This window comes from Streptomyces sp. NPDC104761 (genome assembly GCF_055583445.1).
The window spans coordinates 273,286-329,182 of the sequence record NZ_JBVJNZ010000001.1 but is presented as its reverse complement, the minus strand read 5'-3'; the positions used below and the strand labels follow the sequence as shown (position 1 = coordinate 329,182).

At 70.1% G+C, this 55,897-nt stretch carries 54 protein-coding genes and 4 pseudogenes (1 of these 58 cut by a window edge); 20 read left to right on the top strand and 38 right to left on the bottom strand.

Features of this window, described 5'->3' with window-relative positions:
• Window positions 1-510, bottom strand: partial view of a glycogen synthase gene (gene glgA / locus ACZ63F_RS01545; protein WP_351955773.1) — the 5' portion only. 642 nt of this gene lie to the left of the window's left edge; 510 of the gene's 1,152 nt are visible here — the first part of the coding sequence; it begins with the start codon at window positions 508-510; the stop codon falls past the left edge of the window.
• 38 nt (window positions 511-548) lie between these two features.
• Window positions 549-1,358: a (2Fe-2S)-binding protein gene (locus ACZ63F_RS01540; protein ID WP_469709281.1), complete on the bottom strand. Its 810-nt coding sequence runs from the start codon at window positions 1,356-1,358 to the stop codon at window positions 549-551.
• 211 nt (window positions 1,359-1,569) lie between these two features.
• On the opposite strand from ACZ63F_RS01540, the gene ACZ63F_RS01535 reads away from it, so the two are divergent.
• Window positions 1,570-2,700, top strand: coding sequence for a DMT family transporter (locus ACZ63F_RS01535; protein WP_469707648.1), 1,131 nt, complete (start codon window positions 1,570-1,572; stop codon window positions 2,698-2,700).
• Here ACZ63F_RS01535 and ACZ63F_RS01530 read toward each other — a convergent pair.
• Complete coding sequence (locus tag ACZ63F_RS01530) at window positions 2,690-3,898, bottom strand: transglycosylase family protein (RefSeq protein ID WP_469707646.1); 1,209 nt, start codon at window positions 3,896-3,898, stop codon at window positions 2,690-2,692. The two genes, ACZ63F_RS01535 and ACZ63F_RS01530, sit on opposite strands and share 11 nt — an antisense overlap.
• 353 nt (window positions 3,899-4,251) lie before the next feature.
• Between ACZ63F_RS01530 and gndA the strand changes: the two genes are divergently transcribed.
• Entirely contained in the window at window positions 4,252-5,691 is a 1,440-nt protein-coding gene (gndA, locus tag ACZ63F_RS01525) for an NADP-dependent phosphogluconate dehydrogenase (RefSeq protein ID WP_469707644.1), read from the top strand.
• Between the two features lie 722 nt (window positions 5,692-6,413).
• Here the strand turns inward: gndA and ACZ63F_RS01520 are convergent.
• The 6 genes from ACZ63F_RS01520 to ACZ63F_RS01495 form a co-directional block, all read right to left on the bottom strand.
• Window positions 6,414-7,061 carry an aspartate/glutamate racemase family protein gene (locus ACZ63F_RS01520; RefSeq protein WP_469707643.1) on the bottom strand — a complete coding sequence of 216 codons (648 nt, stop codon included), beginning with the start codon at window positions 7,059-7,061 and terminating at the stop codon, window positions 6,414-6,416.
• A gap of 10 nt (window positions 7,062-7,071) precedes the next feature.
• On the bottom strand, window positions 7,072-7,416 hold the full coding sequence (locus tag ACZ63F_RS01515; RefSeq protein ID WP_469707642.1) for a GNAT family N-acetyltransferase: 345 nt from the start codon (window positions 7,414-7,416) through the stop codon (window positions 7,072-7,074).
• A 21-nt stretch (window positions 7,417-7,437) separates the two neighbouring features.
• Entirely contained in the window at window positions 7,438-7,857 is a 420-nt protein-coding gene (panD, locus tag ACZ63F_RS01510; RefSeq protein WP_362602480.1) for an aspartate 1-decarboxylase, read from the bottom strand.
• 413 nt (window positions 7,858-8,270) lie between these two features.
• Entirely contained in the window at window positions 8,271-8,834 is a 564-nt protein-coding gene (locus ACZ63F_RS01505; RefSeq protein ID WP_469707640.1) for a TetR/AcrR family transcriptional regulator, read from the bottom strand.
• Window positions 8,835-9,086: 252 nt separating this feature from the next.
• The gene (locus tag ACZ63F_RS01500; protein WP_469707638.1) at window positions 9,087-10,478 is read right to left on the bottom strand and encodes an amidase; all 1,392 of its coding nucleotides are present in this window, start codon (window positions 10,476-10,478) and stop codon (window positions 9,087-9,089) included.
• Window positions 10,465-10,674: a hypothetical protein gene (locus tag ACZ63F_RS01495; RefSeq protein WP_469707637.1), complete on the bottom strand. Its 210-nt coding sequence runs from the start codon at window positions 10,672-10,674 to the stop codon at window positions 10,465-10,467. The genes ACZ63F_RS01500 and ACZ63F_RS01495 overlap by 14 nt, the downstream gene beginning before the upstream one ends.
• Before the next feature lie 243 nt (window positions 10,675-10,917).
• Here ACZ63F_RS01495 and ACZ63F_RS01490 point away from each other — a divergent pair, with 243 nt between their 5' ends.
• From ACZ63F_RS01490 to ACZ63F_RS01480, 3 genes and pseudogenes are all read left to right on the top strand, one after another.
• A complete protein-coding gene (locus ACZ63F_RS01490) occupies window positions 10,918-11,085 on the top strand; it encodes a hypothetical protein (RefSeq protein ID WP_469707636.1) in 168 nt (55 codons plus the stop codon).
• Between the two features lie 24 nt (window positions 11,086-11,109).
• Entirely contained in the window at window positions 11,110-12,036 is a 927-nt protein-coding gene (locus ACZ63F_RS01485) for an MBL fold metallo-hydrolase (protein WP_469707634.1), read from the top strand.
• A gap of 50 nt (window positions 12,037-12,086) precedes the next feature.
• A pseudogene (locus ACZ63F_RS01480) lies at window positions 12,087-12,236 on the top strand (hypothetical protein); the annotation flags it as partial.
• On the opposite strand, the pseudogene ACZ63F_RS01475 reads toward ACZ63F_RS01480, so the two are convergent.
• Together ACZ63F_RS01475 and ACZ63F_RS01470 are read right to left on the bottom strand one after the other, a co-directional pair.
• Window positions 12,204-12,372 (bottom strand): annotated as a pseudogene (locus ACZ63F_RS01475) (IS5/IS1182 family transposase); the annotation flags it as partial. The pseudogenes ACZ63F_RS01480 and ACZ63F_RS01475 overlap by 33 nt on opposite strands.
• 150 nt (window positions 12,373-12,522) lie before the next feature.
• Window positions 12,523-13,863 (bottom strand): FG-GAP repeat domain-containing protein, encoded by a 1,341-nt coding sequence (locus tag ACZ63F_RS01470; RefSeq protein WP_469707632.1) that lies wholly within the window; start codon window positions 13,861-13,863, stop codon window positions 12,523-12,525.
• Between the two features lie 342 nt (window positions 13,864-14,205).
• Here ACZ63F_RS01470 and ACZ63F_RS01465 point away from each other — a divergent pair.
• Window positions 14,206-14,559: pseudogene (locus ACZ63F_RS01465) on the top strand (transposase); the annotation flags it as partial.
• Window positions 14,560-14,688: 129 nt separating this feature from the next.
• Here the strand turns inward: ACZ63F_RS01465 and ACZ63F_RS01460 are convergent.
• Window positions 14,689-15,519 (bottom strand): COG4705 family protein, encoded by an 831-nt coding sequence (locus ACZ63F_RS01460; protein ID WP_469707631.1) that lies wholly within the window; start codon window positions 15,517-15,519, stop codon window positions 14,689-14,691.
• Window positions 15,520-16,514: 995 nt separating this feature from the next.
• On the opposite strand from ACZ63F_RS01460, the gene ACZ63F_RS01455 reads away from it, so the two are divergent.
• Window positions 16,515-17,438: a VOC family protein gene (locus ACZ63F_RS01455; RefSeq protein ID WP_469707630.1), complete on the top strand. Its 924-nt coding sequence runs from the start codon at window positions 16,515-16,517 to the stop codon at window positions 17,436-17,438.
• Here ACZ63F_RS01455 and ACZ63F_RS01450 read toward each other — a convergent pair.
• From ACZ63F_RS01450 to ACZ63F_RS01425, 6 genes are all read right to left on the bottom strand, one after another.
• Complete coding sequence (locus ACZ63F_RS01450; RefSeq protein ID WP_469709279.1) at window positions 17,353-17,583, bottom strand: transposase; 231 nt, start codon at window positions 17,581-17,583, stop codon at window positions 17,353-17,355. The genes ACZ63F_RS01455 and ACZ63F_RS01450 overlap by 86 nt on opposite strands.
• 215 nt (window positions 17,584-17,798) lie before the next feature.
• Entirely contained in the window at window positions 17,799-19,244 is a 1,446-nt protein-coding gene (locus ACZ63F_RS01445) for a sensor histidine kinase (protein ID WP_469707628.1), read from the bottom strand.
• A complete protein-coding gene (locus ACZ63F_RS01440; protein WP_469707627.1) occupies window positions 19,241-19,972 on the bottom strand; it encodes a response regulator transcription factor in 732 nt (243 codons plus the stop codon). Before ACZ63F_RS01440 ends, ACZ63F_RS01445 begins: the two co-directional genes overlap by 4 nt.
• Window positions 19,973-20,028: 56 nt before the next feature.
• Window positions 20,029-22,224, bottom strand: coding sequence for an MMPL family transporter (locus tag ACZ63F_RS01435; RefSeq protein ID WP_469707626.1), 2,196 nt, complete (start codon window positions 22,222-22,224; stop codon window positions 20,029-20,031).
• A gap of 308 nt (window positions 22,225-22,532) precedes the next feature.
• The gene (locus ACZ63F_RS01430; RefSeq protein ID WP_469707624.1) at window positions 22,533-23,285 is read right to left on the bottom strand and encodes an SDR family NAD(P)-dependent oxidoreductase; all 753 of its coding nucleotides are present in this window, start codon (window positions 23,283-23,285) and stop codon (window positions 22,533-22,535) included.
• Window positions 23,286-23,515: 230 nt separating this feature from the next.
• Window positions 23,516-24,130, bottom strand: coding sequence for an NAD(P)-dependent oxidoreductase (locus ACZ63F_RS01425; RefSeq protein WP_469707622.1), 615 nt, complete (start codon window positions 24,128-24,130; stop codon window positions 23,516-23,518).
• Between the two features lie 135 nt (window positions 24,131-24,265).
• Between ACZ63F_RS01425 and ACZ63F_RS01420 the strand changes: the two genes are divergently transcribed.
• A complete protein-coding gene (locus ACZ63F_RS01420) occupies window positions 24,266-24,958 on the top strand; it encodes a TetR/AcrR family transcriptional regulator (RefSeq protein WP_469707620.1) in 693 nt (230 codons plus the stop codon).
• Between the two features lie 176 nt (window positions 24,959-25,134).
• Here the strand turns inward: ACZ63F_RS01420 and ACZ63F_RS01415 are convergent, their stop codons facing one another.
• The 7 genes from ACZ63F_RS01415 to ACZ63F_RS01385 form a co-directional block, all read right to left on the bottom strand.
• The gene (locus tag ACZ63F_RS01415; RefSeq protein WP_469707618.1) at window positions 25,135-26,097 is read right to left on the bottom strand and encodes an amidohydrolase family protein; all 963 of its coding nucleotides are present in this window, start codon (window positions 26,095-26,097) and stop codon (window positions 25,135-25,137) included.
• Entirely contained in the window at window positions 26,094-28,175 is a 2,082-nt protein-coding gene (locus tag ACZ63F_RS01410) for an acetoacetate--CoA ligase (RefSeq protein WP_469707616.1), read from the bottom strand. The genes ACZ63F_RS01415 and ACZ63F_RS01410 overlap by 4 nt, the downstream gene beginning before the upstream one ends.
• On the bottom strand, window positions 28,172-28,993 hold the full coding sequence (locus tag ACZ63F_RS01405; RefSeq protein WP_469707614.1) for an SMP-30/gluconolactonase/LRE family protein: 822 nt from the start codon (window positions 28,991-28,993) through the stop codon (window positions 28,172-28,174). Before ACZ63F_RS01405 ends, ACZ63F_RS01410 begins: the two co-directional genes overlap by 4 nt.
• Before the next feature lie 17 nt (window positions 28,994-29,010).
• On the bottom strand, window positions 29,011-30,498 hold the full coding sequence (locus tag ACZ63F_RS01400; RefSeq protein ID WP_469707613.1) for a bifunctional 3-(3-hydroxy-phenyl)propionate/3-hydroxycinnamic acid hydroxylase: 1,488 nt from the start codon (window positions 30,496-30,498) through the stop codon (window positions 29,011-29,013).
• A gap of 11 nt (window positions 30,499-30,509) precedes the next feature.
• Entirely contained in the window at window positions 30,510-31,733 is a 1,224-nt protein-coding gene (locus ACZ63F_RS01395; protein WP_469707611.1) for an MFS transporter, read from the bottom strand.
• A gap of 265 nt (window positions 31,734-31,998) precedes the next feature.
• The gene (locus ACZ63F_RS01390; protein WP_469707609.1) at window positions 31,999-32,925 is read right to left on the bottom strand and encodes a VOC family protein; all 927 of its coding nucleotides are present in this window, start codon (window positions 32,923-32,925) and stop codon (window positions 31,999-32,001) included.
• Between the two features lie 15 nt (window positions 32,926-32,940).
• Window positions 32,941-33,777, bottom strand: coding sequence for a fumarylacetoacetate hydrolase family protein (locus ACZ63F_RS01385; RefSeq protein WP_469709277.1), 837 nt, complete (start codon window positions 33,775-33,777; stop codon window positions 32,941-32,943).
• A 118-nt stretch (window positions 33,778-33,895) separates the two neighbouring features.
• Between ACZ63F_RS01385 and ACZ63F_RS01380 the strand changes: the two genes are divergently transcribed.
• From ACZ63F_RS01380 to ACZ63F_RS01365, 4 genes and pseudogenes are all read left to right on the top strand, one after another.
• Window positions 33,896-34,606, top strand: coding sequence for a GntR family transcriptional regulator (locus tag ACZ63F_RS01380; RefSeq protein ID WP_469707607.1), 711 nt, complete (start codon window positions 33,896-33,898; stop codon window positions 34,604-34,606).
• A 265-nt stretch (window positions 34,607-34,871) separates the two neighbouring features.
• A pseudogene (locus ACZ63F_RS01375) lies at window positions 34,872-35,036 on the top strand (NF041680 family putative transposase); the annotation flags it as partial.
• A 120-nt stretch (window positions 35,037-35,156) separates the two neighbouring features.
• A complete protein-coding gene (locus ACZ63F_RS01370; protein ID WP_469707605.1) occupies window positions 35,157-36,005 on the top strand; it encodes an oxidoreductase in 849 nt (282 codons plus the stop codon).
• Window positions 36,005-36,619, top strand: coding sequence for a TetR/AcrR family transcriptional regulator (locus ACZ63F_RS01365; RefSeq protein ID WP_469707604.1), 615 nt, complete (start codon window positions 36,005-36,007; stop codon window positions 36,617-36,619). The genes ACZ63F_RS01370 and ACZ63F_RS01365 overlap by 1 nt, the downstream gene beginning before the upstream one ends.
• A gap of 85 nt (window positions 36,620-36,704) precedes the next feature.
• Here ACZ63F_RS01365 and ACZ63F_RS01360 read toward each other — a convergent pair whose 3' ends face one another.
• The 6 genes from ACZ63F_RS01360 to ACZ63F_RS01335 form a co-directional block, all read right to left on the bottom strand.
• Window positions 36,705-36,923 carry a hypothetical protein gene (locus tag ACZ63F_RS01360; RefSeq protein WP_469707602.1) on the bottom strand — a complete coding sequence of 73 codons (219 nt, stop codon included), beginning with the start codon at window positions 36,921-36,923 and terminating at the stop codon, window positions 36,705-36,707.
• A gap of 11 nt (window positions 36,924-36,934) precedes the next feature.
• Window positions 36,935-37,915 (bottom strand): SMP-30/gluconolactonase/LRE family protein, encoded by a 981-nt coding sequence (locus ACZ63F_RS01355; RefSeq protein ID WP_469707600.1) that lies wholly within the window; start codon window positions 37,913-37,915, stop codon window positions 36,935-36,937.
• Window positions 37,916-37,951: 36 nt separating this feature from the next.
• Window positions 37,952-38,227 carry a carboxymuconolactone decarboxylase family protein gene (locus tag ACZ63F_RS01350; protein ID WP_469707598.1) on the bottom strand — a complete coding sequence of 92 codons (276 nt, stop codon included), beginning with the start codon at window positions 38,225-38,227 and terminating at the stop codon, window positions 37,952-37,954.
• Between the two features lie 26 nt (window positions 38,228-38,253).
• Window positions 38,254-39,723 carry a class II fumarate hydratase gene (fumC, locus tag ACZ63F_RS01345; RefSeq protein WP_469707596.1) on the bottom strand — a complete coding sequence of 490 codons (1,470 nt, stop codon included), beginning with the start codon at window positions 39,721-39,723 and terminating at the stop codon, window positions 38,254-38,256.
• A complete protein-coding gene (locus ACZ63F_RS01340) occupies window positions 39,720-41,390 on the bottom strand; it encodes an NAD-dependent malic enzyme (RefSeq protein WP_469707595.1) in 1,671 nt (556 codons plus the stop codon). The genes fumC and ACZ63F_RS01340 overlap by 4 nt, the downstream gene beginning before the upstream one ends.
• A 398-nt stretch (window positions 41,391-41,788) precedes the next feature.
• Window positions 41,789-42,187, bottom strand: a complete 399-nt coding sequence (locus ACZ63F_RS01335) for a nuclear transport factor 2 family protein (RefSeq protein ID WP_469707593.1) — start codon at window positions 42,185-42,187, stop codon at window positions 41,789-41,791.
• Between the two features lie 664 nt (window positions 42,188-42,851).
• Between ACZ63F_RS01335 and ACZ63F_RS01330 the strand changes: the two genes are divergently transcribed.
• The 3 genes from ACZ63F_RS01330 (at window position 42,852) to ACZ63F_RS01320 (ending at window position 46,473) form a co-directional block, all read left to right on the top strand.
• A complete protein-coding gene (locus ACZ63F_RS01330; RefSeq protein WP_469707591.1) occupies window positions 42,852-43,925 on the top strand; it encodes a PP2C family protein-serine/threonine phosphatase in 1,074 nt (357 codons plus the stop codon).
• Window positions 43,926-44,001: 76 nt separating this feature from the next.
• A complete protein-coding gene (locus ACZ63F_RS01325; RefSeq protein WP_469707589.1) occupies window positions 44,002-45,573 on the top strand; it encodes a SpoIIE family protein phosphatase in 1,572 nt (523 codons plus the stop codon).
• A gap of 36 nt (window positions 45,574-45,609) precedes the next feature.
• Complete coding sequence (locus ACZ63F_RS01320) at window positions 45,610-46,473, top strand: AraC family transcriptional regulator (RefSeq protein ID WP_469707588.1); 864 nt, start codon at window positions 45,610-45,612, stop codon at window positions 46,471-46,473.
• A 61-nt stretch (window positions 46,474-46,534) separates the two neighbouring features.
• Here ACZ63F_RS01320 and ACZ63F_RS01315 read toward each other — a convergent pair whose 3' ends face one another.
• Window positions 46,535-46,936 carry an STAS domain-containing protein gene (locus ACZ63F_RS01315; RefSeq protein ID WP_469707586.1) on the bottom strand — a complete coding sequence of 134 codons (402 nt, stop codon included), beginning with the start codon at window positions 46,934-46,936 and terminating at the stop codon, window positions 46,535-46,537.
• Between the two features lie 543 nt (window positions 46,937-47,479).
• Between ACZ63F_RS01315 and ACZ63F_RS01310 the strand changes: the two genes are divergently transcribed.
• Window positions 47,480-47,875, top strand: a complete 396-nt coding sequence (locus ACZ63F_RS01310; protein ID WP_469707584.1) for a response regulator — start codon at window positions 47,480-47,482, stop codon at window positions 47,873-47,875.
• On the opposite strand, the gene ACZ63F_RS01305 is transcribed toward ACZ63F_RS01310, so the two are convergent.
• On the bottom strand, window positions 47,853-48,506 hold the full coding sequence (locus ACZ63F_RS01305; protein WP_469707583.1) for a response regulator: 654 nt from the start codon (window positions 48,504-48,506) through the stop codon (window positions 47,853-47,855). The two genes, ACZ63F_RS01310 and ACZ63F_RS01305, sit on opposite strands and share 23 nt — an antisense overlap.
• Before the next feature lie 205 nt (window positions 48,507-48,711).
• Here ACZ63F_RS01305 and ACZ63F_RS01300 point away from each other — a divergent pair, with 205 nt between their 5' ends.
• Window positions 48,712-50,130, top strand: a complete 1,419-nt coding sequence (locus ACZ63F_RS01300) for a sensor histidine kinase (protein ID WP_469707582.1) — start codon at window positions 48,712-48,714, stop codon at window positions 50,128-50,130.
• 13 nt (window positions 50,131-50,143) lie between these two features.
• Here ACZ63F_RS01300 and ACZ63F_RS01295 read toward each other — a convergent pair whose 3' ends face one another.
• A complete protein-coding gene (locus ACZ63F_RS01295) occupies window positions 50,144-50,503 on the bottom strand; it encodes an STAS domain-containing protein (protein ID WP_469707581.1) in 360 nt (119 codons plus the stop codon).
• Window positions 50,504-51,026: 523 nt separating this feature from the next.
• Window positions 51,027-51,461, bottom strand: coding sequence for a MarR family transcriptional regulator (locus tag ACZ63F_RS01290; protein WP_469709276.1), 435 nt, complete (start codon window positions 51,459-51,461; stop codon window positions 51,027-51,029).
• Between the two features lie 199 nt (window positions 51,462-51,660).
• Between ACZ63F_RS01290 and ACZ63F_RS01285 the strand changes: the two genes are divergently transcribed.
• Window positions 51,661-52,833, top strand: coding sequence for a PP2C family protein-serine/threonine phosphatase (locus ACZ63F_RS01285; RefSeq protein WP_469707579.1), 1,173 nt, complete (start codon window positions 51,661-51,663; stop codon window positions 52,831-52,833).
• Between the two features lie 114 nt (window positions 52,834-52,947).
• Here the strand turns inward: ACZ63F_RS01285 and ACZ63F_RS01280 are convergent, their stop codons facing one another.
• The 3 genes from ACZ63F_RS01280 to ACZ63F_RS01270 all read right to left on the bottom strand — a co-directional run bounded on the left by ACZ63F_RS01280 (window position 52,948) and on the right by ACZ63F_RS01270 (window position 54,315).
• Window positions 52,948-53,436, bottom strand: coding sequence for a MarR family winged helix-turn-helix transcriptional regulator (locus ACZ63F_RS01280; RefSeq protein ID WP_469707578.1), 489 nt, complete (start codon window positions 53,434-53,436; stop codon window positions 52,948-52,950).
• Window positions 53,437-53,595: 159 nt separating this feature from the next.
• Window positions 53,596-53,823 carry a DUF5133 domain-containing protein gene (locus ACZ63F_RS01275; RefSeq protein ID WP_352364906.1) on the bottom strand — a complete coding sequence of 76 codons (228 nt, stop codon included), beginning with the start codon at window positions 53,821-53,823 and terminating at the stop codon, window positions 53,596-53,598.
• Window positions 53,824-53,892: 69 nt separating this feature from the next.
• The gene (locus tag ACZ63F_RS01270; protein ID WP_469707575.1) at window positions 53,893-54,315 is read right to left on the bottom strand and encodes an ATP-binding protein; all 423 of its coding nucleotides are present in this window, start codon (window positions 54,313-54,315) and stop codon (window positions 53,893-53,895) included.
• 208 nt (window positions 54,316-54,523) lie between these two features.
• Between ACZ63F_RS01270 and ACZ63F_RS01265 the strand changes: the two genes are divergently transcribed.
• Window positions 54,524-54,889, top strand: coding sequence for an STAS domain-containing protein (locus ACZ63F_RS01265; protein WP_469707573.1), 366 nt, complete (start codon window positions 54,524-54,526; stop codon window positions 54,887-54,889).
• Between the two features lie 321 nt (window positions 54,890-55,210).
• Window positions 55,211-55,897: HAMP domain-containing protein (locus ACZ63F_RS01260; protein WP_382733725.1), on the top strand; the 687-nt coding region annotated here is incomplete at its 3' end.

Below are 55,897 nucleotides of genomic sequence, written 5' to 3'. Positions count from 1 at the left end.
CACGACGTGGACCTTCGCCGGGTCCAGGGCCGGGTAGCAGTCCAGGATGTCGGTGCGCATCGCCCCGGACACGGCGATCACACCGTCGGCGGCCTCGATCGCGCTTCGTTCGGCCCAGCTCGACAGGGCGTAGCCGCCGCCGAGTTGCTCGGCCTTCCAGGGCCGCAGCGGCTCCAGGGAGTGGGCGGTCACCACGTGCGGGACGCCGTAGAGCATCTTGGCGACGTGGCCGGCCAGGTTGGCGTACCAGGTGTGCGAGTGCACGAGTTCGCGGCCTTCCAGGCCCGCGGCCATGGCGAGGTCCACGGAGAAAGTGCGCAGCGCGTCGTTGGCGGTGTCCAGGGCGGTCCAGGGGCGGTGCCGGACGACGCCGACCCCACGGCCCTCGCCCCAGCAGTGCACCTCCAGGTCGACCAGGGGGCGCAACTCCCTGGCGAGGAACTCCACGTGAACACCCGCGCCGCCGTAGACGTCCGGGGGGTACTCCCGGGTCAGCAGTCCGACTCGCACCCGCAACCCCTCGCTCTCCACGGCCGGTTGTTCCATGGTCACCCAGATGCGGCGCGCGGGGAAGAGCGCGGTGGTTGTGTGAAACAACAGTCACCGCAGACCCCGCCGCCCGGTACCCGGTAGTAGAGACAGCAGCTGCGGCGCCGGAAGGCCGGCCCGGTGCGGGTGCCGGTGGCACTCAGCAGGGGGTCCGCGAAGAGGGCGTCGGCGAGGGCGCGGGTCCGGGCCGCCGCATCCGCACAGCCGTTCGCGCGCGCCCAGCGGTCCAGCTCCCGGGCGGTACCGGCCAGCGCGGAGCCGGCGTTGCCCCACAGCAGGCCGGCGGCGAGGCCGTAGCGGTCCCGCAGGGCGGCCCCGAGGGGTTCGAGGTGGCCGTGCAGGACGACGCGTACGACGGTGTCGGCGAGCGCGGCCGGGCCGGTGCCGCCGGGCAGGGCGCGCAGCTCGGCGAGCCGGAGGTCGTCGGGGGCGGCGGCGCCGGGATCCCACAGGAGCAGGCCGGGGTCGAGGTCGGGGAGGCGGCCGTAGCGGACGGCGCAGCCGAGGGCGACGGACCAGAGACGGGCGGCCAGCGCCTGGTGGGCGAGGGAGGCGGCGACCCGGGGTTCGGTGGCGCCCAGACGCCTCGAAACGGTGTCGACACGGAAAGTCAGGGCATTTCCGTAAACATCCGATGTGAATTTTTTATAGGCCTTTGCCAGGGTTGTGGATTGGCCCGTCCGCGCCGCGTCGCGCTCTCCTACCGCAGGCCGGAGCGTGCGCAGGACGAAGAAGCCGCCGAGCGGGCGGAGCGCGGCGAGATCAGGGTCCAGGTCCTCGAACAGGTCCACGAACAGCAGTAGTACCAGGCCTCGCGGGATCCCGTGGACACGCCCTCTCCACCCGGCGGCCCCCACCCTGGGGATGATCGGGATTCCGGCGTACTCCATCGGTAGTAGGACCCATTAGGTGCTCAGGTACGACGACGGGAAGCACGCGGACGGGCAGAGTGTTGCTCATGGAAGCCGACCGATCACCGCGCGGGGCCAACCGGCCGCGCCCGACGCAGAGGAGCCGGGTATGAGCGCCCTCGCGTTGTCCGTGTTGCTTTCCTTCGTCTCCGCCGTCGCCTACGCCGGCGGAGCGATCGTGCAGGAGCAGGTGGCGGTCTCCTCCCCCGACGAGCAGTACGCGCCGCTGCGCCGCCCGAGCTGGTGGGGGGCGATGGCGCTCAACGGCCTCGGCGGCCTGCTGCACGTCGTGGCACTGGCCTACGGCCCGCTGAGCCTGGTCCAGCCGCTGGGCGCGCTCACCATCGTGTTCGCGCTGCCCATGGCGGCCCTCTTCGTCGGCCGCCGGGCCGGGGCGACCGCCTGGCGGGGCGCGATCATGGCGACCGTCGGGCTGGCCGGTCTGCTCTCCCTGGTCGGCTCCTCCGACTCGCACACCCTGGAGTCCGCCGGGCGGATCGGCGTCGCGCTGGTCACCGGCGGGGCGGTCGTCGCGCTGATGATCGCCGGCCGGGCGGCGCACCGGCACCCGGCGGTGCGCAGCGTCCTCCTCGCCACCGCGTCCGGCATAGCGTTCGGCATGTCCTCGGTGTTCACCAAGGTCGTGGCGATCGACTGGGACGGCGGGATCGCCACCGCCGACCTGCTCTGGCTGTCCGTGATCGGCGCCTACGCCGTCGCGGGCGTCCTGATCTCCCAGGCCGCCTACCGCGGCGGCGGTCTCGCCGCGCCGCTGGCCACGCTCACCGTGGTCAACCCGGTGCTGGCGGCGGCGGTGGGCATCACGATGTTCGGCGAGACGTTCCGCTACGGCACGACGGGCACCCTGCTGGCGCTGGGCTGCGGTGTGGTCGCGGCGGGCGGCCTGATCCTGCTGACGACCGAGCGCATCGAGCGCACCCCGCACCCCGCCCAGCCGGTCCCGGTGCCCGAGCCTGCAGTGGCCGAGGTGTCGCCCGAGCCGCTGGTCGAGGCGCTGGTGGAACTGGCCGAGGCGGGCCTGGCGCAGGCCGGTGCGGCGCGGACGGAGCCCATCGAGGTCGGGTCGGCGGAGGCCGCCTCTCTGGTCGGGATGCCGCAGCAGCGGTCGGCGTCCGCCGCGCCGGACGTGGTCCCGGACGTGGCCGATGTGCTGCTGCCCGCGGCCGACTACGTGCACGGTCCGCTCCTGAGCCGGCGCCGTACGCGGATCAGATCCTGACGCCGCCGGCCCGGAGATAGGCGACCGGGTCGATGTCCGTGCCGAAACCGGGCCCCGTCCGCACCTCGAAGTGCAGATGCGGGCCCGTGGCGTTTCCGGTGGAGCCCGAGCGGCCGATCCGCTGGCCCGTGGACACGCTCTGCCCGGCCCGCACGGAGATCGCCGACAGATGGCCGTACTGCGTGTAGCGGCCGTCGGCGTGCCGGATGACCACCTGGTAGCCGTAGGAGCCGCCCCAGCCCGCCGTGACGACCTGCCCGGTCTCGACCGCCTTCACGGAGGAGCCGGTGGGCGCGAGGAAGTCGACGCCGGTGTGGTAGCCCTTCGACCAGTGCGAACCGGACACGTGGTAGCCGGTGCCGACCGGGGCGTCGACGGGGGCGACGAGGGAGCGGCCGGCGTGCGTGGCGGCCTTCGCCTTCTCGGACCTGGTCTTCTCGGACTTGGTCTTGGTCTTGGTCTTGGTCTTGGCCTCGGTCTTCGGGTGGGCCCTGGTCTTGGTCCTGGTCTTGTCCTTGGGGGCGGTCGTACTCGCCGCCCGGCCCGTCAGGCTCAGCCGCTGACCCGGCAGGATCAGGTCGGGGTCGGAACCGACCGTCGTGCGGTTGGCCGCGTACAGCCGGTGCCAGCCTCCGGCCACGTCGTGTTCCTCGGCGATCCCGGAGAGCGTGTCGCCGTGCACGACGGTGTACATCTCGGCCTGGCCGGCCCGGGACTGCGGTGTGGTCTGCGGCCGTACGTCCCGTACGGAACTCTTCGCGGCGTGGTGCGTCGCGGGGTGCGTGGCCGCGCTCTCGGTGTGCACGTCGGGGGTGTCGCCGCCGCGGGTGAGCCCGGCCCGCACTGAGCAGACCGGCCAGGCGCCCGGCCCCTGGCCGTCGAGGACCTTCTCCGCCACCGCTATCTGCTGGTCCTTGGTGGCGAGGTCGGCGCGCGGCGCGTACCTCGTGCCCCCGTAGGCCTCCCACGTGGACTGGGTGAACTGCAGCCCGCCGTAGAACCCGTTGCCCGTGTCGATGCCCCAGTCGCCACTGGACTCGCAGGCGGCGACCCGGTCCCAGGTGGACACGGAGGCCGCGTCGGCGCTCGAGGCGGCGGCAAGCGGGAGCGCGAGGCCGGCGCCGCCCGCCGTCACGGTGAGCGAGGCGCGGTTGATCCTGTTCGGCTGGTACCGGCGGTGCCGGCCGCGTTCGGCCATGTCTGGAGCCCCCCTCGCCACGCGCGTCAGGAAGGCCAAAAGTAAGCGTCCCGAACAGGCCATGACAAGGCGGCATTCAGCCGCCTCTCGCCCCTGTGGGCACGGCCGCCACGCCCGAACGCGTGCCACCGGGACAGACGTTGACGCGCCATCAGCCGTACCGGCCCAGCCGGGCCCCGCGAAGACGTGTCACGAGGCTGCTGAGCCGTCGGGCCCCTGTGGTCCGTATCTGCAAGTGCGGCCGGTCGAACGGCGGGTCAGGATGGCCTTTGGGCAATACTGGCGGGCATGAGCGGCGGCAGCATCCCTTGCACGTTCTACGGGATCGACTTGATTCTTGAGGAGCAGGCGGTATGAGCACTTCGGCGCAGATCGGCGTCACGGGTCTCGCGGTCATGGGCCGCAACCTCGCCCGGAACTTCGCGCGCAACGGCTACACGGTGGCGTTGCACAACCGCACGGTGTCGAAGACACACGAGCTGGTGGAGAACTTCGGGGACGAGGGCGACTTCATCGCGGCCGAGACCGCCAAGGAGTTCGTGGCGGCGCTGGAGCGGCCCCGCCGACTGGTCATCATGGTCAAGGCGGGCGGTCCGACGGATGCGGTGATCGAGGAGTTCGCACCGCTCCTGGAGCCCGGCGACATGATCATCGACGGCGGCAACGCGCACTTCGCGGACACCCGGCGCCGCGAGAAGGCGCTGCGCGAGCAGGGCATCCACTTCGTGGGCATGGGCGTGTCCGGCGGTGAGGAGGGCGCGCTGCACGGGCCGAGCATCATGCCGGGCGGGCCGAAGGAGTCGTACGACTCGCTGGGCCCGATGCTGGAGAAGATCTCGGCGAAGGCGGCGGACGGCGCGCCCTGCGTGACGCACATCGGCCCGGACGGCGCCGGGCACTTCGTGAAGATGGTGCACAACGGCATCGAGTACGCCGACATGCAGCTGATCGGCGAGGCGTACCAGCTGCTGCGGGACGTCGCCGGGTACTCCCCCGCGCAGATCGCGGACATCTTCCGCACCTGGAACACGGGCCGGCTGGACTCGTACCTGATCGAGATCACGGCGGAGGTGCTGGCGCACGTGGACTCCGCGACCGGGAAGCCGTTCGTGGACGTGGTGGTGGACCAGGCGGAGCAGAAGGGTACCGGCCGCTGGACGGTCCAGATCGCGCTGGACCTGGGGGTGCCGGTGTCGGGGATCGCCGAGGCGGTCTTCGCGCGTTCGCTGTCCGGTCACGCCGATCTGCGGGCCGCGTCGCGGGGGCTGGCAGGTCCGAAGCCGAAGGCGCTGTCCGAGGCGGAGGCGGGGGCGTTCGCGGACCGGGTGGAGCAGGCGCTGTACGCGTCGAAGATCGTGTCGTACACGCAGGGCTTCCACGAGATCCAGGCGGGCAGCGACGAGTACGACTGGGGCATCGACCTCGGGGCGGTGTCCTCGATCTGGCGGGGCGGCTGCATCATCCGGGCCGCGTTCCTGGACCGGATCCGGTCGGCGTACGACGCGCGGGCGGACCTGCCGAGCCTGCTGTCGGACGAGACGTTCGCGCGGGAGATCGCTCAGGCGCAGGACGACTGGCGTGAGGTGATCATCGCGGCGACGCGGGAAGGGGTCGCCGTGCCCGGCTTCTCGGCGGCGCTGGCGTACTACGACGCGCTGCGGGCGGAGCGGTTGCCTGCGGCGCTCACGCAGGGGCAGCGGGACTTCTTCGGGGCCCACACGTATCGGAGGGTGGACCGGGAGGGGTCGTTCCACACGCTGTGGGGCGGGGACCGCTCGGAGGTCACGGCGTAGCGTCGGGCCACGTTTGCGGGGTGCGGGTGGGCTGCGGGTTCGCGCAGTTCCCCGCGCCCCTGAGCCGGGCTGGGGCCGACGGTCGAGTGCGGGCGCGTCGTGGGCTTTCGCGCAGATCCCCGCGCCCCTGAGCCGGGGCTGGGGCCGACGGTTGAGTGCGGGCGCGTGGGCTTTCGCGCAGATCCCCGCGCCCCTGGGGCGGGCTGGGGCCGACGGTCGAGTGCGGGCGCGTCGTGGGCTTTCGCGCAGATCCCCGCGCCCCTGAGCCGGGGCTGGGGCCGATGGTCGAGTGCGGGCGCGTCGTGGGTGTTCGCGCAGTTCCCCGCGCCCCTGAGCCGGGGCTGGGGCCGATGGTCGAGTGCGGGCGCGTCGTGGGTGTTCGCGCAGTTCCCCGCGCCCCTTGAGCTGGCTCGGGTGGTCCGTCGTGTGTCCGTATGTGGTGGGATTTCGTGCGGTTTGCTCAGGTCAGGGGTGGGCCCGGTTCTGGGGTGGGGGTGGGTTCTGGGCCCGGGGGGATCGGGGACGGGTCGGGGGGTGGGGGAGCCGGGGTGGGGGGCTCGGGTGGTGGGGTCGGTTCCGGGGCCGGGGGTGGCTGGGGGGTGGGGACCGGGCTGGGGTAGGGGTCCGGAGGGTGGGGGTCTGGGGCGGGGGCTGGGTGTGGATTCGTCATGGTGTCCTCCGGCCAGTGGCTCGATGTCACCTCTGGGGGTCTACTGCGCCACCTACCCGACCGACGCCCGCGCACTCCTCGCGGCCGCCGCCAGACCCGGACGGGGGCTGGACAGCATCGGGAGGGCCGTGGCCGTGAACTTCGCGGCCGAGGTCATGGAGGCCTGGGCCAGGACGATCACGTCGGCGTCGGTGACGGCGTCCGCGGCGGCTGCCACCAGGCGGGCGCAGCCCTCGATGTCACCGGCCTCGAAACGGGTCCAGGCGTCCGGTACGACCTGGGCGCGGGCACGGATCGGGCGGTCCGCGCGCCGGGCCTCGTCGTCGAGCAGGGCCAGGGTCGGCGGCAGGGTGCTCTCGACTGTCGCCAGGACGGCGATACGGGGCCCCGCCGCCACCGCCTCGGCCGCCATCGGACGGTCGCCGCGGACGACCGGTACGCCGACCTTGCCGGCGGCGCGCTCCGCCACCTCGCCGATCGTCGAGCAGGTGCAGAGCACGGCCCGTACCCCGTCGTCCGCCGCCGCCCGGAGGAGAGCCGCGGTGACGTCCCCGGACACCGCCTCGGGGCCGTCCCGGCGGGCCCGGGCCAGGAGCGCCGGGTCCACGTGGTGGCGTAGCTCCAGGCCCGGGTGGTGCTCGTCGCGCAGGGCGTCGAAGACGGGGACGTGGAGGGGCGAGGTGTGGAGGAGGGCGAGCACGCGCGGGCCGTCAGAAGCGGTCGGGGTGGGCGACCAGCCATTCCTTCGCGGCGCGCAGCAACTCGGGGTCCGGTGCCGGCGCCACGTCGGGGTGGCGCTCGGCCCACCTGACGACGTACGGGCAGAGCGGGGCCACCGGGGTCTCCTCGCGCTCGGAGATCGCGTACAGCTCGCGGGCGAGGGAGCCGGCGATGCCCTTCCCCTCGTGCTCGGGCTGCACGATGGTGTGGACGGGCACGAGGGCCCGGGAGGGCGACTCCAGGACGAAGTACTCGATGTGGCCGACGACTTCGTCGCCGGCGACCGCCTCCAGACGGCCGGCCTCCCGGTCGTCGCGGATCTCGATGTCGCTCATGTCGCCCTCCTGGTCCTCCGGTCAGGCCGACACGGCCTGCGGGCTGCGCTCCTGGTCCGAGCCCGGTACCGGCTCGGACGGGTCGGCGCCGAGGGCCACGACCCGGTTGTCGTGGTCGACGTGCACGACCCGCGGCCGAAGCGTACGCGCCTCGGCGTCGGTGACCTGAGCGTAGCTGATGATGATCACCAGGTCTCCGGGGTGCACGAGATGGGCGGCCGCCCCGTTGATCCCGACGACCCCGGAGCCCCGCTCGCCCTCGATGACATACGTCTCCAACCGGGCGCCGTTGGTGATGTCGACGATGTGGACCAGCTCACCCGGCAGCAGGTCGGCGGCGTCGAGGAGGTCGGCGTCGATGGTCACGGATCCCACGTAGTGCAGGTCGGCCTGGGTGACGGTGGCGCGGTGGATCTTGGACTTGAACATGGTACGAAGCACGGAGATACTCCCGGTTTGACTGCTCCCTGCCTGCTTTTTGCAGGTCAAGGGCGATGCTCGGAGGCTACAACGTTTTCGCATGTGTGGTCAGCTGTCGCCGGGTGTTCGAGGACTCACGCTGACCGGTTGCCGACTTTCCTGACGACTGCTCAGAGGTGCTGAGGGGTGCAGAGCGCAGCCCGGACGGCCTGCCGAACCAAGACGCAGACGCGCAACGCTCGACTGGAAACTCGCCCGGCAGCAGCGGGGCCACGACGAGACGGTCGGCGAGGAACACCTCGACGCCGTGCTCTGGGACAACGCCGCCGCTTTCTACCGGCTCTGTGCCAGTCCCGAGGAGACCTACGCCGCAGCGGACAGCTGACGCAATCCGGCTTCCAGACCGGCCACACCACCCGAGGAGAGCGCCGGGGTTATCGGCCGGTCGGGCCGAGGACCGTTGTCACGAGCCGACGCGCGTACGCGGCGTCGAGTCCGTCCGGGCGAAAGAGGATGCGGTACATCAGCGGGGCGACGACGCCGTCGACGACCGTCTCGACGTCCGGCGTCTTCTCCCCGCGTTCTGTCGCACGGGTGAGGATGACGTCGATCTGTTCGGCGGCGTAGGCCGAGCACTGGCCGGCGTTGCTGCCGTCCGGGTCGCCGAGCAGGGCGTCACGGATGTAGGCGCGGCCGGCGGGGGAGGACATCTCGTCGAGGAACTGCTCGGCCCAGGCCGTCAGGTCGGCCGGCAGGGCACCGTGGTCCCCGGGCGCGGTCTCGGGCCGCAGACGCTCGACCGCCACGTCCGACAACAGCTCCTGCAGATCCCCCCAGCGGCGGTAGATCGTCGACGGTGTAACGCCCGCGCGCTGGGCGATCATCGGTACCGTCAGGGCGTCGCGGCCCACCTCCGAGGCGAGTTCGCGCACGGCGGCGTGCACCGATGCCTGGACCCGGGCGCTGCGCCCACCGGGGCGTACCATCTGCCTGCTCATGGGACCCACCTTAAAGCGAAATCATTGCGTCTAGTGACCCGCCGGGGGCGCTGGGCTGGTCGTCCTTCCACGCTGCGGGATGCGCGGTGCGGTCTGTCCGCTCCATCGCCCTCGGCGCCGTCACCGCTCGGGCGCTTTCGGGGAACGCCCGCGCGGGCTGTGTCGTCGAGAGCGGGTGAGTGCCCGACGACTGCGGCACAGCCGTCGGGCACTCACCCTGCCCATGCGATGCTGCCGGGGCCCGTCCTTCGTTCACGCCGCGTGCGCGAGGTCGTGGGCGGGCTGCGTCTGCACGTAGGCGTGGCCGACCCGTAGGAGCGCGCTCTCTTGGAGCGGTCGCCCGAGCAACTGCATGCCGATCGGCAGCCCCGCCGTGTCGTGGCCGACCGGCATGGACAGGGACGGTACTCCGGTGATGTTGGCGGGGGACGACAGGCGCACGTAGGCGTCGGAGACGGCCTCGACGGTGCCGTCGGCCCAGGTGATCGTCTCCTGGCCGGCCCTGACGGCGGTCGCCGGGACGGTGGGGGCGGCGATCACGTCGACCTCCGTGAGCATGCGGGCCCATTCCTGCCGCATGAGGGTGCGGGAGCGCTGGGCGCGCAGGTAGTCTCCGGCGGGCATCAGTTCGCCGGCCTCGAGGAGGACGCGGACGTCGTCCTGGTAGAGCTCGGGGACCGTGCGCAGGGTCGCCTCGTGGTAGGCGGTGGCCTCGGGCACCATCAGGCCCCACTGCGTGGCCTGGATGTAGCGCGTCATGGGGATCTCCACCTCGACGAGGCGTGCGCCGAGCGCCTGAAGCTGGTCGATGGCACGCCGGACGGCGGCTTCGACCTCGGGGTCGATGTGGTCGAAGTAGTAGGTGCGCGGTACGCCGACCCGCAGCCCCGTCAGGTCCGTGCCCGCATCCGGCCGGTAGTCCGTGGCCGGTGTGGTCAGGGAGGCGGGGTCGCGGGGGTCGTGCCCGGCCAGGGCGGCCAGGACCAGGGCCGCGTCCTCGACCGTGCGGGCGATCGGGCCGACGTGGTCCAGTGACCAGGACAGGGACGTGACACCGTGCCGGGGGACGAGCCCGTAGGTCGGCTTGAGGCCGACGACCCCGTTGAGCGCGGCGGGCACCCGGATGGATCCGCCGGTGTCGGTGCCCAGGGCGAAGGTGGCCATGCCCGCGGCGACGGCAACGGCGGACCCGCCGCTGGATCCGCCGGCAACCCGGCCTGTGTCCCAGGCGTTGTGGGTCTGTGGGGTGGTCAGGCCATAGGCGAACTCGTGCGTGTGCGTCTTGCCCAGCAGGACCGCACCGGCCTTCGCCAGGCGCGCGGCGACCGTGCTGTCGGACTGCGCGCTGTGGTCGCCGCGGACCCGGGAGCTGGCCGTTGTCGCCGCGCCCGCGACGTCGATCAGATCTTTGACGCCCATGGGGATGCCGTGCAGCGGACCGAGGTAGCGGCCGGCCGCGATGTCGTGTTCGGCCGCACGCGCGGCAGTGCGGGTGCGCTCGGTGGTGACGGTGACGTAGGCCCGAAGGCGCGGCTCCGCCTGTGCGATGCGCTCGAGGATCGAGTCCGCCAGCTCGACGGGGGACAGCTGCCGTGCCCTGATCGCGTCGGCGGCTGCGGTCAGGGACAGTTCATACGGCTGCATCGGGCTTCTCCTGCTCCGCGCGGTAGGCGGAGGCGGGTGGGGTGTCCCCGAAGTCCAGCTCCCGCAGGACCGAGACGACGGAGTGGATGTGGTGGGCGGTGGCCGCGACCGCGGCGTGGCGGTCGGCAGGCAGCGGGAGCCCGGCGCGGGCGGCCCAGCGGGCCGCTTCCGGCGGGGTGAGCTCTACGGCGGACATGGATCTCTCTCTTCTCGGGCCGAAGCGGCGAAGCGTCCACGTCAGCTACAAAAGCTAAGCATTTGCGTTAGTCCACTGTAGGACCTACGGTTCCTTAAAGCAAACCCATTGCCTTTAGTGCATGAGGAGTCCCATGCCCACCGTCACACCCCGAGCACCCGCGCCACGCCGTCCCTACCAAGCCGCCCGCCCCCGCACGGCCAATCGCGCGGCGCCCTTCGTTACGTCCTCAGCTACCTCTCCATGAGCCTGCCCGCCATCGCCGCGGGCGCCGCCACCCAGCACTACGGGCTGCGCACCGCCGCCCATGCCTATGCCATCGCTGCCGCCCTGCTCGCCGTCGCGGCCCTGGCCGCACTCACCGTGTCAAGGGGCAGGACAGTCCACCACGGGCACAACGACCTTCCGTAACGAGACCCAGAGGACAGAACGATCATGAGCGCCGCGCACCACAACCACCCGGCCACCGACCTGACCGCCGCCCCCTCCTGGACCGTGGGCGACGTCACCGTCCACCGCATCGACGAGGTTCTCCTGCCGCCCGCCACCGGATCGTGGCTGCTGCCCGACGCCACCCCGGACCTCGTCGGCGCGCAGGACTGGCTGCGTCCCCACTTCGCCGACGACGAGGGCACCCTCCGCATCGACAGCCACAGCTTCGCGTTCACCCTTGGCGGCCTGCGCATCCTGGTCGACACCGGTATCGGCAACGGCAAGGAGCGGGCCAATCCCGCCTGGCATGGCCTGGATACCGACTACCTGCAGCGCCTGACCGTCGCCGGATTCCCCCCGGACTCGGTCGACCTGGTGATCCTCACCCACCTGCACGCCGACCACGTCGGTTGGAACACGCAGAAGGTGGACGGTGGCTGGGTGCCCACCTTCCCCCACGCCCGTTACCTGGCCTCCCGCACCGAGCGGGAGTTCTGGGCCTGGTACGACATGGACGAGGCACGCGAGCAGATGTTCCGCGACTCCGTGATCCCGGTCGAGGACGCGGGACTGCTCGACCTCGTCGACGTCCCCGCCGAGGGCCTCGACGTAGCCCCCGGCCTGCGCCTGCTCCCCACCCCCGGCCACACCCCCGGCCACGTCGCCGTCGAGCTGACCAGCCACGGCCGGACGGCTCTGATCACCGGCGACTGCATCCACCACCCCGTCCAGCTCGCCCACCCCGCCGTCGGTGCCTGCGTCGACATCGACCCACAGCAGTCCGAGACCTCGCGCCGGACACTGCTCGCCTCACTCGCCGACACGGACACCCTCGTCCTGGGCACCCACTTCGCACCGCCCACAGCCGGGCGCGTCGTCCCCCATGAGAGCGGCTACCGACTCTCATCCGTCCCCGCCGGCTCGCACTGACCCGGCGACGGTCCGGGCGGTGTCCATACCTCCTCGGCCTGGTCAAACACGTGGCCGGCGTCGAGGCCAGGTACTTGGGCGAGGCCTTCGACCGGCCGTCCCCAGAACCGCTGGCCCGGTGGCAGGACCACGACGGCAGCGATCTGTGGCGGCTGAGGACGAGACGCGGGCACGAAGTGCTTGCCTTCGTCACCGGGGTTGCGCCGGACCACTGGACGGTGACGTCCTTCACCGCCCCGTGGATGACCACCGCGCCCTTGAAGCCCTGGTCGACCAGGGCTTCGCCAGGCGCATCCCGCATCGGTCGGCCGCCTGGTCCAGCAGGGCGATGCCGGCGCGGCGCCTGGTCCACCGTGCACAACCGGTTTCGGCAGTGGCGGGACGCCGGAGTCGTCGAGGCTCTGCTGGAGGGCGTGATCGCCGAGACGGCCGAGCGGGACCCGTTACGGGGCCCGGAACTACGTGCCCGGGGCAGCAAGCACGTGCCTACGAACCTTGATCCTTGCTGGGGGCGACCGGGAAGGATGCCTCGTCGCGGCCCGTGCCGTCGGTGATCCACCACCTGTCCTCGCCGAGAAGGGCCATCTCCGCGCGGCCGTCGCCGTCCCAGTCGTGGACGGCGAAGAGCGTGCCGTCCTCGGGACCGTCGTCACCCGGCACGGACCGCTTGGTGGAGCGCCAGGGCTTCGATCCGAGCCCGTGCTCGGAGCCGCCCCGCAGCACCTCGATCCGCGCGTCCCCCGCCTCCTTCTTCTTGGTGAGCTGTACGGCCAGGTCGTCGCAGCCATCGCCGTCGAAGTCCCCGACGGCGAGCCTGGTGCCGAAGCCCTCCTTGAAGTCGCCGCCGTCCATGGTGACCCACTTCCCCGGCTCCTTGCCGTAGCGGACGCTGACCTGGCCGCGCCGGTGGGGTGTGTCGACCTCGTCGTAGCTGTCGACGAAGCTCCGACCAATGGCGATGTCCTGGCGCCCGTCGCCGTCGAAGTCGCCGAAGACGACGTTCTCGCCCTCTGGCAGCCGCTCGGGTTCCTTGCTCAGGCCGTCGGCCGTACGGGCGCCGCCTGTGAACAGCAGGGGCGGATCCCACGGAGAGTCGTAGAGCGCGAGATCGGTGGCGCGGTCGTCGTTCGCGTCCCCGGCGACCAGCACGGGTGACGCGCCCTCGTGGACCGGGCTGGGGATCTCCACGGTCCTGACCGGGGCGCCGGAGCGCTTGAACGGTCCCTTGAGGACAACCAGTTCCCGAGCCTCGTTCGAGTCCCTGAACACCGCGAGGTCGGTGTGGCTGTCCCCGTCGAAGTCGCCGGCGACCGGCGCCGTGCTGTATCCGCTGCCCGGTAGTGGCACACGCCCGTGCGCTCCGCCGACCCGCGGGCCCTTGGGGCCTCCCCACAGGACCTGGGCGGCGCCGCTCACGACGAGGTCGGCGTGGCCGTCCTCATCCAGGTCTGCGACCGTGGGCTGCAACGGGTCGTCACCCGTCTGGACGTCGTGCGGCACACCGAGGTCGTCGTGGGCGAAGACGGTCGTGTGGTCGGGGTCAGGACCGTGCTCGGAACCGGGCACGACGAACAGGTCGAAGTTCTCCGTCCCGGAGATCTCGTGCACCAGATCGACGAAGCCGTCCCCATCGAGGTCGGGGGTCGCGGGCGTGGCCTCGCGCGCCGAATCGACGGCGTGGCAGGGGCTGTTGGGGACCGCACGCGCGCCGCCGGACGGCCGAAGGACGAGGAACGCCAGCACCGCCACCACTACGAGGGAGGCCGCCACGGCGTGCCACATGCGCAAGTAGCGGAAGAACGGACCGCCTGCTGCCGGAAAGTGCATCAGCCCACTTCACGGGCGTGGACGCGGCCCGCACAAGGAAGCAGATCACTTCGTTACGAGGGTGATGCACGACGGTCCTGCCCCCTTTCCGGTCCACGGTTACGTACGACGCTGAGCCAGGGCTTCTTCCGGCCGGATCTCGGCATCGTCCGGGTATCCCTCCCGGGCTTCGATCTGTAACAGCAGGACCGGAGCGGACCGCGGTGCTCGTCGCCGACGCTGGGGCCGACGCGGTCGCCTACGCCGCGGGCCGGACCCGGAAGGCCGACGATACGGATCTTCATCTGGACGGCCCTGCGCTTGGGACGAAGCCGTCGGTGGTGAGTTGGGTATGACCTGTTCATGGGGCAGGGGACATGGGGTTGGACAGTTCCGGACGGACTGTGGGAGCTCGCCAGGCCGTTGATTCCGGAGGACCGGGTACGGCCGCAAGGTGGCGGCACGCAGAACACGCCTGATGAGACGCTGTTCGCAGCGTTCATCTATGTGCTGGTCAGCGGCTGTTCCTGGCGAGCGTTCCCGCCGTGCTTCGGGGTGTCGAGGTCGACGGTGCACCGGCGGTTCATGATCTGGTGGAGAGTCGGCGTCTGGGGCCGTCTCCTCGAAGCAGTCCTGCACCGGCTGGACGACGCCGGTCTCATCGATGTCTCCCGTGTCGTCCTGAACTCCGCGCACGTGCGGGCAGAAAAAGGGGGCGCCACCGAGGCGTCGGCCCGTGCCCGCCGCCCGGCCTGATCGCCTCCTGCGGCGCCGCCATCTCCATGCCGAGTTCCTTCCGGCGCGCGACCGACCGCGACGGCACCTCGTCACCACCACGATGGACACCTACAGCGAGGCGTCCGCCTCGCCGGGGCGGACGGCGTCGGAGCGCAGGCCGGCGGCCGGGCGGTCGCCGCGCGTCGTCAGCAGTCCGAGCAGCGCGACGATGACGATCGTCGCGCCGAGGCTGACCCAGCCGGCCCCCAGGCCCAGGCCGTCCTGACGGGACGAGGACAGCCAGTCGGTGACCGACGCGCCGAGCGGGCGGGTGATGACGTAGGCCGACCAGAACGCGGTGACGGTGCCCAGCCCCGCCCAGCGGTGCGCGGCGGCCGGGACCGCGATGGCGATGGCGAACACCACGATCGAACCCAGGTACCCCAGGTGCAGCATGTCCGCTGTCAGATCGCCGGCGACGGTGCCGAGGACGAAGGTGGTCGTGACCATCGACCAGTAGAAGCGTTCCCGGCGCGGCGTGGTGATGCTGTGCACGTCCAGGGTCTTCTCCCGGGCGTACCACCGGACGAAGATCACGGCCAGCACGATCGAGAACCCCACCGTCGTCACCGGGTACGGAAGCCCGACCAGGAAGGTGAGGGCGTCGGCCACCATGGTGCCGAAGACGGCCACCATGGTCACGGCCGACCAGTAGATCCAGAGGCGGTAGCGGCCGCTGCGGAACTGGACGATCAACGCGATCGCCAACGCGGTCGCGCCCGAGCCCAGGGCGAGTCCCGGATTCAGGTGGCTGACAAGGAAATCCGAGAAGGTCTCGCCCATCCCGGTGGTGAGGATCTTGACGACCCAGAACAGGGCCGTGATTTCCGGGACCTTGACGGCGAGCCGTCCCGCGGACGCGGCGGCAGATGTCCGAGCGCCGGGCGTTGCAATACGCATGATGATCCGTTCTCTCTGCACAGTCGCTGGCAAGAAGGGCACACAGCGAGCGGTGACGCCCACAGGGGGACGATGGTGTGGCCTGGCCGATACCGAAGACGCGCTCGGCCGTGCGGTGGCGGATCACGTCCGTCGGCCGTCGGGCAACGGACGTGATCCGCTGGAAGGCGACCCGCGGCCGCGGGATCCTTCGGTGTTCGGCTGGGTGATCGCCCGTCAGCAGACTTTCGTTCACGCGGATCGAGCGCGGGACCCGCCCGAGCGCCTCGCGTCCGGACAGCGCCGGTCCATCCTCATCAGCGCGGTCCGGGCCGGGGAGCGGGGGATGGACCCACTGTTCCGGAACGATCCGTGGAACTCCACTCCCAGGCCGACGACGGCCCCGAGGACGAACAGCCGGCCGACCGCCATCGTCCGCCATCATTGAGCGCCGAAGGCGCCCAGCCGGTACAGGAGCGTAGCCATGACTCCATCCCTTTCAGATGGTGGAAGTGACAACAGCGATCCTCCCCGGCCCACTTGACGGCCGACCCGCGCTGCGCTTGACGGTTGTCTGACGGTCCGTCGCGCCCTTCGTGTGCGGTACCGCCCCGACGTCACGAACGCTCCAGCCCCTGGGACCGGAGCGATCCCGGCGTCCACGGGGAAGCGCGTGGATCAACCCCGCGGTTTGGCACCGGTCCTCGAAAGAACCCGCGCCGCGCCCGGCATGAGCGCGGCGACAGGACGGAGCGTCGTAGATCCGCGAGCGGTCCGGCGCGGAGTCCAGCCCAATTCATGACTGAACAACTGTTGGCGAGATGGGTAAACATGTGTAGGTTATCGCTGTCAAGGCGGCCGAGACCTGCAGGTCCGGTTCCCGCGATTCCGCCGGGGTCGACCCCGATCCCGCGTCCGCCCCCGCCTACGAACCGTCACCTGCGCGGCACGCCATTCAACGGGATCGGCGAGCTGCGCCGGCGCTTCGTCGCCGAGGCGACCAAGGAGGTCTCCTGATGGCCCTGCACCGACTCAGCTCGGTCACGATCGGCGTCCCCGACCCGGACGCCACGACCCGGTACTACGAGGAGTTCGGGCTGACCTGCCAGGACGACGGCTGGCTCGCCACCGCCGACGGAGGCCGCCAGCTCCGCCTCGTCCCCTCACCCGCCCGCCGGCTCGTGGCGCTGTCGATCGGCGCGGAGAACCCAGACGACATCGGCGCTATCGAGTCACGGCTGCGCCGGCTCGACCTGAAGGCGGACGCCTCGGACACGCGCGTCGCCGCCGTCGAACCGATCACCGGCGTACAGGTCGAGGTGACGGTCACCCCGCGCATCGAGCAACCGGAGGCATCGGCGACGGCGTACAACGGGCCGGGCCGCGCAGACCGCGGCACCGGCCGCGCCCCGGGGATCCTGCGCGAGGGCAGGGTCCGTCCGCGCAAGCTCGGACACGTCGTCATCGGCTCGACGGACCAGGAGGCCAGCCAGCGCTTCTTCGCCGAGGGCATCGGCCTGAAGATCAGCGACGAGGTACCCGGGCTCTCCTCGTTCATGCGCTGCTCGACCGAGCACCACAACATCCTGGTGTCAAGCGCGCCCGTCAACTTCGTCCACCACACCTCGTGGCAGGTCGACGACGTCGACGAGATCGGCCGCGGCGCCACGGCGATGCTGCGGGAGCACCCCGAGCGCCACATCTGGGGTCTGGGACGCCACCACGTCGGCTCGAACTTCTTCTGGTACCTCAAGGACCCGGCCGGCAACTTCTCCGAGTACTACTCCGACATGGACTGCGTCGTCGACGACGCGCTGTGGAAGCCCGAGGTCTGGGAGGCCGCCAAGAGCCTCTTCAGCTGGGGCCCGCCCCCTCCCCCCTCTTTCCTGCAGCCCGAGGATCTCGCCGCGCTGATGGCCGGCGCCCACTCGGCCCGCTGACGTTCACCGCCAGGCCGCGGTAGCGGCTGTGCCGCAGGCCGTGCGCGTGGACCGTTTCGGAGACCGTGGCCTCGCAGCCCGCGCGGAGGGCATAGCGCCGCTGCCAGTTGCTGCTCTTCTGGTCTTTCCTCACCTGCGTCTGGATCTTTCGCTGGAGCTCAGGCAGCCGGAAGATGTGGCGTCACTCGCCGTCGATGTTGCCGGTGCATATCAGCCGGTCGTCGCACTCCCGGCATGCCTTGCGGGGAAAGTGGACGGACAGCTGGGGGTGTCCGTCGCCCGGGGTTGGTTTCCGGGGCGGGCTGGAGATCTCGCAGCGGAAATCCACTGATGGACGCACCGCCAGGCGGGGGTTGATGGTCAGTCCCGCGGCGCGGTACCGGTGCACTGCGCGTTGAGTCGGACGGTGACGGTGGTGCCGACGCCCACGGCGGACTCCACCGAGACCTGACCGTGGTGGGCATGGATGATCGCCTCCACGATGGCCAGGCCCAGGCCGGAACCGCCGTAGGCGCGGCTGCGGCTGGCCTCGGCACGCCAGAAGCGCTCGAAGACGCGCGGCAGGTCCTGGGGTGCGATGCCGGGACCGTCGTCGGCCACCTCGACCTGGACGCGTCCGGGGGTGGTGGTGACGGCGACCTGCACGGCGGTCTGTGCCGGGGTGTGCTGGACAGCGTTGCCGACGAGGTTGCGCAGCACCTGCTGAAGGCGGGCGGTATCGCCGGTCACCTGGGCGGGTCCACCGGCGGTCAGCGTGATGCTGCGGTCGGGGTAGATGACCTGCGCGTCCTCCACCACGCTGGCGGCCAGCGCGGTCAGATCGAGAGGGTCCTGCTCGATGGGTCTGCCGGCGTCGAGGCGGGCGAGCAGCGAGAGGTCCTCGACCAGCAACCGCATACGGCCGACCTCGTTCTCGATGTGGCCGAGGGCGGTCTCCAGCCGCGGCCCGGTGAGTCCGCCCTGGCGGTGCAGGTCGAGCCAGCCGGAGATGGTGGACAGCGGAGTGCGCAGTTCGTGCGAGGTGTCCGCGGCCAGCGAGCGGACGGTTGCCTCAGCGCGGGCCTGCGCGTCGAAGGCCCGGTTGACAGCTTCGGCCAACTGGTCGGTCTCGCTGCGGTTTCCGCGCGTGGGAAGGCGTTCGGTCAGGTGTCCTTCGGCGATGGCGTCGGCGCTGTCGGCCATCTTGGCCAGCGGCCGCATGCCCAGCCGGAGGACGAGGACGGCCAGGGCGAGCAGCAGGACCAGAGCACCGGCGACGATGGCCAGTTGGCGGGCGAGCAGGGCGTCGGTGGTGGAGTCGTCGACGGAGGTGTCGATGGCCAGGATGAACGCGGCCGGCTTCACTGATACGCCCGCCTTCTCCAGGGTGATGCCGGGGCTGGGGATGCGGATGGCGCTGAGGTCGTCCAGGCCCTCGACGTTGTCGTAAGCGACGACGCGACCCACGGGGACGGCGGCCGTGACGCGTACCAGCGCTTGGGGGGCGAGGTCGGCCGCTCCGGTGGACAGCAGGATCCGGTCGTGCCCGTCGACGGCGATGCTGCCCAGCGGCGGGCCCACCAGAGCGGAGAGCTGGTCGCCGTCGGCGACCTGGGGGCCCTGCGCGATGACGGCCCGCATACGGGCGGCGGTGTCCTGCAGGGTGCGGGCGTAGCGTTTGTGGAGGAAGTCCTCCAGCAGCAGCGCGCTGGTCACCGAGCTGGCCGTCAGCCCGGCCACGATCAGGATGGCGAGTCCGGCCAGGATGCGCAGTCGGACGCTGGCGCGGGACAAGTGCAGGCGGCCGTGGAGGCCGGCGAGGTTCATCGGGCGGCCTGCCGTCGGAGGGTGTAGCCGACGCCGCGCACGGTGTGCAGCAGCGGGGTGCGGCCGTGGTCGATCTTGCGGCGGAGGTTGGAGACGAAGCGTTCGACGACGACCGAGTCGCCGCCGAAGTCGTACTGCCAGACGGCTTCGAGGATCTGCGACCGGGACAGCACCTGGCCCTGGTGGGACATGAGGTGGTGCAGGAGCCGGTACTCGGTGGGCGACAGGTCGATGACGTCGCCGCCGCGGCGCACCTCGTGGCGCAGGTCGTCGATCTCCAGGTCGGCGCAGCACAGTGTCGATTCCTCCGCGGTGGGCGGGCCGCCCCGGGCCCGGCGGAGCAGTGCCTGGAGGCGGGCGCCGACCTCGACGACGCTGAACGGCTTGGTGACGTAGTCGTCGCCGCCCAGGCGCAGGCCGCGAACCCGGTCCTCCACCGCGTCACGTGCGGTGAGGAACAGCACGGGGACCGTGATGCCCTGTTCCCGCAGAAGCTGAAGGATCTCGAAGCCGTCCGCCCCGGGGAGCATGACGTCCAGGACGACGACGTCGGGCGAGCGGCGGGCGACCTGGGCCAGCGCCTCGGTCAGGTCGCCCGCCACGTCCACGGTGAATCCGGCGAACGTGAGCGCGGAGATCAGCAACTGCCGGATACCAGGGTCGTCGTCGATGACCAGGACGCTGTCGGGGCCCTGGCCGGCGTCGGCAGGGACATCCCTGACACTCATCTGCGCTCCTTGAGCGGGGACGGCGGCCTCCCGCTCCCCGATATCGGCGGAATCGTTCACCGTGCCACGGACTCGCTCTCCCGATGGGGTCCGTCCAGTGCTGTCGCGGGCACCTGGTCGAGCTTGACGTTGTCGCCTTCGACGTCCAGGTGCGGCAGGATGCGGTCCAGGCGGCGCGGGATCCGCCAGGCGCGGTCGCCGAGCAGAGCGAGGACCGCGGGCACGAGGGTCATCCGGACGAGGAACGCGTCGACCAGGACGCCGAAAGCGAGTGCGAAGGCGATCGGCATGACGTCGGGGTCCTCACCGAACAAGAAGGCGACGAAGACGGTGATCATGATCAGGGCGGCGGAGGTGACCACCCGTGAGGCGTTGCGTGCTCCGACGGCGATCGCACGGAGGGCGTCCTTGCGGTGGCCGTAGTCCTCGCGCATCGCGGAGACGAGGAACACCTCATAGTCCATGGCCAGGCCGAAGAGCACTGCCATGACGATGATGGGAGCGAAGCTGGCGACCGGGCCGAGACTGGGCACGCCCAGCAGTCCGGACAGCCACCCCCACTGGAAGACGGCGACGGTCGCGCCGAAGGCCGCGCCGACCGAGAGCAGGAATCCGACGGTGGCCTTGACGGGAATGGCGATGGACCGGAAGGCGATCATCAACAGCAGCAGGGACAGGCCCACGACGACGACTGCGAACGGGACCAGCGCGCCGCTGAGCTTGGTGGAGACGTCGATACTGACGGCGGTCTGACCGGTGACGGCAACATAGCTGCCGCCCTGCCGGGCGATGGGTGCAGTGGCCGTGTTCAGACGGGAGACCAGATCGCTGGTGGCCTGACTGCGCGGGCCCGTGGTCGGGGTGACCTGGATACGTGCGGCCGCCCGGTCCTTCGCGATGTCGATCCCGCTGATGCCCGCGATGCCGGGTACGGCATGGAGTTTCTTCTCCACTGCCGTGGCTGTCGCCGTGGCGTTGTCGCCCTCGACCAGGACGATCAGCGGGCCGTTGGCGCCGGGGCCGAACGCACCGCTGATCATGTCGTACGCCTGGCGGGTGGACGTCGACTTCGACCACGACCCGTCGTCGGTCAGGGCCGTCTCCAGTTGCACAGCGGGGGCGGCGATCGCCAGGAGCCCGACGGTCACGACGATCAGGTTGCGCACCGGGTGCCGCAGCACACCGCCCACCCACCTCGTGCCCATGGTCGCCTTGTCCGGGCGGGCGGTGCGGGCCGCCCGTGAGCCCGGCCGGGGAATGAGCCTGCGCCCGAAGGCGGCGAGCAGGGCGGGCAGCAGTGTCAGCGCCATGATCACGGCCATCGCGACGGCGCCCGCCGAGGCCAGGCCCATGGAGGTCAGCATCGGCACACCGGCGACCGACAGCCCGGCCAGGGCGACGAGCACGGTCGCCCCTGCGAACACGACCGCGCTGCCGGCGGTCGCGGTGGCCCTCGCCACCGATTCCCTGACGGGCATGCCCCCTGCGAGCTGCGACCGGTGACGCGAGACGATGAACAGCGCGTAGTCGATGCCGACCGCAAGACCGAGCATGATCGCCAGGGTGGGGGCGTTCTCGGAGATTCCGACCACTGAGGACAGGCCCGAGATCGCCATCATGCTGCCGACCACGCCGAAGACAGCGGTGAGCAGCGGCATCCCGGCCGCCAGCATCGAACCGAAGGTGATGAACAGGATCGCCAGGGCGACGAGGATGCCGATCAACTCGGTCGCCGGGGACGTCGACGGCGCGAAGGCGTCACCGCCGTACACCACCGTCAGACCGGCCTTCTCCGCGGTGGCCCCGGTGGCCTTCAGAGCGTCCAGCGTGCCGGCCGGGACGTCGCTGTCCTTCGCCGTCGTGAAGGTCACGTCGGCGACGGCGGTCCGGCCGTCCGCCGAGACCGGACCGACCTTGAAGGGATCGCCGACCGAGGTCACACCGCTGACGTGACCGGCTGCCGTGAGGCCGCTCTGCAACGGTTGCCGCAGCGCGGGCTCGGTCAGCTTGTGACCAGGCGGCGCCTGGAAGACGACCTGCGCGGACTGCTTGTCCGGGTCCGGCCAGTGCTGGTCCATCTTCGTCAGCGCGGTCTGCGCCGGGGAACCGGGGATGGAATCGGTGTTCTGGAACGAGCCGGGGAACAGCAGTCCCAGGCCGACAACGGCCGCCAGGGCGACCAGCCATCCGATCAGCATCGTGCGCCACCGGCGGGCACCGAAAGCGCCCAGCCGGTACAGGAACGTAGACATGACCAAATCTCTCATCAAGGGGTGGAAGTGACACGACTGATGCTGGTCGGGGCACTTGACGGCCGACTCACCCTGCGCCTGACGGTTCCTTGACGGTGCGGGCGAGACGGCGCGGTGCGTTCCCCGACGCCTGCGAACGAGCCGGGGAAGGAGCAGGAGCGCGGCCGGCAGTAGTGCGGACGCATCGCTGTCGCCCTCAGCGCCTGATGCCTGCACCCGGCCTCGGCGTCAACACACCCCTGATGATCAAGGAATGTTGCGACAAGCGTCAGCCTCGACGGCCGTGTACTCCTCGGCCGCGATGACCCTTATGCCCGCCGTCCGCCGTCGACCGACAGCGCGATCCCGGTGATGTAGGACGCGGCGTCCGAGCAGAGCCACACCGCGGCTGCGGCGGCCTCTTCCGATGTGGCCATCCGGCCGAGTGGGGTGATCGCCTCCTGCATCGCGATCAAGTCGGTGCCGGCCGCCACCCTTTCGAAGCCCGGCGTACGGGTCGGGCCGGGGCAGACGGCGTTGACGCGGATGTGGTGCCGCGCGTAGTCCACGGCGGCGACCTTGGTGAGCCCGACGACGCCGTGCTTGGCTGCCACGTAGGCGGGGGCGGTCGGGATCGCGTACAGGCCGCCGTTGGAGGCGACGTTGACGATCGCGCCGCCGCCGCGGCTGCGCAGGGCGGGCAGCTCGTACTTCATGCAGAGGAAGGTCCCGCCCAGGTTGACGTGGGTCACGCGCTCGAACTCCTCCAGGGGCATCTGGTCGAGCTGCCGGTGGTGCGAGTCCAGGCCGGCGTTGTTCACGGCGAAGTCGAGGCCGCCGTACGTCTCGACCGTGCGTTCGACGGCCGTCCGCACCGCGTCCTCGTCGGCGATGTCGACGCTGAGTGCCAGTGCCTCTCCCCCGTCCTTCCTGATCATTTCGGTGGTCTCGACGGCTGTTGCCTCGTTGATGTCGGTGACGGTGACGGTGGCGCCCTGCCGGGCCAGCTCGATCGCCGTCGCGCGGCCGATCCCGCTTCCAGCACCCGTCACCAGTCCGATTTTTCCTGAGAAGTTGCTCATGATGACCTTCCGATGCAGTTACTCGCACCAGGCGATGCCTGATTCGCCAGGTGACCTTGTTCGGGGTACCGCGACGGCCGGTGTCCGTCGGCCTCGGCGTGCGGGAGGAGCGGCAGCCCCCTGTCACGCGTCGGTGCCGGGCACGGCTGCCCGCACAACCGCGGTCGCGGTCGCCGGTGGTGGTTCGCTCCCGCCCTGCGGACAAGGGGGGCTGCCGCGTCGACCGATGACTAACTCAGGGGTACGACGATTCCGTTACCGTGTCGGCCCGTCTCGGCCTCGTCCAGCAACAGGGAGGCCAGCGTGGCCCGGGAGATTCGGGGCGGCAGCAGCGGACGCCGCAGGTCCGCCAGCGGCACGATGTGGCGGGTAGGGCTGAGGGGGCCGTCGGTGACGTCCGGGGCGTGGAACACCGTGGCGCCGGCGTCCAGGGCGATCTGGTCGGCCTCGGCCTTCTCGGCCAGTTCCGAGCCGACGAACATCCGCATCACCCCCGCGTAGATCAGCCCACCCGATCGACTCGACACGCCCGAGCCCAGTGCGCCGAGCCATACCGTCGCGCGCACGTCCGCCGCCGCGAGCGCCCTGGCCCCGGCGACCAGTGCGCCCGGGCCGTCGCCCTTGCCGATACCGATGGCGGATACGGCGACGTCGACGTCGGTCAGGTCGGGGAAGCTCTGCGGGTCGGTGACATCCGCCTTCCGGACCTCGACCCGCCCCGACGCAGGCACGGTGACCTTGGCCGGCGCCCGGACCAGGGCCACGACCTCGTGTCCCCGTTCCAGCGCTGTGTCGACGAGCGCGCTGCCGGTCCGCCCTGACGCTCCGAGTACGGCTATGCGCATGATCACTCACCCTTTAACTGAACAACTGTTGGCTACGTGAGTAAACAACCGTTGGTTAGTGATGTCAAGGCGTGAGCTGCCTGTACGGTGAACATCTGTTGCTCAACTGTTCGCACCGGTCAGAAGGGGGCGACGATGTCGTCTCAGGAGCGCTCCGCTCCCCGTCGCCGCAATCCACGGGGGCAGGGGCAGGTCCTCAAGGCCCAGCTCGTGGACGCCGCGGCGAGGCTGCTGTCCACCCTTGATCACCCGGAGACGCTGACGCTGCGGCAGGTAGCGCGTGAGGTCGGGGTGGCACCTGCCAGCATCTACAGCCACTTCCCCGACCTGAGCGCCTTGATCCAGCACGTGCTGCGGCTGCGCTACGAGGAACTGGCCCGTCTGATGGACCAGGCCGCGCAGTCGGCCCCGGATCCACTGGCCGACCTCGTCGCCCGGTGCGCGGCCTACGTGCGCTGGGGAGTCGACCAGCCCGGCCATTACCGCACTCTCTTCGGCGGACGGATGCCGGACGACCTTGTCCCAGGATCAGCGCACGGCGCCGGGGCCGAACCGCTCGAGGCCGTCGTGACCTCCCTGGCGGCCGCCGCCGAGGGAGAGCGCAGGCAGCCCTCGGCGGAGCAGCAGTGGCAGGCCGGCCTCATGCTCTGGACCGCACTGCACGGTCTGGTCAGCCTCTACAACGACCACGGGAACATTCCCTGGCCACCCCTGGACGACCTGATCGCCGACCTGCTCAGCCTGCACACAGCCCGCCCGGCAGACGAGATCGCGGCCCTCCTGCCCCAGCGCGGGGACGACCCGGGCCCGGCCCCGGACTCCGTCTGACAGCCGATCACGCGCCGGGGAGGGTGCGATGCCCGTGTCCGTCTCCTCTCCCGGTGGGGGCGGGCGCTCCTGTTCGGCGAACATCCCACGGCTGTCGAACGGCCGCCCGCCACGCCGTCCTCTCCGGACCAGACCCCCTGCCCGAGCCGGGCGACCTTGCCGACGAGGCGCTGCGGTCAGATGCGCAGCACACGCCTGGCGTTCAGATGGGCGATCTTCTCCTTCACCTGGGACGGAAGGTCGGCCTTCTCGATCGAGGCCACCGCGTCGGCCGTCACCTCGTACGGGTAGTCGACCGCGAACATGACCGCGTCGGCCCCCATGGTCAGCACGGCGGCTTGTACGGCCTCCGGGGCCAGTACCCCGCTCGTGGTGATCAGGATGTTGCTCCCGAAGTACTGCGACGGCATCCGCTGGAGCGGCTCGTCGACCCGGAGCGAGCGGTAGCGCGAGTCGATGCGGGAGCGTTGGAACGGCAGGAACTCGCCGAGGTGCCCGAGGATCAAGGTGGCGGCGGGGTGCCGGTCGAACACTCCGGCGTAGATCAACCGCATGGCGTGGCCGCCCGTTTCGGCCTGCCAGCTCCAGCTGGCCCCGTACATCTCGGGCCGTCCGCGCATCACGTGCCAGTCGTCGCGGGGCAGCGAGCCGGGATGCAGGTACAACGGCACACGGAGCTCTTCCAGCGCGCTCCACAGCTCGTCATATGCGGGATCGTCCAGGTACCGGCCCTGCGTGTGGTCGTTGACCAAGGCGCCTTTGAATCCGAGCTGCTCGACGCAGCGTTGGAGTTCGGTCACGGCGGCGGCAGGGTCCTGCAGAGGCAGAGCGGCGAACCCCCTGAAGCGGGTGGGATGGCGGGCGATGGTCCGGGCGAGGAAGTCGTTGGCGAACCGGGCGTTGTCGACGGCGGTGCCGGCGTCGGTGTCGGCCTGGATGCCGGGGACGCTCAGCGACAGGACCTGAATGTCGATGCCGTGTGCGTCCATGTCGGGAAGACGGTGCTCCTCAAAGTCACCCAGGCGTCGTCCCCAGTCCTTCACGTACTGGTCGCTGACCTGGATCTTCTGGGGCGACGGGGGTTGGCGCGAGAACATCTCCGGGATGATGAAAGCTTCTTCCAACGCGATGTAGGTCATGGCAGGGCTCCTTCGTCGTGCCTTGTGCTGGTGGGGCGGTGATCGGAGGCGGTAGGCGGGCAGCCCGGGGCAGCGTTCCAGGGTCTGCCGTCCGCTGATCGGGACGGAGCGGAACCGGGAGCCGTGCCACGTCGGGTTCGGTGAGCGGCGCCGGTCCGTGCGTACCAGTCGATGAGTTCTGGTCTGTCGACGCTGCCGGGGTCGACCACGGTGTCCTGAGCGTCCCCGCGCAGCAGACGTTTCACGGGGACTTCGAGCTTCTTGCCGGTGCGGGTGTGCGGGATACCGGGGGCTTGGATGATCTCGTCGGGTACGTGACGGGCGGAGGCCCCGTGGCGTATGGCGTTGCGGATCTTCTCGCGCAGCACGTCGTCGACGTCGGTGCCGTCGGCGGTGGTGACGAACAACGGCATCCAGTAGTCGCCGCCGTCCTGCTCGACCCCGACGACGAGAGCTTCCGCGATCTCCTCGAGCTCCTCCACCGGGCCGTATATGTCGCTGCTGCCCATGCGGATGCCGTGGCGGTTCAGGGTCGCGTCGGACCGGCCATGCATGATCACCGAGCCCTGATCGGTGATGGTGATCCAGTCCCCGTGCCGCCACACCCCCGGGTATACGTCGAAGTAGGCCTTGCGGTAGCGGGAGCCGTCCGGATCGTCCCAGAAGAAGAGCGGCATCGACGGCATCGGCCGGAGTACCACCAGTTCCCCCACCTCGCCCCGCACCGGCTTCCCGTCCGGGCCGAAGGCTTCCACGGACACGCCCAGGCAGGGGGCGGACAGCTCCCCGGCCCAGACCGGAGTGGTGGGGGTGGCACCGAGGAACGCGGTGACCACGTCGGTGCCGCCGCTGGTACACACCACCTGTGCCCGGGGCCCGAGTTCGCCGGCGACCCAGTGCTGCAGGTCGCCGGGGAACGTCGAGCCGGTGACGCCCAGGCGCTCGAGCGAGGCCGGGCAGTGGTCGGTGATCCGCACGCCGGCCTTGCGGCACGCCGCCAGGTAGCCGGGGCTGGTACCCAGGACCTTCACCTCCAGGCCGGCCGCGAGCCGCCAGAGCGCATCGGTGTCGGGATACGTCGGGCTGCCCTCGTAACACACGGCTGTGGCGCCCAGCAGCAGACCAGCGACCAGGACGTTCCACATCATCCAGCTCGGCGTGGTGTGCCACAGCAGGCGGTCCCCGGCGCGCAGGTCAAGCTGCAGGCCCAGGTTTTTGAGATGCTCGAGCACGACCCCGCCGTGCCCGTGCACGATGCCCTTCGGCCGGCCGGTCGTGCCCGAGGAGAACACGACCCACAGCGGATGGTCGAACGGGACGGGGCGGGGTGCGAAGTCGGCGTCGTGTTCGGTGAGCGCGGACCACCCAAGGGCGTCGGGCACCCGTGTCGCGTCCCCTACGACGACGGTCGCCGCCAGGGTCGGCAGTGCGTCGCGCAGGGCTTGTACGTCGGGGCAGCGGTCGGTGTGCTTCCCTCCGTGGACGAAGCCGGTCGCGGCGATCAGCACGGTCGGCCGGAGTTGTGCGAACCGTGCTGCGGCCGCGGCCGCGGTGTAGTCCTGCCCGCACACCGCCCAGGTCGCGCCCAGGCTGGCCGTGGCGAGGAAAGCGGTGATGGCCTCCACCCCGTTGGGGAGGTGTCCCACCACCCGGTCACCCATGCGCACGCCGAGTCCGGTGAGTGACTGCGCGAGTGAGGCGACCTGGCGGCGCAGTTGGTGCCAGGTGACGGCCACCGGGCCGGTGTCCTCGGTCACCGTGATGACGGCGGTGTCGGTGCCGGTCCGGTCGCGGAACACCTCGGCCGTGTAGTTCAGCGTGCTGCCGGGGAACCACACGCTTCCCGGCATGGCCTCGGTCGACAGCGCGGGTCCCGCTGGGCGCTCGGGCAGACGGAAGTAGTCCCACACCGCGGCCCAGAAGCCGTTCACGTCGTCAACCGACCACGCCCACAGCGTGTGGTGGTCACCGCTCAGGTCACGTCCAGCGTGCTGTGCGGCGAACCGTGCGAAGTCGGTGATCCGGGCATTCTCGACAGCCTGTGTCGTCGGGGTCCAGTCCGGTGGCTTCGTGCTCATGAGGTGTCCCCCGCCTTCGCTACGTCGAGCAGTGCGACCGTCGTGTGCACCGCCTTTGTGGCCATGGCCTCGCCCAGAGGGAGGCCATGGGTGTCGGCGAGGGTGACGAAGAGCCGGTTCCCGCCGTCGCCGCAGCAGGCGATCGGCAGCAGCGTCCCGGTGCCGATCGAGGTGACCAGCTCGTTCTCCCGCACCAGGGCGACGGCGTGTCCGGTCGTGGTGGCCACCCAGACTCCGTCTCGTGTCGCCCAGATTCCGTCCGGCCGGGCGTCGTCGCCGATCAGGTGGGCGAGGTCGGCGTAGGTGCGACGGTCCGTGAGGGCACCGTCGTCCGCGACGGTGAAGGCGGTCAGTCGTTGCCGGGTGGTCTCGGCGACCACCAGGGTGCGGCCGTCGCCGGCGAAGGCCAGCCCGTTGGGGAACTCGACGTCTTCGGCGGCCACCTGTACCGCTCCGTCCGCGGCAACGCGCAGCAGCCGACCCGGTCGGGGTGGCTCACCGGCGTGCGCGGCGAAGCCGACGTCATCCACGTAAAGGTTGCCGTGCGGGTCGCCGACCATGTCGCCGAGCGGACCGGTGGCCACCGCGCTCAGGTCCGCGTAGGTGTCGAACTGCTCACCGGTCCACACGCCGATACGCCGTTGCTGCATCATGGCCCCGACAAGGCGCCCGTCCGGCAGGAACCAGAGGCCGTTGGGGACGGCATCCAGCGGGATGCCGCGCCAGGGGCCGTCGTGGTCGGTCCAGAGCTTTCCGCCCTGGGTGTCGGACAGCCACAGCGCACCGCGCTGCCAGCGGGGGCCCTCCCCCCACGTCATTCCGGCCGCGTACTCCTTCACGCGCCCACCCCCTGTACCGATACCGTCCGCGCCAGGTCGCGGGTGGCCCGTTCCAGTTCCGCCGTGTCGGTGACGAGCGCGAGGGTGTAGCGGTCCGGACGGATGATCGCCGCTGCCGCCGCGTGTTCGGCCAGCCAGCGGTCGATGGCCGGCCCCGTCTCCGGGACGGCCACCACACCGAGTTGGCGCCACAGCTGCTGCACGTCCCCGGACACGGCGGAGGTGACCTCCGGCTTCCCCACGACGGTGAAGCCGTATCCGGTCACATCGTCCAGCTTCTCCCCGTTCGCGCCGCGTGGCTGCGGGCTCAGTTGCCCGATGGCTCCGCCGGGCCGGGCAACCACGCCTGGCCCCAGCAGTGGCCGGTACCTCTCGATCGTCTGCGTTCCGTTCAGCTCCGGGAACGCGCCCGTTCCGAGGGCTTCGATCAGGTTGGACTGCCGGGCGGATTCCTCGATGTAAGGGCGCACGTGCGCAGCCCGCTCGCTTTCGTAGGTGTCGAGCAGGGCTTGGGGACTTTCGCCCCTGACCACGGCGGCGAGTTTCCATGCCAGGTTCGCGGCGTCGCGCAGTCCGGAGCACATGCCCTGGCCGAGCATGGGAGGCATTTCGTGCGCCGCGTCGCCGGCGAGCAGCAGGCGGTCGGACCGCCAGCCGTGCACGAGCCGGGCGTGCCATTCGTAGGTGTCCGTACGCATGATGCGGTAGCTGCCCGGTTCCAGCCAGCGGCTCAGCAGGTCGTACACCGACTGCGGCCGTTCGAGCTCTGCCGCGTCGTCCTCGTCGAGCAGCATGAACTCGAAGCGGAGCATGGGCGGGAAGATCGGGACGTAGGTCACGGGCCGCTTCCCCTCGCACCAGATGAATCCGCTGTCCGCAGGGAGCTGTGCGGGGTGTTCGAAGGGGTGGATGTCGACGATGAGGGATCGCTGAGTGCCGTGGAGGTCCTCGACTTCGGCGTTCATCGCCTGCCGGACGAAGGAGTTGGCGCCGTCCGAGCCGACGGCGTAGCCGGCCGTGAGGGTGGTTTCGGCTCCGGTCGACCGGTCGCGCAGCGTGAGCCGCACCGCTTCGTCGTCCTGCTCGATCGCGGTGGCCGTCCAGCCGAACCAGAGGTCTGCGTTCGCGTCCGCCGCCAGCAGACCCCGCAGCCGCGACTCGAAGTCGGGCTGGTGGAACTGGTAGTCGGTGCGCCAGCCCTGGTCGGATTCCTCCTCGGGCAGCGTCTGCTGGAGGAAGGCCTGCCCGTCCTCCCGGTGCAGTGTCCAGGCGGCTTGGCGCAGGAACCGGGGTTCCATGTCCTGTGCGCCGAGGGTCTGCAGAAGGCGCATGATCTCGTCGTCGAGATGCGTGGCGCGCGGATGCTGGCAGACGAGCCGGTTGGGGTCGATGGCGGCGACCCGGAGCCCCTTCATGGCCAACAGTCGTGCGAGAGCCAGTCCGACCGGGCCGCAGCCGACGACGGCGACGTCGTAGGTATCCATGATGCGCTCTTTCATTGTGTGTGTCCGGCCGCCGGCTCTTCGGCGCGCGGCGCGGGGGCGAGACGGCCCTGGTTCTGGGATGTCCGTCCGCCGACAGCCAGGGCGAGGACTGCGCCGAGGACGGCGGGGACGGCGAAGAGGACGAAGTTCCAGCGGGGTTCCAGGCCGGCCGCGAGGATCCAGCCGCCGAACGTGGGGCCGGCGATGGCGCCGATGCGGCCCACTCCGAGCGCGACACCCACCGCGCTGGCTCTCGCGGTCACCGGGTAGGAACGTGAGATGTACACGTTGATCAGTCCCTGGACGCCGACCGCGCCGCAGCCGCCGGCTATCACGATGCCGTAGAGCACCGGCAGCGGCAGTGGGGCGCTCATGGCGACGATCGCGGCGGCTCCGAGGGCGAAACTGGCCGTGATCGGGCCCCTCGATCCGGCACGGTCGGCCAGCAGCGCCATCGCGAGCCCGCCGACGGTGGCACCGAGGTTCAGCAGTACGAGGAAGGTCCCTGAGTCCCGCAGCGGATAGTCCGCCGTCTGCATCAGCCGCGGCAGCCAGGTGTTCATGCCGAAGATGAGCAAGAACGACAGGGCCGCCATGGCGCAGAACATCAGGGTCGTGCCGCGGTAGGGCGGTCTGAGCACCAGCCGGACACCACGGTTGCCGAGGTCGGGGGCCGGCGCGCTGACCGCCTGGTGGTACTCCGTGGACTCGGGCAGCCAGACGAAGGCCATGGGCAGCAGAAGCAGCCCGGCGATGCCGCCGACCAGGTACTCCTGGTGGAAACTGTGCCCGCTCAGCAGCGTGTTGGCGACGAGGGCCGCGAACGAACCGCCGACGGCGGTCCCACACTGGACGATGCCCGAATAGAGGTTCTTTCGCCTGTCCGGGGCCAGTTCGAAGATCAGTGGACCCATCGCCGGGTAGATCGCACCGACACCGAGCCCGACGACGAGTCGGCCGGCGCCGAACAGTGAGGGAAGGGGTGCCACGGCGCAGGCGAACATCCCGGCACTGACCACCGCGATACTGATCAGGGTCGTACGGCGTCGGCCGAACCGGTCGGTGAACTGGCCGACCAGCAGGGAGCCGACGAGCATGCCGATCGGAGTGAGGCTGCCGAGCAGGCCGACGAAGGCGACGGAGAGGTGCCAGGGACGGTAGCCCAGCAACAGCGGAGTGGTCGCGCCGTAGGCGACGAGGTCGAAGCCCTCCAGTGTCATCACCGCCAGGCCCACGGCGAGTGCGGTGCCTGACCGCGACGAAGGGCCCGGGGACGGTCGGCCGCGCCGACGGACCAAGGCTGGTGTACTCAATGTTCCGGCTCCGGTTTCAGCAGTCTCACCCGTCGCGACTGCTGACCGCGGCGCTGCGGGAAAGGGGCGGAGGTGTCTCTGTGCGGCTCGCCGACGGCGGGGTCGGCGCGGGAATGCGGCTCGGGCCTCATCCGTGTGATGCCGGCGGGGCGACGCGCCTCGTCGCGGCTTACGATGCCGGGCACTCTCAGTTGGTGGCCTCGTGGGCGCCGGCCATCAGCGCGGCCAGGTCATCGGGAGCTAGGAACGACGGCGGCGGCGGAGGCCCCCAGGTGTAGAGCGCCCGCATTCCTTCGAAGGATCGTGGCGTCCACAGCTGGTCGTCGACGATGCAGTCCATGTCGGCGTAGTACTCGCTGAAGTTGCCGGCCGGATCCTTGAGGTACCAGAAGAAGTTCGAGCCGATGTGATGGCGGCCGAGCCCCCACACATGGCGTTCCGGGTGCTCGGTGAGCATGCGCGTGGCGCCCCGGCCCACCTCGTCGACATCCGTCACCTGCCAGGAGGTGTGGTGCAGGAAGTTGAGCGGCGCCTGCTGCACCAGGACGTTGTGGTGGTCGGTGGAGCAGCGCAGGAACGCGGCTGCGCCGGGCACGACATCGCTGACCCTGAATCCGAGTCCTTCGGTGAAGAACCGCTGTGTCGACTCCTGTTCCACCGAACCGATGACGACGTGGCCCAGGGCCAGGGGCCGGACCGGGTCGGTGCGGGAGAGGACGGGTGCTCGGGTGCCGGCACGGTCCAGGCGTCCGGGACCGTTGTACGGGGTGGCCGGCACGGTGATCCGGGTCAGCCGGGGTGCGATGCGCACATCCACCGAGATACCGGCGATGGGTTCCGTGGTACGCAGGGCGTGGGCGTCGCGTTCGCAGGACAGGTCGAGCCGTTCCAGGTTCGCGGCGATCCGGTCCAGGTCGTCGCCGTCGTCTGCGGCGACCGTCATCGCCAGCAGGCGCCGGACGGGGGAATGTTCGAGGAAGAACTGTTCACCGCCTTCGACGGTGGCGAACCGTCCGGGTGCCACCTGTTCGAGTCCGAAGTCGACGTAGTAGTCGGCAGCCTCGGCCACGTTCGGCACGCCGACGGTGAGTGACTGCAGCCTGTGCAAGGCCATGGTGGTGCCCTTCTCTCAGGCGGCGACGCAGGTCTGCCGGAGCTGACCTATGCCCTCGATGCGGGTGACGACCTCGTCTCCTGGCCGCAGATAGCGCTGAGGGGTGCGGGCGTGTCCGACTCCTGCGGGCGTACCGGTGAAGATCAGGTCGCCCGGCAGCAACGGGCAGACCGCGGACAGCCTTTCGATCAGTTCCGCGACCGGGAAGATCATCGACGAGGTGCGGGACTTCTGGACGCTCTCCCCGTTGACGAGGCATTCGATCGCCAGGTCGTCCGGATCCGCGAACTCGTCGGCCGTTACCAGTACCGGCCCGGTCGGCGCGAAGCCGGGGAAGGACTTGCCGAGGGAGAACTGCGGGACGGGGCCGACGGACTGCACGTCGCGCTCGGAGTAGTCCTGCCCCACGGTCAGCCCGGCCACGTAGGACCAGGCGTCGCCCGCGGCCACGTGCTCCGCGCGGCGCCCCATCACCACCACGAGCTCGGCTTCCCAGTCGACGCGGCCGCTGGGCAGCCTCAGCTGCGTGTCCGGGCCGGTGAGGGCCGTGGCGAACTTGGTGAAGACCGACGGGGACTCAGGCGCCGCCAGGCCCGCCTCTTCGGCGTGGTCGCGGTAGTTCAATCCGATCGCGAACACCTGCCGCGGCGTCGGCGAAACGCCGCCCTCCGGACCAGTCGCTCCGTGGGCGCCTGCAGGCTCCACCTTCGCAGCCCACGACCGGAATGCGTCCCACTCCTCGAACACTGCCAGCGGATCAGCCGAAAACCGACCAGCACTGGCTTGCTCGACGTCGATCACCGCCTCTCCGGTCACCAGACACATCCGTCCGGATCGGGTCGTCGTCCTCATGGTGCGCTGCCTCCGTTGTTCTTGCCGCTGAATGCCTGGAGTCAACGCCCCCACTGTCGACACGTCAAGGAAATCTCGAGATTTTTTCAAAATACCCAGAGGGGCTAGTATCTTCGACATGACGACGCCCCGCTCCATGACACGCGCCGAGGAGATCTACAGGCGGCTGCGCGCGGACATCCTCAACGGACGGCACGAGCCCGGTTCACGTCTGCGCGTGGAAGCCCTGAAGGACACCTACGGCGCCAGCAGCGGGGTACTACGGGAGGCGCTGCCCCGGCTGGTCGGCCAAGGACTGGCGACCTTCGCGCCGCAGCAAGGGTTCCGGGTCGTCACCGTCTCCCCCGAGCGCCTGCAGGAGCTGACCGAGGCCCGCGTGTTCATCGAGACCCACGTGGTCCAGGAGTCCGTCGCCGCCGGCACCATCGAGTGGGAGTCCGATCTGCTCGCGGCACACCACCATCTCGCCCGCACTCCGTACTTCAGCGATGACGGAGCCCTCAGCGAACGCTGGCTGAACGCCCACGCCCGCTTCCACCGCGTCCTGCTGGAGGGATGTCCCAACCGGCAGCTGCGGGACATCGCCGCACAGCTGCGCGATGCCGCTGAGGTCTACCGCTGCTGGGCCCGCACACCGGCCGAGCACGGCCACCGCGATGTCGCGGCAGAACACAAGATGATCTGCGATCGCGCCATCGCCCGGGATGTACCGGGCGTCGTCGAGGCACTCAGCCAGCACATCAACATCACCACGCAACTACTGCTCGACGATTACGGGCGGCACGAGGAAAAAGGCAAGCAGGACCCCGGCCCCCCATTTGGTTGTTGAGAGAAACGCGCTGGTCAGCAAGCCTGCCTCTCTCAGTGGTCTCGGCGGCGGTCGTTCACCGCGCCCAGTCAGTCGGTGTCGTCCAAGAGTCCGCGCAGACAGGCTGCGCGGGGAGCTCTGGCAGCAAGGCAGGCACAGCTTGTGATCATGGAATTGCGACGCTCTGGACACCGCCACCGCTGCCACCGGCCCCGCCCTGCGGCAGCTCCTGTCCCACCTCACGCCCGGCCAGCCCCTGGACTGGCTTGCCGCCTGGGCTGGCGCCCCGAGGGTCAGGAACCCCGACACCGCCGACCTCTGGACTTGGCTGCTCACAGTCGCCAACACCCAGCTCCGTCTCGCCCGGCCCCTCGCCGAGGACCTCCGTCGCCCATGGGAACGGCCCGCCGAGCCTCGCTGCCTCACTCCCGCCCGTGTCCGCGGGGGGTTCGCAACGTCCGCGCGACCACTGCCCACCCAGAATCGACGCGGTAACGATAAAAATCGACACTGTGTAGACTTTTGCCGAAGCGGGCGACCCGGCTCCTCGTGAGACCTCTCTGGAGGAACAATGGAGAAGCAGAACTGGCTCATCACCGGCGTCAGCACAGGCCTGGGGCGCGCTTTCGCCCAAGCCGCCCTGGCCGCCGGGCACACCGTCATCGGCAGTGTCCGCTCCGAGAAGGACCTGCGGGCCTTCGAAGAGCTCAGGCCCGGGCACGCTCACGGCCGCATCCTGGACGTGACGGACGGTGACGCCGTCTCCAGCGCGGTAGCGGAGGTCGAGCGGAGCGTCGGCCCTCTGGACGTCGTCATCGCCAACGCCGGCTACGGCCTGGAGGGAACCTTCGAGGAAACCCCGCTGGCCGAGGTGCGACGGCAGTTCGAGGTGAACGTGTTCGGGGCGGTGGCCACCCTGCAGGCGGCGCTGCCCCACATGCGCCGCCGTCGCCGCGGACACCTGATGGCCGTCACCTCCATGGGCGGGCTGATGGCCGTGCCCGGCATGTCCGCCTACTGCGGCAGCAAGTTCGCCCTGGAGGGAATCCTGGAGGCACTGGGCAAGGAAGTCGCGCAGTTCGGAATCCACGTGACGGCGATCGAGCCCGGCTCCTTCCGCACCGACTGGGCCGGACGGTCCATGACACGTGCCGCGCGGACCGTCGACGACTACGACGAGTTGTTCATCCCCATCCGCGAAGCGCGGCAGAAGGCCAGTGGGAACCAGCTGGGCAATCCGGCCAAGGCGGGGGAAGCGGTCGTGCACATCACGACGGTCGAGCAGCCGCCGGCCCACCTCGTCCTGGGCTCGGACGCGCTGCGGCTGGTCACCGCCGCGCGCACGGCCGTGGACGAGGACATCCGCGCGTGGGAGACACTCTCGCGTACGACCGACTTCGCCGAGGGCGCTCAGCTCTGATGCCCGGCCACCCTTCCGCGCGCAGACGTCGCGCCACCGAGCGCAAGGGGGATGTCCGGGAGCGGGCCATCCTCGACACCTGTGAAGCCCTGCTGACACACAAGGGCTACGACACCATGACCGTCGGCGACATCGCTCAGGGCGCCGGCATCACACGCGGGGCGCTGTACTTCTACTTCGGCTCCAAGCAGGAAGTGGTCACGGCACTCGTGGCCCGGACCGTCGAGCACCTGTGGGAACGGTCCCGGGCCACCGCGCAGACCGACGAGCCACGCCAGGCCATCGCAGCAGCCATGCAGCGCACGGTCGAGCTGTGGAACGAACACGGCCCGGTCATACGGACGGCGATCGACCTGTCGTTGACCGTGCCGGAGATCGGTGAACTGTGGAAGCACACGGCTGACCTGTTCATCACGGCCATCACCGCCGTCCTGGAACGCGCCGGCATCCAGGCCGGCGCTGCACCGGACCAGGCCCCGGCGATGGCACGCGCCCTGTGCTGGATGATCGAGCGGACCTTCTACCACGCTTCACAGGAATCCCGTGAGAAGCTCCAAGAGGCGTCGGCGACATGCGAACACATCTGGCTGACCAGCGCCGGCCTGATCACGTGAGGTATCCGCCATGGACGCGGTGAGGCGCGGAACCATGAAGTCCGGATCGATCCTTGCCCCGTGAAGTGGACACCCTTTCGCATCGTTATGCGGTGAGGGTGCTGGTGACCAGATGCTGTTCGTAGGCCTGCCCGAGGGCCGCAGCACCGATCACCGGATGGACTGGGACCTCGAAGAACACCAGACGGTCACCCACCGGGCCCAGTACTCGGCCGTAGAAGTGACGGGCGGCGGCGCCGTCGGCCTCGACGCAGGTCTCGATCGATACCTGGCCGGTGGTGACGATTTCACCGTCCCGGTTCACGGGCTTCTCCGCTACCGGATGCCGTGGGTGAGCTCGACGCGGAGAAGGGCGGCGTTGCGGACGACGCCCTGCGGCGGGGCGGTCGTGCCGCCGTCCGTGGTCACGTACAGCGTGCGGCCCTCATCCCCGGGCTCGCGTCCCCAGCAGGCACTCGACGGGCCGACGATGACCGGGTCGAACGGCTCGCCGAGCAGGTGGCGCACCTCGCTGCCGTGGCGGGGTACCAGCGGCACGCGGTCGAGGGTGTTGGCGCGGTGCCGAGTGACGTAGGCGAAGCCGGCGTCCTCGTCGACGCAGAAGTCGTCGCCGTTGTCGATGGCCGCGACGAACTCCGGCGGCCCGGAGGCGTCGAGGGTGGCCGGGTCGACCGGGACGCGCATGAAGACCCGCTGCGCGGTGGAGGTGTAGTACAGGTAGCCGGTCTGTGCGCCGTAGCGCACGCCGTTGACGCCGGGCTGCGGCGGCCAGGGCACCTCGCTGTCGGGGTCCGGGGCCATGGTGTCGTGCTCGGCCCAGACCCGCGCGGTCGCGCCGCGGGCCCCTTCTGTCAGGTCGACCCGCCAGATCAGGCCGGCGAAGCAGTCCGCGACGGCCAGCACGCCCGGCCCGAGCAGGCAGCTGCCGTTCAGCGCTCGCACTCGGTCGTCGAAGGTGAAGATGGCCTCAGGAGTTACCGGGGTGCCCGGAGCCCAGCCCTTGAGATCGAGCCGGACCAGGTGGGACTCGTGCGTGGTGTAGCCCTCGGTGAGGCTCAGGACGAACACGTCCGGCTCGACCTCGACGATGCCGGTGACCGGGTGGTCGAAGGCGTGCACGAGCACCGGGTCGGCGAGCGCGCGGGCGGGGCCGGGAACGTACCAGAGCTCTTGCTGGAGCACGGCGGTGATCAGCACCGACCCGTCGGCGCGCACGGCCAGGTTCTCGAGGAAGTACTTCTCGGGGAAGTAGGCGACCGGGGTGACGGTGACCTCGGGCAGCGGTGCGATGGCCATGGCAGGCTCCTCACATTCGGATGGGTGTCAACGGTGTTACTGGTCGAGCCCGACGGCGTTGGACGGAACGTCGTAGGCCATCAGGGTGAGCGAGACGGCGGTGAACCAGCCCATGAGGACCGTGACGTCGACGAGGCCGGCGTCACCGAGCAGTTCCTGCGCGCGGCGGAACAGCCCCTGGGGCACCACGCGCGCCGCGGCCAGCGCCGAAGAGAGCTCGTAGACGACCTGCTGCCGCGGGTCGCCGAAGGCGGTCGGCAGGCCCGCTATCAGCGCCTCCGCCTTGGCCGAGTCGAGCCCGCCGAGCCGCACGCCGATCTTCTCGTGCTCGAAGCTGCCTACTGCGATCGATGAGGTGGGCGGGCCATGGCGGCTGGGTCGACGATGCGGTCGAAGTCCTCGGCGCTGACGGAGCCGGAGTCCAGTGCGGCCTCACGCAGGGTGATGCCCTCCTCGTCGGCCTTGTGCGCGATGGCCGAGGCCTTGTCGTAGCCGATGACTGGGGAGAGGGCGGTGACCAGCATGAGGGACCGGTCGACGTAGGAGTCGATCTGGTCGCGGTGGAGCTGGGCGCCCTCGATGCAGTACTGGCGCAGATTGGCGCAGGCGTCGGTGAGGATGGCGGCGGCGTGCAGGAAGTTGTTGATGATGACCGGGCGCATGGCGTTGAGCTCGAAGTTGCCTTGCGAGGCGGCGGCAGCGTCCTCGGAGAGAACCTGGAGACAGACCATGACCATCGCCTCGCACTGGGTCGGATTGACCTTGCCCGGCATGATCGAGGATCCCGGCTCGTTGGCGGGAAGGATCAGTTCGCCCAGGCCGCAGCGGGGCCCTGAGGCCAGCCACCGGATGTCGTTGGCGATCTTCATCAGCGGCACGGCGAGGGCACGCAGGCCGGAGGAGGCGCCGGCCATGGCATCCAGGCCGCCCTGGGCGGCGAACTTGTTCTCCGCGGTGCGGAAGGGGTAGCCGGTCGCGACGGCGATCTCGCCGGCGATCTGCTCGCCGAAGCCGGGTGGGGCGTTCAGCCCGGTGCCGACCGCGGTGCCGCCCGCGGCGAGCTCGTACAGGCCCTCGGCGGAGGCGGTGGTCCGGTCGACGGCTTGTGTCAGTTGGTGGGCGTAGCCGGACCACTCCTGTCCGACGGTGAGCGGGACCGCATCCTCCAGATGGGTGCGGCCGATCTTCACCACGTCGCGCCACTGCTCCGCCTTGACCTCGATCGCCCGCTGAAGCGCCTGCACGCTGGGCAGCAGGTGCTCGTGGACCGCCTTGACCGCGGCGACGTGCATGGCGGTGGGGAAAGTGTCGTTGGAGGATTGCCCCATGTTGACGTGGTCGTTGGGGTGGATCGGGGACTTGCTGCCCACCTCGCCGCCGACCAGCTGGATCGCTCGGTTGCTGATCACCTCGTTGGTGTTCATGTTGGACTGCGTCCCGGACCCGGTCTGCCACACATAGAGCGGGAAGTGGTCGTCGAGCTTGCCCGCGATGACCTCGTCAGCGACCTTTTCGATCAGGTCGGCCTTCCAAGCAGGCAGCCGCCCGGCCCGCCCGTTGAGGATCGCGGCCGCCTTCTTGACGTAGCCGTAGGCGTGGTAGACCGCCTTGGGCATCCGGTCGTCCCCGATGGCGAAGTGGATCAGGGACCGCTGTGTCTGGGCACCCCAGTACCGGTCCCCCGGTACGTCGATCGCGCCCATCGAGTCCGTCTCCCGCCGGGTTCCGGTCGCGTCCAGCCCCATGGGCACGTCGAGAATCTCCGGGGTGTCCTCGTCCTTGCCCGGACCCGGCTGCCGCGCGGTCATGCCGTCCCTCCGTTGCCGTAGACGGGCTCCCACATGGCCTGGCGGACGGCTTGGCCGGGATCTGCCGGCGCGCTGGTGGCGACGTTCTCGCTGACCGCCGCTTCGACCACCGCCGCTGCGGTGATCGCGGAGGACTTGCGCAGGTTCTCCACGGGGGGCAGCAGGGAGGCGCCCGGTGCGCTGACGTCGACCTGGTCGGCCACCGCCCGGGCAGCTGCGAGCAGCATCCCATCGGTCACCTTCGATGCGCCGGAAACGACCGTGCCCAGGCCCAGACCGGGATACAGCAGCGCGTTGTTGGCCTGCGCGATCTCGTAGGTCACCCCGTCGTGCTCGACGGGTGGGACGGGGATTCCGGTGGCGACCAGGGCCTTGCCCTTCGACCAGGCGATGACGTCGGCCGGCATGGCCTCGATGCGCGACGTCGGGTTGGACAGTGGGAGGATGACCGGACGCTCGGTGCTCTCGGCCATGGCCTCGACGACCTCGCGGGTGAACGCCCCGTGCACGGTGGAGGTGCCCAGCAGGATCGTCGGCTCGACCTGCTTGACGGTTTCCAGCAGGGAGATCCCGCCGTCGTCCTTCCTCCAGTCGGCGACCTCCGACGGATCACGCGCGTAGGGCTGCTGGAAGTCACGCAAGTCACTTGTGTCGCGGGTGAGCAGGCCCGGCTTGTCGACCAGCCAGACCTGGGACGTGGCCTGCCGGCGGCTCGCACCGTCACGGACCATGGCATCGCGCAGCTGGTCGGCGATGCCCACCCCGGCGGTGCCCGCGCCGAAGACCACCACCTTCTGCTCTCGCATCGGCACGTCGCTGACCTTGATGGCCGACAGGACTGCGGCCAGGGTGATCGCACCGGTGCCCTGCATGTCGTCGTTGAAGATCCGGTAGTCGCCGTAGGTCTCCAGGATCCGCCGGGCGTTGCTGGGGCCGAAGTCCTCGAAGTGCAGCAGCGCACACGGGAACATCGCCGAGACCGTCCGCAGGTACGTCTCGATGAACGCGTCGTAGTCGGCGCCCCGGACCCTGGGGTGCCGGTTGCCCAGGTACAGCGGGTCCTTCAGCAGCGCCTCGTGGTCCGTTCCCACATCCAGTGACACGGGGATGACGCGGGCCGGGTCGATGCCGGCTGCCGCGGAGTAGACCGCCAGCTTGCCGACCGCGATCTGAATGCCACCCACGCCCCAGTCGCCGATGCCCAGGATCTGCTCCGCGTCGCTGCACACGATCAGGTCCACGTCCTCGGGCCCGAGTCGGAGCGTGGCGAAGGCCCTCTCGATGTCCTCGGGCCGGTCGATGGACAAGAAGACGCCACGCGGGCGGCGGTACTCATGGGAGTACTTCTCGATCGCCTCGCCCACCGTGGGGTCGTACACGACCGGCAACAACTCCACCAGGTGATCGGTGAGCACCTTGTAGTACAGAGTCTCGTTGCGGTCGTGCAGCTGCTCCAGATACACGTTCTTGGCCAGGTCACCGTCCTGAGCCTGCAGCTGCTGGTATGCGCGCTGCGCCTGCTGCTCCAGCGTCAGCACCGCGGACGGCAGGCGCCCGGTCAGGCCCAGCTCGTCCCGCTCCGCCTGCGTGAACCCCACGCCCCGGTTGCGGAGTGGATCAGTCAGGACGCCTGGAGTAGCCGCAGTTCGCGTGGTGTGCTTGGTCATCATTGCCCTTCCTAGGGGCGCGTGCAGATACCGCCCCGCGGGCCTGGACCGGGGAACGTCACCCAGGCCCGTCACTTCCGTACGCGAGGCACCTGTCCCCCGCCGCTCGTTGATATTGCGCCGGTTCACCGGGTCACCCGGGATTGCGTCGCGGCCGGGACGATTGCGCGGGTAACCCCGCCGAGCCTGCTGACACATCCTTGGCCTCACGACTATCGGGCATCGTTCAACGCCCACGACAAGGATCGCGTGGAGAATTACCTGCACCGTGCCGTCTGTGCAGGTGCCGGCGGGCAGTTACAAACAGTCGTTGTGCCAGCGCAGGACGGAAACATCGGCGAGGTGACGCAGGGCTGGAGCCCTGTCTTTGGCGGCTGGAGGCCATGCCCTGAGCCGGGTCACATGACGGCGTCGGTCTGCAGTGGCCCCGCGGTGACACGGAGCGTCCGGATGCGCACCGGCTCTTCCTGGTCGAGGTAGAAGATGTGCATAAAGGGGGCGCGCACCACCCGCTCCGGTTCGCTCTTCCTGGCCATGACCGCCTCACCGCGCAGCAGACGGACGCCGTCGCCCGCGGTCCAGAACTCCAGGACCTCATGGCTGATGACCAGCGGTGCGTCGATCTTGACGAAGAACTCCTTGATGGCCTCGACGCCGTGGATGTGCGCGGTGCCGAAGTACATGTCGGTGTTGTCGGTCAGTGGCGCGAAGCCCTCGCCGAACTCCAGGGTGTCAATGGCTTTCATGAACTTCAGGACCCAGCCGGGGACGGCTGTCGTTTGTGCGGTGTGAGCCATGCTGTGGACTTCCTGATCGGACTGCGGCGCACGACCCTTGCCAGCCGCGCCTTCCCACACCTGCCGATCTGAACCACGCCGTCCCGCGGGCACCTCAAAAGGCCGTCGCTGCGACGAGAGAAGAGAACAAGACGGCCACCGCCAGCCGGATGTGGTGTCTCGGGCACTTCGGCCGGCGCGGCAAGGGGCACGGCGCAGCATCGCCTTCGACCGGATCGCCATGGACAGCTCCGCCCCCGAGGCTTCCGGAGGTGGCGAGGGAGCCGACGTTCGAATTCCGTAATGCCCAGGTGCGGCGACCCCTCTTGACCCAGTCCTGCATCCGGCGCACATTGGAATCCGTATAGCGGAAACCGAATACCGCTATACGGCAAGAAGGCGTCAAGTAAACAGTAAGGACGGGGACGATTTCCGCCGTGGCGCACCGGACGTGACCAGGCGCAGAACGTGATCACCGCCTACGGACGGCCGGCACGCCGAATCCCAGGCGCTCACGGGATCGACCCTTGCAGGATCACCCATGAAATTCTTTGCTCGCGATGTCTCAGTGCCTGGCCCTGGCAGACTCGTGCCCGAAGGAGTCGGACAGCGGTGGCGAAGCCGCCTGCGACCCCGTCTGACAGGGCACGGCCGGCCAACGGCCGGGGGCACGCGAGCGCATCTGGTGCTTCCTCTCCTGCTGATCGCCGCGATCACCCTCTCGGCGTCCTTCGCCCCCCTGGCCATTCATCTCTCACCGCTGCTCGTGGCGGCCCCCACCTGCACCGCGGCGATCGCACGGGTGCGATTCACGGTCGCCATGGCGCTCACCGCCAGTGCGGCAGTGGTCCTCGTCGACGGGCACGACGGTCTGCTGCATTCGCCGTTGCTGCCCATACACATCGGCGCTCTCCTGGCGGTCTCGGGCTTCGCCGTCGCTGCTCGCGCACTGCACGATCGCGATCTGAGAGAACTCACCCAGGTGCGCGCCGTGTCCGAGGCGACCCAGCGGGTTCTGTTGCGGCCCATCCCGCACACATTGGGTCCTCTGCGCATCGCGTGCATGTACCGGGCGGCCACAGCGCACGCCCTGGTGGGCGGCGACCTGTACGCGGCCGTCCGCACCGGCCATACGACCCGCTTTCTCATAGGCGACGTCCGCGGCAAGGGGTTGCCGGCCGTCGAGGACGCCTCCGCCCTGCTCGGTGCCTTCCGCGAGGCAGCCCATGAGCACGGGACACTCCCGAGGCTGGCGGCCTCCCTGGAACGCAGCGTCCGCAGACACCTGGCCGCGATGAGCGAGAGGGACCCCCACAGTGCCGAACGCTTCATCACCGCTCTGCTGGTCGAACTTCCCGACGCAGAAGACACCATCAGGATCGTGAGCTGCGGACACCCTCCGCCGCTGCTCAGGCAACGCGGCGGGGTGACCAGCCTGTGTGCGGACCGGCCTGCCCCGCCACTCGGACTGGCCGGAAGCACCGCCGAGGCATTCCCCCTCGACACGTTCGCGTTCTTTCCAGGCGACACCTTGCTGCTCTACACCGACGGACTCGTCGAGGCCCGCGACGCCACCGGGACGTTCTACCCCGTCCTCGAGCGTGCTGCCACGTGGACCTGGTGCTGCCCGCACAGCCTGCTGCAACACATCAGCCAGGACCTCAACACCTATGCGGGCCGACACCTGGACGACGACCTCGCCATGGTGGCCGTCCACTGCCCTGCGCACTCGTCCCGTTCCCCGGAGGCCGCCGCGTGATCCGCATCAGGCCGGCGCGGACGACAGAGCCCTGTGCCTCACACCCGAGACCAACCATGAAGGGACGGTGACAAGGATGGCCGCTGTACGACGTCTACTGTGCCGGCCGAGTTCGCTGCTCGTCATCTACCTGAGCGCCACGTGCGCGGTCCAACTGGGCGTCTCCACCGGTGGCCTGGTCCGCTGGTCCGACTACTCGGTGCTGGTCCCCCTCGTGGCCGCCGCCCTGCTCCCCGTCCGCCGGACCCTCTTCATCGGGGGCGCAACGCTGGTGGCCAGTGGGGCCGTCTACGGCTTGGCGATCCACGGGGTCTCCGAAGGAGGCCGTGCGGTCGTGATCTCCGCCGCGGCGCTGTCCTTCGGCCTGAGCCCGGTGATCTGCCGGACCCGCCTGCGCCTGCAACGCCCGCACTGCGTCCGGGCGGAACAGGCCGTGGCGGGCGTCGGCGGTCCGGCAGTCACCTCAGAGGCGAGGCACACCGCAGCCGACGCACCCGGCGACGCGCTTGCGTTCTCGATCGCGGACGAGCAACCGTTCCTGCTGCCGCAGCCCGCGGCGGTGGAGCTCGCCGGTTCTGGCGTGGCCGGCGACAGCGCAGCCGTGCCCAAAGCCCACTGGCTCGACGTCCTGCCACTGCCGGGCGCCCGGGTCGCGCTGGTCGCAGGATCCGTCACCGACGACGGGGGCCACTCGCCCGGGATCAGCGCCGAACTCCGCGCCGCGGTACGCACACTGGCCGACATCGACCTGCAACCGGATGAACTCCTCACCCACCTGGAGAACGTGCTGACCCGGCTGCGGCCTCAGCACGACGAGCGCGCAGCCGGTACCACCGCCCACTGCCTGTATGCCGTCTACGACCCCGTCACCGCGCGCTGCACCCTCGCCAGCGCCGGGTATCCCGCACCGACCGTGATCACGCCCGACGGCCTGGCCACCACCGTGGAGATTCCTGTCGGCCTGCCGCTCGGACTTGCCCAACCGCCCGCGGAGGCCACCGAGGTCGCGCTCCCCGAAGGCAGCGTGCTGCTGCTCTGCGCGCACACCCCGTGGACACCTGAACCGGAAGCCCGGCCCGGTGGGACCGCATCATCCGAGGCGGTCGCCGGATGCCGGCGCAGCCTGGACGCCCTCTGCCGCTGGGCCCTCGACGCCCTCGTGTCCGGTGGGAGTTATGCCCACGCCGACGTCCTCGCGGCCCGCACACATGCCTTCGACGGCAGCACTGTCGGTGCCTGGGAGCTCTCAGCCGATCTCGCGACCGTCTCGCAAGCACGTCAGCACATCTCAGGGAAGCTCGCCGCGTGGGGACTCGAAGAGGCCGCACCCACCATGGAACTGATCGCCAGCGAGCTCGTCACCAACGCGATCCGCCATGGTCACCCTCCTGTCCGACTGCGCCTGATCCGGCACGGCGCCGGATTGACCTGCGAGGTCTCCGACGGCAGCAGCACCTCCCCGTATCTGCGGCGAGCCCGCACCTTCGACGAGAGCGGTCGGGGGCTGTTCATCGTCGCTCAGCTCACCAGGCGCTGGGGCACTCGCCACCATTCCCACGGCAAGACCATCTGGGCGGAAGAAGAACTGCCGACGCCGGAACAAGCCCCCGGCGACCATCAGACCACCTCGGCGCCCCTGAGCGCCTAGCCCTGTGCCGAGTCTCGTCGCGTTCGGAGGTCGAGGATGGAGCTTCTGCAGGAACTGCGCATGCTGATCCTTGAACACGTGGGAGACGGGGGCCGCAAGGCCACGGTTGCCGACGGCGTGGCCGTTGCGGTCGTGAACGAACCTACTCCGCCGGTGCTTGTCCCGGTGCCCGGGCCCACCCTGGCGATCGTGGCTCAGGGCACCATGCGCACCGTGTTCAACGGCCAACCGTACGAGTACGGCGCCGGGAAGTACGTGATCGCCTCCCTGGACCCGCCGTCGACCAGCCAGGTCGTCCAGGCAGACCATGACGAACCGCTCACGATCTTCATCATGGACCTCCGACCGCAGGCCATCGCGTCGCTGCTGCTCGAGACGGACGAGACGGGCACGCCCCCCACCGACAGGGAGTTCTTCGTCACGGACGCCACGGCAAAGCTGCTCGACCCGGTCGTACGACTGCTGCGAGCCGCCCGCTGCCCCGACGACATGCGAGTGCTCGGCCCGGCCTACCAACGCGAGATCCTCTGGCGGCTGATCACCGGAAACCAAGGTGGCGTCATACGGCAGATCGGCCTGGCCAACAGCAGCGTCGCACACATCGCCCGGGCCATCGACTGGATCCGCCGGCACTATCACGAACCGCTCAACGTCACCGACCTCGCACGCCTGTCCGGCATGAGCACGTCCTCGTTCCACCGGCACTTCCGCACGGCGACGTCGGCCACACCGATCCAGTTTCAGAAGGCGATACGTCTGCAGACCGCCCGTACGCTTCTGTGGGCCCGTACGGGGAACGTCACGGCGATCGCTCACCGCGTCGGCTACGAAAGCCCGTCCCAGTTCCACCGGGACTACCGAAGAATGTTCGGGACTTCCCCCGGGCGCGATACCCAATGATCTGACGTTCACGGCTTTCCGCCGGGCCGCTGCGGCGGCCCGGCAGTGACGAACGACCCGGTCAGTGTTCCTCCGCCATCGGTCGGCAGCGGTGGTCGCAAAGACGCGGTGCCGGGGGGTATGCGGGTGGATGGTGAGCCGGGTCGGCGTCGCCGGTCGACGACGCGCTCTGAGGAATCAGCTGGTTGAAGCGCAGCACTTTGACGACCATCGGGTGATCGGCTAGCAGCGTCAGCCGGCCCCCGGCCTCATGGATGCGGCGGGCGGCGGTGGTCAGAGGACGTGCTCCTGCGCAGTCCAGGAAGGTGACCTGCCTCAGGTCGATGACGACCTCGGGGCGGGTGCCGCTGCTTGCGGCGGTGAAGATCGCCTCGGTGTGGGCAGCGCTGGCGACGTCCAATTCACCGGCGGCGGTCACCACAACGGGCCGGGTTCCGACAAAGAGGGTACAGACGGCTGGCACGTACTTTCTCCTCTACGAGTGAGGCATCTACGGACACGTCAACGCTATGGACGAAGTCACGCCACCGTCATGGCAGTCAGCACCCATCCGCTCTTTCCTGCCAGCACCACCAGACAGGAATCCGCCAGTATCGTGCACGCACAGAGCAGGATCGTTCTCCCCCCTTTCGCCTTCCCTATGGTGGAATTGACGGACGGATAGCCGGAAGCGCGGCTGCTGACCCGAGAGTTCACTTCCAGGCACCTCCCGGTCGACCTTGAACGGCACTCCGAGGTATGGCAGTGAATTCGAGCGCACACGCAGCGAGCACCGCATGGCACCCATACGTGAGGCCGGCAGCCACCGGTGTGACGGCTCCGGGCACGCTCACGGCGGACCGGCGCCGGTCCGTGCACGCGGCGGCAACTCCCACGCGCCGAGCGGCTTCGCCACCGTCAGCCGCACATGAGGGAGCGGGCGGAGTCGTACGTCATGGAGCAACGGGCGTCCCCCGACCACTCGAAGAGCGGACACCCTCCGGAGTCTGGACACATGATGCGTTGCATGATCGTCGATGACTGTCCCGACTTCCTCCGAGCCGCACACCGTCTGCTCAAGGGCCAAGGCATAGACGTCGTGGGCATGGCATCCGACAGCGCTGAGGCATTGCGGCAGGCTGAGCGACTCAAGCCGGACGTGGTGCTGGTCGACATCGACCTGGGTGGCGAGTGCGGTCTGGAACTGGCCGGCCGAATGCGACTCGATACCGGCCCGTCTCCCCCGCTGGTCATCATGATTTCGGTCCACGCCGAGGACGAATACGCAGGCATGATCGAAGAGAGTGCCGCAATCGGCTTCCTGGCGAAAACTGCTTTGTCAGGCAATGCCATGCGCGCCCTGCTCGCCACAGCGAACGAGGATCACCATGACCGTTCGATCATCTGGCCTCCAGAAAGGTGATGACCGCCCGCACACGACGGTGGTCGTACTCCGTTTCCGGCAGGTTCAGCTTCGCCAGGATATTGCGTACGTGTTTCTCCACCGTTCCTTCGGCGACCCACAACCGGCGGGCGATGCCGGCATTGGAGCGACCCTCGGCCATCAACTCCAGCACCTCGCGTTCCCGCGTGCTGAGTACGGCCAGCGGATCCTCCTTACGACGGGCGGACACCAGTTCCTGCACCAGGGCAGGATCCAGCGCCGATCCACCCCTGGCGATCCGCTGCATCGCTTCCAGGAAATCCTGGACGTCACTGACGCGGCCCTTGAGCAGGTAACCGATACCGCGCCCGCGGTCCAGGAGTTCCAACGCGCTCTCCACCTCGACATACGCCGAGAGGACCAAAATGCCCATGTCAGGGAACTCCTGCCGGATGGTGCGCGCCGCGTCCAGACCTTCGGTCGCCTGTCCGGGCGGCATCCGGATGTCCAGTATCACCAGGTCCGGCGTGACTCTCCGTACCAGGTCGAGCAACTGGACGGCGTCGGCGGCCTTCCCCAGGACCGTGCAGCCCGCGCGCTGCAGCAGGCTGGCCAGACCTTCGCGAAGGAGGACATCGTCCTCGGCGAGGACGACGCGCAGGTGCGTCATGGCCGGTCCGCCCTCGCTCGGCCGGCCGCCACCACCGGACCCCGAGCTTCCTGACCTCATGGTTCACCATTGTCCTTGAGCCTCGTCCAGCGAGCACGCTGTCAGAGGTTCGTGCAACACCTGTCTCACCGACAGGGAGGTATCAGTGCGTCCACTCGCCTCCCGACCCGGGAAAGCCGGCGGTAACAAGGGCGTCGTACGCCGCTTGATCGTCGCGAGCAGCCTCCTCGTGCTCCCTCTCTGCACGGCTTTCGCCATCCTGTTGCACTCGGTTACCGACCTGCGCTCCATCCACCAGCTGGCGCAGAAGTCAGAGGAAGTGCGCATAGCGGCAAGCCAGGTGGAGCAACAGGTGCTCGACTTCGAGACGGACTTGCACAGCTATGCCCTGACCAGGCAGCCGCAGTACGTCGAGCGCTGGCAGAATTCTGTGGCCGCCTTCCCCAAGGAGGTCGACGCGCTGAAACGCCTGACCGAAGGCGACCCTGGACAGCTGGCCCGCGCGGAGTGGATCCAGAAAAAGTGCGACGCGTATATCAAGGAATACTCCACGTCTATGGCGAACGCCGCGAAGTACGACAGTTCCCCGAGAGAGCGGTCCGTCCTGAGCGGAGCGGACAACCGCCGTTTCCAGGTGATTCTGAGCGGGTTCCACGGCCTCGTGGCCACCGAGCAGAACATGGCCAAGAAACGAGAGGAACATGCCGCGACGCCCACCGACCAGGCTGTCGCCGCCACCGTCGCCGGCCTGACCGGATCGGTGGTGACCACCATAGGGGTCGCAGGCTACGTCATCAGGGCAATCGTGCATCCCGTGCGCCGGACTGCCGCCATGGCCGACCAGCTCGCCAACGGGGACCTGACCGCCCGCACACCGGAAACAGCGGTCGGCGAGATCGGGCTCCTGGAGCGCAGCTTCAATCGCATGGCCGACTCGCTGGAGCAAGGCCATGCGGAGCTGTCCTTGTCTCGAGCCAGGATTCTCGCGGCCACCGACCAGGCACGGCGCGGCATCGAACGCGATCTGCACGACGGCACCCAGCAGCGGTTGGTGGCCCTTCTGCTGGAACTGCAGGTGGCCGAGAGCACGGTCCCCGCGGGCGAAGGGGAACTGAGGGCCAGGATCTCCGGGGCCGCCGAGGCCCTGAAAGGGGTACTTGACGACCTGCACGAACTCTCCCGTGGCATTCATCCGGCAGTCCTCACCCGGGGAGGCCTGGCCCCCGCACTCAGGGCTCTGGCCCGTCGCTCACCGGTGCCGGTGGAACTCGATGTGGATGTTCCGCGGAGGCTGCCCGAGCCGATCGAGGTGGCGGCCTACTACGTGGTCTCCGAGGCGCTGACCAACACCGCGAAGCATGCCCGCGCGTCCTGCGTCCACGTCTGCGCGAGGACCGGCCACGGACTCCTGTGCCTGTCCGTTCACGACGACGGCGCCGGAGGCGCCGCACCAGGGGGTGGCTCGGGGCTGGTCGGCCTCACCGACCGGGTCAGGGCCCTCGGCGGGACACTGGGCCTCCACAGCCCCAGGGGGGCGGGTACCACTCTGCGAGCACGCCTTCCCCTGACCGAGGCACAGCCGGCGGACCCCTCACCTCCCCATGGCTTGCCCCGGCCGACCTGAACTCGCCGGGTCCTCATGATGCGTCCGCGTCGGCCCCGCCGGGACGGACGTCCGTGACGGTGAACAGCTCCGCGGTGCCGCTGATCTCCAGGAGCCGGCCGACGGGAGCCGGCAGGGGGCCCACCAGCACGAGGGTCCTGCCGTCGGCGCGGTGGCGGTGGCGGGCCCGGATGAGCGCGTTGAGCAGCATGCTGTCGGCGAAGGTGACCCCGGCGAGGTCGACCGCCGTGACGGGCATCCCCGCCCGGTCGGCCGCCTCCCAGGCCCGCTCGAAGTCACCGGCGTCGTCGTAGTCGACCTCGCCCCGCACGGTGAGCACGAAGACCTGCGCGCGGCGGTCGATGCGCACGCTCAGGTCGGGGGCCGGATGCACGGCGCCATCCTCACGTCGCCGGTCCTCGTGGGACCGCTGGGGCCGGTGGGGGCGGACCGGACGGCCGGGCCGCTCCCCGTGGGGGCCGTCACAGCCTGGGTGACGAACGTCATGGGCCGCCTCTCGGCGGGTACTCGGATGGCTGTCGGGTTCGCGAGCGGGCGAACGCGACCGCACGACGGCGGTGCGTGGAGGGCCGGTGCGGCCACCACGGAGGCACGGCCGTCGCGAGCGCCCCGCGCCCGGGTCGCGTACCGGGACACGCTTCCGGTCACCCGTGCGTCGCCAGTGTTCGGGACGTCCCCCGCGGTCGCCGTCGACCGCGTCGGCAAGAGGTCTCCGAAGGAAGTGAGGAGTATGCGAAGAACAGTTGCCGTTTGACAACAATAGCCATGAGGCAACAGAGTAGCCGCGTCGGACGTACACGGGGAAGGACCTGGAATGATCCGGTGGACGGAGACCGCTCCGGGTACCGCCCGCCATCGTCGTGAAGCGGTGGTGGCACCGGTGCCGTGAGGATTCTTCAGGCGGTCCGGCTGTCGGAGTCCGGTGCCTCGTCGTGTATCTGCGTGGCCGCGGTGGCACAGAACGCCTCCAGGCCCTCCAGCAGGGCAACGCGCTTGGCCGCGGGCATGTCGGCCAGCACCTTCTGCAACTCGTCCTCCCGGCGGGCGCGCAGATCGGCGAGGAAGAGGCGCCCCCGGACGCTGAGATGGAGCCGTACCTCGCGCCGGTCCTCCGGACTCATCACGCGCTCGACGAACCCCGCGGCCTGCAGCCGGTCACACAGCCGGCTCGTCGACGGCGGGGTGGAGGCGAGGAACTCGGCGAGGGTGCGCAGGTTGATGCCGTCGTGGTGCTCGAGGATGTGCAGCACGCGCAGCTGGGAGGCGGAGGTGGGCGCGGTCGATGCCCGGCCCCAGACGACCTCCAGCAGCTCGACGGCCCGCGTGGTCACGCGTGCGACCTCTTCGGGCTCGGGGCGGCGGCGGAAGGCAGTCACGGTCACACTCTCGCAGGCACTGGGGCGCTTCTCAGCGTACTAGCCGCCGCCACCGGCCATGGACACCTCGGGACGACAGACGCGGCCCCCACGGAGCCCGGCGCCGCCGCCGGGCCCGCACGTTGTCAGGAGAAAGATTGGTGCATCCCCCATCGTGAACAGATTCGAAACCGCTGAACGCGCCCTGCGCACAGCGGCTCCCCACGAACTGCTGGACGCCGTCCGCCTCGTGCTGACCGAGCGGTACGACGCGGCGGACGCCGAGCTGTTCATGGCCGACTACAGCCTGACGGTGCTTCAGCCGGTGTCGGTGGCGCCGCACAATCTGGAGCCGGTACCGGTGCACGGCAGCCCGGCCGGCCGGGCCTTCGGCTCCCAGGCGCCCTACTGCGAGGACGGCCGCGGCCGGCCGGCCCGGGTCCATCTGCCGGTGAGCGTGCGCGGCGACCGGCTCGGCGTGCTCACCGTGACGCTGAACAGCAGCGAGGCGGACTCCGACTGCGTCTCGGAGCTCGCCGAGATCGCCGACGCGCTGGCGCACGAGGTGGTCGTGGCCGAGCGCGACACGGACCTGTACCTCCAGGCCCGGCGCAAGGACCGGCTCACCCTGGCCGCGGAGATGCAGTGGCATCTGCTGCCCGGCCGCTCCTGTTCCCGGCCGGAGTACGACCTGGCCTGCCAGCTGGAGCCGGCCTACGCCGTCTTCGGGGACAACTTCGACTGGTCGGCCACGGCCGACCAGCTGATGCTGTACGTCACGAACGGCATGGGCGAGGGCATAGAGGCGGCCCTGCTGACCAACCTCGCCGTCAGCGCCCTGCGCAACGCGCGCCGCGCCGGAATCTCCATCGAGGACCAGGCGGCCCTGGCCGACCAGGCCGTCTACGCCCACTACCGGGGCCGCCGCTACCTGTCCGTCCTGATGCTGGACCTCGACCTGGCGACGGGCCGGGCGAGCGTGGTGGACGCCGGCTCCCCCCAGCTGCTGCGGCTGCGCGGCGGCACTGTCGAGCGCGTGCCCTTCGAGGCACAGCTGCCGCTGGGCATGTTCGAGGAGACGGACTACCTGGCGCAGGACTTCGCCGTCGAGCCCGGGGACCGGCTCATCTTCGTCAGCGACGGCGTGCACGCGGTGCACTCCCCCAAGGGCGAGACGTACGGCGAGCGGGCGCTGGCCCGGGCCATCCAGTCCACCCGGCTGCTGCCCGCCGCCGAGGTGCCGCGCGCCGTTCTGCGCGAGCTGGCGGGTCATCGCGGCGATGCCGTGGCGGCGGACGACGACGCGCTGGTCGTGTGCCTCGACTGGCGGGGGCGGACGCAGTCCTGACGCCGTGACGTGAGGTGGCGTCCGCGTTCCCGGACGCCCGGCAGCCGACCGCCGGGCCCGGGAACCGCGTCGCGCATGTCCCCCTGCACGTCCCCGTGTACGTCCGCGCGGACATCAGCCGGTTCCGCCCTCGTCTCCCGTCCCGGCGTCCAGCGCGGCCAGAAACCCGCGGAGCCCTCGCCCGAGGGCCTCGGCATCTGCCGGTTCCATGGCGCCGAGGGCGACGGCCAATCGCCGCGACCTGCGGCACGCCACCTCGTCGAGCGCCTGCCGGCCCTGCTTCGTCACGTGCAGTCGCACCACGCGCCGATTACGCGGATGCAGCTCCCGCTCCAGCAGGGCGGCCGCCTCCAGCCGGTCGCAGAGCCGGCTGGCGGCGGGCAGCCCGATGTCCATCCGCACGGCCAGGGCGGTCAGGTTGATCCCGGGTTCCCCCTCCATGACGCGCAGGGCGCGCAGCTGGTGCGACGACAGCCGCACGCTCGCGCCCTGCGCGGCGACCGACCACAGGGTCGTGAGGCTCTCGACGGCGTCGGCCATCGACAAGGCCAGCGCGGTGAGGCCGTCCGACGGGCTGTCCCGGGCACCACTGAGACCAGTCACGAGGTTTCACTTTCCGACTTCGCCTGTCCATGCAGGTACCACCTTGTTCCCTCGCGGTACCCGACCGGCGGCCGGACACGCCCCGTCGCCCCGCCGTCGCCTCGGCCTCCACAGCATCTGCACGAGTCGCCGTGCGGGGCGGGCCCCGGTCCGCCGCGGTCAGGCGGAGAGCAGGGAGTCGTCCTCGACGCGGGCACCGGGCAGGCGGTACCGGGCCACGACCAGGGCGGCGTCGATGTCACTGGTGCCGGTCGCCACACACAGCGTGTAGGCGAGGTCTGCCATCCGGCGGCGCACGGCCTCGTCGCCCTCGTCCGCGTGCAGGGTGCGCAGCGTCTCGTACTGCTCCATCAGGTCCGTCAGTACGGCGGGGTGTGCCAACAGCATCCGGGGCCTCCTGCCTGTCAACCGTTCGCGGGGATCACGCAGCGGCCCGTCTGCCCCGGCCGCCGCGGTTCAGTCCCCGAAGGTGTCGAAGAGCGCGAGCCTGACGGTGACGCACTTGCCCACGGGCTCCCGGCGTGCCTCGAAGCCGTGCACCACCGCCAGCACGATCTCCAGTCCGTGCTGGCCCACCCGTCCGGCGTCGGCGGCCCGCGCCAGCGGCAGCGTGGGATCGGAGTCCCAGACCTCGATCTCCACCATGCCGTCGACGACGCGCAGGTGCAGCAGCACCGGTCCCGGCGCGTACTTCAGCGCGTTGGTGACCAGTTCGCTGACCACCAGCCGTGCCGCGTCCATCGTGCGGGAGGTGACCGGCAGTCCGTGCTCGGACTGGACCCTCGTCAGGAACTCCGACGTCCGGTCCCGCGCGCCGGCGATACAGCCGTCCGCCCCGTCCAGGGCGATGGTGACGTCGGCAGGTGCGGCATCCGGCATCCGGGAACACTCCTCGGGCGGGACAGGCCGCTCCCTGCCGCTGACATGCGATACCCCGTTCATGGGCGCGCGTCTACCCGGCCTTGCCGACGGTATTCCCGTGCTCCGGAAAGTTGTCCGGGACTTCGGGCGCATCACCGCCGGGATCCTGGGCAACGATGCCTACAGGAAGGGGGCTCGACCCGTACCGAGGGCGCAGAGGACGGACGTGGCAGACCACCAGGAAGCAGTGGGACGCGGCGAGCTGGCCGTGGTCCGCGCGGATGTCGACGGCATCGCCGTGCTCGGCGTCCGCGGTGAGATCGACTACCAGAGCGTGGGCGTGCTGACGCGGGCGATGCCCCCGGACGACCCCACCACCGGCCCCCGGCTCGTCGTCGACCTCAGCGGGGTCACCTTCATGGATTCCAGCGGAGTCAACGCACTCGTCGCCGCTCACCACGCCACCCGGGCCGTGCGGGGGTGGCTGCGCCTGGCGGGCGCCCACGGCCCGGTACTGCGCACCGTGCAGCTGGTGGGACTCGACGCCGTCGCCCCCTGTCACCCGACCGTCGCGGCGGCCATCGCGGCCTGACGGCCACGACCTCGCGGGCGGCGGCGATCACGACCACGTGAGCGTCGGCCGCAGCCGCGGCGGGGCCCGGGTCCGCCGACGGCAAAAACTCGTCGGGTTCCCCTTGGCGGGCTTGCCATGCCTCTCATTTCCGCTGTTCTTTGGTGTGCCACGGACTTCACGCCAGCCTTTTGTTGCTGCACGACAACTGAGTTAGTCTGCGATCGATTTCCCGTCGGCCGGAGCCGTCGAGCGCGGCGTCGCCACTGGTGGTGGGGCTGCGGAGCCGGCCGGGTTCAGGTCCTCGGGGTGGGGATCCTGCGAAGCGGAACGAGGGTGGGCATGGCCGGCACTTCGATGGACGCCCAGGTAAGGGGCCCGGGCGAGCAGGAGCTGCGGCAGCTGCTCGCCGGGCTGACAGCGGTACGCGACGGCGACTTCGGCACCCGCCTGCCGTCCGACGGCACGGGTCTGCTCGGCGACATCGCCACGGTGTTCAACGGCATGGTGGACCAGTTGTCCCTGTTCACCTCCGAGGTGACGCGGGTCGCCCGCGAGGTGGGCACCGAGGGCACGCTGGGCGGGCAGGCCGAGGTGCCCGGGGTCTCCGGCACCTGGGCGGACCTGACCGAGTCGGTCAACGCCATGGCGGGCAACCTCACCACCCAGGTCCGCGACATCGCCCAGGTGGCGACGGCGGTGGCCAAGGGCGACCTGTCCCAGAAGATCGACGTACCCGCGCGCGGCGAGATCCTGCAGCTGAAGGAGACCGTCAACACGATGGTCGACCAGCTGTCCTCGTTCGCCGCCGAGGTCACCCGTGTCGCCCGCGAGGTCGGCAGCGAGGGACGGCTCGGCGGGCAGGCGCAGGTGCCCGGGGTCGGCGGGGTCTGGCGCGACCTCACGGATTCGGTCAATTTCATGGCCGGGAACCTCACCTCCCAGGTCCGCAACGTCGCCCAGGTGACGACCGCGGTGGCACAGGGCGACCTCTCCCAGAAGATCACCGTCGACGCCCGCGGCGAGATC

Coding starts and splice junctions, on each gene's coding strand:
- ACZ63F_RS01535 (WP_469707648.1), top strand. CDS start 1,570: ATGAGCGCCCTCGCGTTGTCCGTGTTGCTTTCCTTCGTCTCCGCCGTC.
- ACZ63F_RS01530 (WP_469707646.1), bottom strand. CDS start 3,898: ATGGCCGAACGCGGCCGGCACCGCCGGTACCAGCCGAACAGGATCAAC.
- gndA (WP_469707644.1), top strand. CDS start 4,252: ATGAGCACTTCGGCGCAGATCGGCGTCACGGGTCTCGCGGTCATGGGC.
- ACZ63F_RS01515 (WP_469707642.1), bottom strand. CDS start 7,416: ATGAGCGACATCGAGATCCGCGACGACCGGGAGGCCGGCCGTCTGGAG.
- ACZ63F_RS01505 (WP_469707640.1), bottom strand. CDS start 8,834: ATGAGCAGGCAGATGGTACGCCCCGGTGGGCGCAGCGCCCGGGTCCAG.
- ACZ63F_RS01500 (WP_469707638.1), bottom strand. CDS start 10,478: ATGCAGCCGTATGAACTGTCCCTGACCGCAGCCGCCGACGCGATCAGG.
- ACZ63F_RS01495 (WP_469707637.1), bottom strand. CDS start 10,674: ATGTCCGCCGTAGAGCTCACCCCGCCGGAAGCGGCCCGCTGGGCCGCC.
- ACZ63F_RS01490 (WP_469707636.1), top strand. CDS start 10,918: ATGAGCCTGCCCGCCATCGCCGCGGGCGCCGCCACCCAGCACTACGGG.
- ACZ63F_RS01485 (WP_469707634.1), top strand. CDS start 11,110: ATGAGCGCCGCGCACCACAACCACCCGGCCACCGACCTGACCGCCGCC.
- ACZ63F_RS01470 (WP_469707632.1), bottom strand. CDS start 13,863: ATGCACTTTCCGGCAGCAGGCGGTCCGTTCTTCCGCTACTTGCGCATG.
- ACZ63F_RS01460 (WP_469707631.1), bottom strand. CDS start 15,519: ATGCGTATTGCAACGCCCGGCGCTCGGACATCTGCCGCCGCGTCCGCG.
- ACZ63F_RS01455 (WP_469707630.1), top strand. CDS start 16,515: ATGGCCCTGCACCGACTCAGCTCGGTCACGATCGGCGTCCCCGACCCG.
- ACZ63F_RS01445 (WP_469707628.1), bottom strand. CDS start 19,244: ATGAACCTCGCCGGCCTCCACGGCCGCCTGCACTTGTCCCGCGCCAGC.
- ACZ63F_RS01440 (WP_469707627.1), bottom strand. CDS start 19,972: ATGAGTGTCAGGGATGTCCCTGCCGACGCCGGCCAGGGCCCCGACAGC.
- ACZ63F_RS01435 (WP_469707626.1), bottom strand. CDS start 22,224: ATGTCTACGTTCCTGTACCGGCTGGGCGCTTTCGGTGCCCGCCGGTGG.
- ACZ63F_RS01430 (WP_469707624.1), bottom strand. CDS start 23,285: ATGAGCAACTTCTCAGGAAAAATCGGACTGGTGACGGGTGCTGGAAGC.
- ACZ63F_RS01425 (WP_469707622.1), bottom strand. CDS start 24,130: ATGCGCATAGCCGTACTCGGAGCGTCAGGGCGGACCGGCAGCGCGCTC.
- ACZ63F_RS01420 (WP_469707620.1), top strand. CDS start 24,266: ATGTCGTCTCAGGAGCGCTCCGCTCCCCGTCGCCGCAATCCACGGGGG.
- ACZ63F_RS01415 (WP_469707618.1), bottom strand. CDS start 26,097: ATGACCTACATCGCGTTGGAAGAAGCTTTCATCATCCCGGAGATGTTC.
- ACZ63F_RS01410 (WP_469707616.1), bottom strand. CDS start 28,175: ATGAGCACGAAGCCACCGGACTGGACCCCGACGACACAGGCTGTCGAG.
- ACZ63F_RS01405 (WP_469707614.1), bottom strand. CDS start 28,993: ATGACGTGGGGGGAGGGCCCCCGCTGGCAGCGCGGTGCGCTGTGGCTG.
- ACZ63F_RS01400 (WP_469707613.1), bottom strand. CDS start 30,498: ATGGATACCTACGACGTCGCCGTCGTCGGCTGCGGCCCGGTCGGACTG.
- ACZ63F_RS01390 (WP_469707609.1), bottom strand. CDS start 32,925: ATGGCCTTGCACAGGCTGCAGTCACTCACCGTCGGCGTGCCGAACGTG.
- ACZ63F_RS01385 (WP_469709277.1), bottom strand. CDS start 33,777: ATGAGGACGACGACCCGATCCGGACGGATGTGTCTGGTGACCGGAGAG.
- ACZ63F_RS01380 (WP_469707607.1), top strand. CDS start 33,896: ATGACGACGCCCCGCTCCATGACACGCGCCGAGGAGATCTACAGGCGG.
- ACZ63F_RS01370 (WP_469707605.1), top strand. CDS start 35,157: ATGGAGAAGCAGAACTGGCTCATCACCGGCGTCAGCACAGGCCTGGGG.
- ACZ63F_RS01365 (WP_469707604.1), top strand. CDS start 36,005: ATGCCCGGCCACCCTTCCGCGCGCAGACGTCGCGCCACCGAGCGCAAG.
- ACZ63F_RS01355 (WP_469707600.1), bottom strand. CDS start 37,915: ATGGCCATCGCACCGCTGCCCGAGGTCACCGTCACCCCGGTCGCCTAC.
- fumC (WP_469707596.1), bottom strand. CDS start 39,723: ATGACCGCGCGGCAGCCGGGTCCGGGCAAGGACGAGGACACCCCGGAG.
- ACZ63F_RS01340 (WP_469707595.1), bottom strand. CDS start 41,390: ATGACCAAGCACACCACGCGAACTGCGGCTACTCCAGGCGTCCTGACT.
- ACZ63F_RS01335 (WP_469707593.1), bottom strand. CDS start 42,187: ATGGCTCACACCGCACAAACGACAGCCGTCCCCGGCTGGGTCCTGAAG.
- ACZ63F_RS01325 (WP_469707589.1), top strand. CDS start 44,002: ATGGCCGCTGTACGACGTCTACTGTGCCGGCCGAGTTCGCTGCTCGTC.
- ACZ63F_RS01320 (WP_469707588.1), top strand. CDS start 45,610: ATGGAGCTTCTGCAGGAACTGCGCATGCTGATCCTTGAACACGTGGGA.
- ACZ63F_RS01310 (WP_469707584.1), top strand. CDS start 47,480: ATGATCGTCGATGACTGTCCCGACTTCCTCCGAGCCGCACACCGTCTG.
- ACZ63F_RS01305 (WP_469707583.1), bottom strand. CDS start 48,506: ATGACGCACCTGCGCGTCGTCCTCGCCGAGGACGATGTCCTCCTTCGC.
- ACZ63F_RS01275 (WP_352364906.1), bottom strand. CDS start 53,823: ATGCTGTTGGCACACCCCGCCGTACTGACGGACCTGATGGAGCAGTAC.
- ACZ63F_RS01270 (WP_469707575.1), bottom strand. CDS start 54,315: ATGCCGGATGCCGCACCTGCCGACGTCACCATCGCCCTGGACGGGGCG.